The sequence below is a fragment of the Caulobacter ginsengisoli genome, assembly GCF_030814835.1.
GTDB lineage: Bacteria > Pseudomonadota > Alphaproteobacteria > Caulobacterales > Caulobacteraceae > Caulobacter > Caulobacter ginsengisoli.
The window spans coordinates 109155-163954 of the sequence record NZ_JAUSVS010000007.1 but is presented as its reverse complement, the minus strand read 5'-3'; the positions used below and the strand labels follow the sequence as shown (position 1 = coordinate 163954).

Sequence of the window (54800 nt, the reverse complement as noted above, 5' to 3'; positions counted from 1 at the left end):
TTCTTCGTCGGCCTGTGGCTGGGCGAGAGCTTCACCCCGATGCGGGCCCTGAGCTTCGGCTTCATCTGGGCCGGGGTGGCGGTGTTCGCCTACGGCGCCTGGCGGGCCAGCCGGCGACTGCGCACCACGCCGTAGGCGGCGTTGATCAGCCGGCGGGAGCGGGGATCGCCCATCAGGTGGACATCCTGCTTGTTCATGACATAGGCGCCGGCGACGTCCCAGTCGGGGTCGGCGAAGACGCAGCTGCCGCCCCAGCCGCTGTGGCCGAAGGTATTGGCGCCCGGGCCATAGAAGCCGTTGGGCGGATTGCGCATCACGCCCGCGCCCCAGCTGAGGTTGAAGGGCAGCACCAGGTCCGCGCCCGCGATGCGCTCGGCGCTCATCGCCGCCACGGTCTCGGCATTGAGGATATGGACGTCGTCGATCGCGCCGCGGCCGGCCAGGGCGCCCATCAGCCGGGCCAGGCTCTCGGCGGTGGCGTGACCGTTGGCTGAGGGGATTTCCGCCCGCCGCCAGTCGGCGCCCGTGCGACCGCCGGGCGCGGCCCAGGGCGAGAGGAAGGCGGCCTTCTTGGGGTCGGTGACCTCGCCGAAGGCCGGCAGGGCGCTGGGGCGCTGCAGGTCGGCGACCCGGCCGTGCTCGCGGTCGGGCAGGCCGATCCACAGGTCCAGGCCGCAGGGCTCGGCGATGTCTTCCTTGAGCGCCACGCCCATGGTCCGGCCATCGACCCGCCGGAAGATCTCGCCGGCCAGATAGCCGAAGGTGATGGCGTGATAGCCGCTGGCGGTCCCGGGCGGCCAGAGCGGGGTCATGGTGGCCAGCCGCTCGCAGATGGCGTCCCAGTCGAACCACAGGGCCGGGTCCATCGGCTCCAGGAAGCCGGGCAGGCCGGCCTGGTGGCTCATCACCTGGCCGACGGTGACGGCGCCCTTGCCGGCTTGCGCGAACTCCGGCCAGACGTCGGCGACGGGCTGGTCGTAGGAAAGCTCGCCGATCTCGACGAGGCGGGCGATCAGCAGGGCGGCCAGGGCCTTGGTGGTCGAGAACACCGGGGTCAGGGTGTCGGCGGCGAAGGGCTTCTCGCGCTTGCGGTCGGCGAACCCGGCCCAGAGGTCGACGACGGTCTGGCCTTCGACGATCAGGGTGAAGCGGGCGCCCAGCTCCTCGCCGCGCGCGACATTGTCCTCGAAGGCGGCGCGGACCGGCTCGAAGCCGGCGTCGCAACGTCCATGGATTTCGGTGGTCACGCCAGCCGCTCGATGCGGACGGTCGGGCTGGCCTGCATGATGCGGGCGCCCATGGCGACGATGGGCAGTTCGGGGCTGGCCCAGATGTTGGCCGAGGTGATGGTTTCGGCCAGGCCGCCGACCGCCCGGGCCAGGCCATAGCTGGCCGTCTGGCCGCCCAGCAGCGAGGCGGCGAAGAGGGCGGTCAAGAGGTCGCCTGTGCCGTTGGGGGCGGTCTCGGACTTGGCGTGGGCGGCGAGCCACGCCTCGCGCTTGTCGGCATAGACGACGCCGATCTCATTGCCGCGATGCACCGAGGAGACCAGCACGGGCTTGCCCAGCAGGCGGGCGGCGCGCATGGCCTGGACCGGGTCGCGGGTCTCCGCGCCCGTCAGCCGCTGCAGCTCCCAGGCGTTGGGGCAGACCAGGTCGGCCCGGGGGATCAGCTCCTCGCCGATGGCGGCGGCCACTTCGGGGGGGACGTAGAGACCCTTGCCGGCGTCGCCCATGGTGGGGTCGACCACGACGATGGGCTTGCGGGCGGCGGCCCCGTCGCGCGGCGCGGCCCGGACGGCGTCGATGGCCCGGCCGGCGGCCCGCACCTGCTCGACGCTGGCGTAATAGCCCGACAGCACCAGGTCCGTGAGCCCGAACAGCCCATTGGCCTCGATGCCGTCCAGCATGCCCTCGAACGCCTCGACCGGCACGGTGGCCCCGCCCGGCGCGCCCCAGCCGGGGTGGCGGCCATAGAGCACGGTCGGCACCACGATCGGGTCGATCTTGAACGGGACAAGCGCCAGCGCCTGAGCCGTGCCGCCAACGCGGCTGCCGGCGACGTGGGACGAGAGGATCAGGGCCGTGGGCATGGCAACGGGATTAGCGGAGGGAGGGGGCGGCGGCTAGGGGATTCGCGAGCAGGCCCAAGCCCTTCCCCCGCTGGCGGGGGAAGTGGGCCGACAGCGAAGCTGGAGGCTCGTTGGGGGCCCTTTCCCACGGTTGTGCCAGCCGCCAGCGCCGCAAGGACCCCCATCGACCTTCGCCGCTGCGCGTCTCAGGCCACTTCCCCCGCCAGCGGGGGAAGGGCTTTGGGCCTAGTACCGATAATGATCCGGCTTGAACGGCCCGGCCTGCGGCACGCCGATATAGTCGGCCTGCTCGGGCTTGAGGGTCGTCAGCTTGGCGCCCAGCTTGGCCAGGTGGAGCATGGCCACCTTCTCGTCCAGGTGCTTGGGAAGCGTGTAGACCTGCTTCTGGTAGGACTTGGCGTTGGTCCACAGTTCGATCTGGGCCAGGGTCTGGTTGGTGAAGCTGGCGCTCATCACGAAGCTGGGGTGGCCGGTGGCGTTGCCCAGGTTCACCAGGCGGCCTTCCGAGAGCAGGATGATCTTCTTGCCGTCCGGGAACTCGATGTGGTGGACCTGGTCCTTGATCTTGTCCCACCTGTAGTTCTTCAGGCCGGAGACCTGAATTTCGCTGTCGAAGTGGCCGATGTTGCAGACGATGGCGTTGTTCTTCATCTGCCGCATGTGGTCGACGGTGATGACGTCTTTGTTGCCCGTGGCGGTGACGAAGATGTCGGCGCGGCCGGCGCTGTCGTCCAGGGTCTGGACCTCATAGCCTTCCATCGCCGCCTGCAGGGCGCAGATCGGATCAATTTCCGTGACGATCACGCGGGCGCCGCCTTGGCGTAAGCTGGCGGCCGAGCCCTTGCCGACGTCGCCATAGCCGCAGACCACGGCGACCTTGCCCGACAGCATCACGTCGGTGCCGCGGCGGATGGCGTCGACCAGGCTCTCGCGGCAGCCATAGAGGTTGTCGAACTTGGACTTGGTGACGCTGTCGTTGACGTTGATGGCGGGGAAGGGCAGCTCGCCCTTGGCGGCCATCTGGTAGAGGCGGTGGACGCCCGTGGTGGTCTCTTCCGAGACCCCGGTGATGGCGTCGCGGATGGCCGAGTAGAAGCCGGGCTTCTCCTTCAGATACCGCTTCATCACCTCATAGAGGGCTTCTTCCTCCTCGTTGGTCGGGTTGTTGAGGATCGTCGGATCCTTCTCGGCCTTGGGCCCCAGCACGCAGAGCAGGGTGGCGTCGCCGCCGTCGTCGAGGATCAGGTTGGGGTAGCCGCCGTCATGCCACTCGAAAATCTTGTGGGCGTAGTCCCAGTATTCGACGAGGTTCTCGCCCTTCAGGGCGAACACGGGCGTGCCGGTGGCGGCGATGGCGGCGGCGGCCTGGTCCTGGGTCGAGAAGATGTTGCAGCTGGCCCAGCGGACCTCGGCGCCCAGGGCCTGCAGGGTCTCGATCAGCACGGCGGTCTGGATGGTCATGTGCAGGCTGCCGGCGATGCGGGCGCCCTTCAGGGGCTTGTCCTTGCCGAACTCCTCGCGCACCGCCATCAGGCCGGGCATCTCGGTCTCGGCGATGGCGATTTCCTTGCGGCCCCAGTCGGCCAGCGCGATGTCGCGCACGATGTAATCGGCCACGATGGGCTCCATTGCAGATGAGGGTGTGTTGGCTGGGTCTATAGCCGCCTGCCGTCAGGGTAGCAATGGGGATATAAGGATATCTTTATATCAACTTGGAGCTACCCGAGTTGGAAGCGCCGCTTAATTGCCAATCCAGACATAAACAGCAGTCCAATGGAAATCATTGATTCCAGAGTGCCTGCCAAACGCGTAGCTAGACCAATAAAGAATCCACCTCCTATCAGTATGTCATTTTCCCACGGATCAATAGTCTTCGTTCCAATATCCCATATGCTGAAAGGCCGGAACACTTGCCTACCCGACAGATTTATTCCGCGAGCTAAATCATCATTGTTGTACCAACGGTCGTACATAATATTTGTGGATTGTGGTAGATTCACAGCCAGATAATGGATAAGCGCAAACGCCAACCCGAACGCGAGAAGAACGAAGCCGGTTAGAAATATAGGCCGAAATATAGCGTGTCCGAAGTTGCTCGACAGGTAAAAAGCCGCTGAGACAATTCTCTCCGACGGGCCCGTCGAGGGGCGAGACTGTCGTGCGCGAAGCTCATACCTGTAAAACTTCTGTTCCAGGGCCCGAGCTCGTTTTGCCTCCATGGCTAACTTGAGACTCCTGCACCCTCCCTCCAATGCGCCAAAGAAGTATTCCCGCGCTCTTTCTAGTGGCATCTGTTGGCGTTCCGTTTCGGGGCGCCTCCAAGAAGATAGTGAGGCTCGACGTGCCAGTGACACGGCCTTGGCGAAGGGCCAGTCGCCACGTTCATCGTCGTTCAGAAGCGGCGGGCGCTTGAATGTCGCCTCGTCGAAAGCGGCAAAATGGTAGAAATTTACCTGGACGAAGTTAGCGCCGTCAGAGAAGCGCGCATCACGAAACGCTCCCGTAAACATACCAGCATCGCTTGGAAAAATAGAGTTTCTGAAGGAGGCATACTTCGCAAAATGAACGTGCGAGAACTCCATGATTTCGGAAAAAGTACTCTCCTCAAAGCTGACATGATCTTCAAACTCTGCTCTCGAAAAATTCGCCGGGCCGAAATGGACTTTGTAAAAGTTGACCTCACCAGGAAATTTCGCGGCAACCCACCGCGTTGGGCCAGCAAATACGGTTTCACTCACGTATACTTCTGAATTAAACCCAAATCTTGAAAATGTAGATTGACCAAGAAATCTCGTCTTTTCTATCATTACGCCTGCATTAGCCGTCCCCGTTGCGAGGGAAACGCTATTCGCAAACACACAATCCTCGATTGCGACTTCTCCGTTAAATTCGCAAGCGAGTATTCTAACCGGCCCAAAAAAGGCGGCTTCACTAAAAGCAAGTCCGTTGATCATTTTTGAGGTTTGTATTCTAAATGGTCCGACAAGCAGGCACTTGTGAAGCATAACAAGTTCTCGAAACGAGATATCATCTATGCGAAACGGGCCTAGAAATAGACAATTGTTCAATTCAAGTTGTTCTATCGTATCCACATTGCCTATATTCAGTTTTCCACATACTGCTGAAATGGAAAGTGACAGGGTATCGTGCTCGGATACAAGAGATGGAATATAGTTGTCCTTCAACAGGTGAGGAAAAACCACTCCATCGAGAGGGGCGATAATTTGATGGTCTGGGTACTTCTCTTTTAGGGATTTAATTTGGGAAGCTAACCTTCCGAAGATCGCGCTGCAGCGACGCCGGCTCCAGCTAGACTTCAACGTGTCCGAATCGTCGCTCCAATGGAGCGGAAGATGGAACTCCGTAAATTCTCCATCGGGGCCATTCACCAAATGATCGGCCTCAAACGCCCAATAATCTTGCAGTGTTGCGGACCTATCGGTCTCCCCTGCTAGATCATCGGGTATGAGTTCGCCGCTACCGTTGACGCTCCAACCTAACCAAGATTTGCGAGCTAGTCCGTTCCAACTGAAATCTTCTTCCCGCCAACCACGCCACCAGCTTTGGATTTCGGATGCAGGGACGATTGCTTTCGGCATGTGCGTCCTCGACGGAGAGTGGTTGCGGCCATGCATCTTAAGCGATTCTCTTTGGCCACAAACGAAGCCACCTCCCGAAAACGAAGCGGGCCCTAGCTCCAGAACACCTTCGCCTCGTCGAACCGCTTCCAGGCCTTGTGGGCGGCCTTGTCGCCGCCGTCGTCCAGCGCCTTGAGGGCCGCCGCGACGGCGAGGGCCGTCTCGCGCACGGTCCCGGTCTCCCGCTCGGCGAGGGCCTGCAGCCGCTCGGCGCCGGCCTTGGCGTCGTTGAGGGCGCCCAGTTCGTCCTGCAGGCCCTTGAGCGCCTTGATCAGCTTTCCCGCCCGCTTGGGCCGGTCGAACAGGCCCTGCAGGGCCTCGGCGTCGTAGCGCAGCTTCTTGCCGTCGATGCGCAGTTCATGGCGCTCTTCCGGGGTCAGTTCGGCGAGGCGCCGGCCGCGATTGCGCATGCGGCGGCGCCAGGCTTCCAGGCGCTTGGCGGCGAAGCGTTTCAGGGGCGGGCTGGGCTGCTCGGTCCAGGACCCGAAGCTCAGCCATTGCAGGGTGTTCAGCAGCAGGGCGCGGGTTCGCAGGCCTTCCAGCGCATGCTCGGCCGCCTCATAGGCCTCGCCACGGGCGACCATCACTCTGTCGGTCAGGGCCTGCAAGGCCTCCGGCTCGATGGTCTGGGCCGGCAGGGTGTCGGCCAGCAGGACGTCGAGGTCGCGGGCCGCGTCCAGTTCGCCGGCCAGCCAGGCCAGCTCCTCCTTGACCCCGGCCCGGCCGTCGTCGTCGCAGACCGCCTTGAAACTGGCGATGGCCCCGCGCAGCCGCCGCAGGGCGACGCGGATCGCGTGCACCGGCTCGGGGCCGGGCCGGGCGCGGAAGGCGGCGATGGCCTCGGTCAGGGTTTCCAGCGCGGCCAGGCCGAGGGCCTGCAGGCCCTGGGCAGCCGTCATGTCCCCGTTCAGTTCGGCCGGACGGTCCGCCGCCCCATCGGCCAGGGCGTAGCCGCGCGCGGCCTTGCTGGCGAAGGAGAGGGTCAGGGGAGCGTCGGCCATCAGCCGGCGGGCCAGGGCGAAGAGGTCGGCGACCTCGCCGCGCAGCAGTTCCAGCTCGATCTCGCAGACCGGGGTCGATTTTCCGCCGGAGCGGATTTCGCCCAGGTCCAGGCAGGCCTCGATGCGCGATTGGCCCTCGTCCAGTTCGATGGTCCGGCGCTGGACCCGCACCGAGAAGATGGGAACCAGGTCGGCGCTCTTGGGCAGCAGGGCCGCCGCCGGTGTGCCGGCCAGGGCCTTGCGGTCCGGGGCGGCGGTGGGGATGGCGGTCTCCCATTCGCCCCGGCTGACGCCGCGGCCCAGCTTCACCGCCTGGACGAAGATCCCGCGCTTTTCGCGCACCCGCAGCGCCACGCCTGACCGGCTCAGCCTGCGTTTGGCGGTGTCGAAATAGACGCCGGTCATGGCCGTGAGCTTGGCGTCACCGCCGCCGATCGCCTGCCAGACGGCCTCGGCCTGCCCGTCCGGCAGCACGAACTTCAGTTCGATTTCCTGGTCGGCGGCGGGCATGGTTCAACTATGGCGCAGGTGGAAGGGCGAGGCTACAAGGCCCTGCCGCGCCCTGTCGGTCCTTGTTCCAGGTCAAGTCGCATGAACGCCCCGGTTCGTATCGTTGATCCCGCGCAACCCCGTCACGACTGGACGCTGGAAGAGGTCGAGGCGCTGTTCGACCTGCCCTTCACCGAGCTGGTGTTCAAGGCCGCCGAGGTCCACCGCGCCTGGTTCGACCCGACCGAGGTGCAACTAAGTCAACTCCTCTCCGTGAAGACCGGCGGCTGCGCCGAGAACTGCGGCTACTGCAGCCAGTCCTCGCATTTCGACACCGGCCTCAAGGCCTCGCGGCTGATGGACGCCGAGGCCGTGGTCGCCGAGGCCGCCAAGGCCAAGGCGGGCGGCGCGCAGCGCTTCTGCATGGGCGCGGCCTGGCGCGACCTGAAGGACCGCGACGTGCCCAAGATGGCGGCGATGATCTCGGGGGTGAAGGCCCTGGGGCTGGAGACCTGCGCGACGCTGGGCATGCTGACCGCCGACCAGGCCGAAGCGCTGCGGGCGGCGGGCCTGGACTATTACAACCACAACCTCGACACCGGGCCGGACTATTACGCCGATGTGGTGACGACCCGCACCTATCAGGAGCGGCTGGACACCCTGGAGCATGTCCGCTCGGCCGGCATCTCGACCTGCTGCGGCGGCATCGTCGGCATGGGCGAGGCGCGGCGCGACCGGGCCGGGCTGCTGCATGCGCTCGCCACCCTGCCGGCCCATCCCGACAGCCTGCCGGTCAACGCCCTGGTGCCGATCGCCGGCACGCCGCTGGGCGACAAGATCAAGGCGGAAGGCCAGATCGACCCCATCGAGTTCGTGCGCACCATCGCGGTGGCGCGGCTGGTCTGTCCCAAGTCGGTGGTGCGGCTGTCGGCCGGCCGCGAGGGGATGAGCCGCGAGACCCAGGCGCTGTGCTTCCTGGCGGGGGCCAACTCGATCTTCGTGGGCGGGCGGCTGCTGACGACGTCCAACCCCGAGAAGAGCGCCGATGAGCTGCTGATGGCGGATCTGGGGCTGAAGCCCTTTGCTCCCCTTTCGGGGGAGCTGTCCCGAAGGGACTGAGGGGGCTTCATCCACGGGCGCCCGTGGATGAAGCCCCCTTCGGCCCTCCGGGCCACTTCCCCCAGAGGGGGAAGAGCTGGAGTCAGCGATCCTCGTCGAACTTGTTGGCCACCAGCTCGACCAGCGCCTCGACCGCCTGGGCCGCTTCCGCGCCCTCGGCAGTGATCTCGATGGTGCTGCCCGGCCCGGCGGCCAGCATCATCAGGCCCATGATCGAGCGGGCATCGACGGTGGAGCCGTCCTTGCTGACCAGGACCTCGGCGTCGAAACCGGCCGCGAGGCGTACGAACTTGGCCGAAGCCCGGGCGTGCAGGCCGCGTTCGTTGACGATCTCGACGGTTCTGGCGGTCACTATTTCTCGCCGGCCAGGACGTAGGAGGCGACCGAGATGTATTTGCGCCCCGCTTCCTGGGCGTGGTGGACGCAGGCTTCCAGGCTCTCGCGGGTGCGCAAGGACGCCAGCTTGATCAGCATCGGCAGGTTCAGCCCGGCGATGACCTCGGCGCGGGTCTGTTCCATGACGCTGATGGCGAGGTTGGACGGGGTGCCGCCGAACATGTCGGTCAGCAGGATGACGCCCTTGCCGTGATCGACCTCGGCGCAGGCCCGCAGGATGTCGCGGCGGCGCTTTTCCATGTCGTCCTCGGGACCGATGCAGATGGCCGCCACGGCCTCCTGCGGCCCGACCACATGTTCCATGGCCAGCACGAACTCGTCGGCCAATCGTCCGTGGGTGACGATCACCAGTCCAATCATTCCGGAACTCTCAACCGGGTTATCCCCTGCCCGACCGCGGCCCCTGGAGGCCATAAAGGCGCCGTATTACGCCCGTTAACGGCCGGCTCCAAGCGACTCTAGGGCCCGGCGCAGTTTCAGGGGCGCGGCGGGTTCGAAAGGCCACAGCGGCCGGGTCGGCAGGGCGACATCCAGCAGGGTCTCGGTCGCCTCGTCCGGCATGCGATCGATGGTGTCGGTGAGGGGGACCGAGAGGGTGATCTGGGCGAAGGCGAGGGGCGTCACCCGCTGGATGCCCAGGCCGCGCACCTCGATCAGCCCGGCGAGGGTGGGGGGCGCGGCGCCATAGACCCGGCCGTTCGAGGCCCAAAGGCTGACCCGGTCGTCGGCGACCAGGCTGAACCCCTCGGCCAGGGCCCGCAGCGCCAGGTCGCTCTTGCCGGCGCCGGAGGGGCCGGTGAGCAGGGCGCCGCGCCAGAGACCGTGGAGGCGCAGGGCCACCAGGGTGGCGTGGACGATCATCCTTTCCTCGCCCCTTGGGCGAGGGGGACCACGAAGTGGTGGAGTGGGCTCTTGGGAGCACACGGCGTTTCAAGCACGCCCCCTCCGACAGTGCTCAATCTGGATACACCGTGTGTTCCATGGCCCACTCCGTCGGCTTCGCCGCCACCTCGCCCAAGGGGCGAGGAATTCTGGAGAGTCACCGGACTCAAAATCAATCCGCCTCGGGCAAAACGACGGTGAACAGCGCCCCGCCCCCAGCCCGGTTCTCCGCCCGCACCCGCCCGCCGTGGGCTTCGACGATCTGGCGGGCGATGGAGAGGCCCAGGCCCGAATTGCCGCCGAAGGCCTGGCCCTTGGGGCGCGAGGTGTAGAAGCGCTCGAACACCGTCTCGAGGTTTTCGGGCGGGATGCCGGGGCCGCTGTCCTCGACCTTGATGATCGCCTCGCCCTTGGTCCGGTCCAGGGTGATCAGGACCTCGCCGTCCGGGGGGCTGAACGAGCGGGCGTTGTCGATCAGGTTGCGGAACACCTGGCCCAGCGGCCCTTCGCGGCCGGAGACGGTCAGCGGTTCGCCGGTCTGAACCAGCCGCACGGGCGCGCCGCCGGCCTTCAGCGAGGCGTCATAGACCGCCACGATGTCGCCGATCAGCCGGTTCAGGTCGATGCGGCGGGGTTGCTCGCGTGACAGCTCGGCGTCGAGGCGCGAGGCGTTCGAGATGTCGCCGATCAGCCGGTCCAGCCGGCTGACATCCTGCTTGAGGATGCCCATCAGCCGCTCGCGGGCCTTGGGGTCCTTGACCAGTTCCAGGGTCTCGACCGCCGAGCGGATCGAGGTCAGCGGGTTGCGGATCTCGTGGGCCACGTCGGCGGCGAAGCGCTCGATGGCGTCCATGCGCTGGCTGAGGGTGTCGGTCATGTCCTCGAGGCTGCGGGAGAGGTCGCCGATCTCGTCCTCGCGCCGTGACAGGTCGGGCAGGGAGATGGAGCGGGCCCGCGACAGCCGCACCCGGTCGGCGGCCTGGGCCAGGCGCAGCATCGGCTGGGCGACCAGGATCGACAGCAAGAGCGATGACAAGAGGGTCACCCCCACCGCGATCAGGATGAAGGGAACCAGGGCGGCCCGTTCGCGGGCGATGATGGCGTCGACGTCGCTGGCCTCCAGGGTCAGCACCCCCAGCACCTCGGCGACGTGCTGGATGGGGATGGAGACCGAGACCACCTGCTTGCCGCTCTCGGCGACCCGGCGGTTCTTGACCGGGCCCTCGCCCATGGCCCGGGCCACCTCCTCGCCCAGCTGGCGGCGGGCCTTGGCGATCATGGCCGGCTTGGGGGCGTCGTTGTCGTTGTTCAGGAACGGCCAGCGGAACTGTCCGGGCTTGGGCGGCGGGGGCAGGATGCGCCAGTCGACCCGGTCGGCCACCGCCCAGCTGTCGGCCAGCAGGTTGCCCTGGGCGTCGAACAGCCGGACCCGCTGGGTCGAGGGGAAGTGCAGCACCTCGATGATCCGGGCGGCGCGGTCGGCCTGCAGCTGCGGGAAGGGCTCGCCCAGGGTGGCGGCCTGGTCCATCACCTTGACGATGGTCTCGCCCTGCAGGGAGAGGCTCTCCAGCCGGGCGTTGACCAGGCCCCGGCGCAGCTCGTTGAGGACGAGTGCGCCGGAGACCAGGATCAGCAGGCCCAGCAGATTGAGCGTGATGATCAGCCGGGCGAGGCGCGAGAACCGCGGCCAGCGCCAGGCATGATCGACCTCGTCCTCGGCGTCACGATCTGGCGCCGGGGCTGAGCGTCCCCAGGGGCGCTTGGAGGGAGCCCCCTCTTGGCTTGGGCGCTCAGGCCTCGCGGTATCGATAGCCGACGCCATACAGGGTCTCGATCGCGTCGAACTCGGGATCGACCTGGCGGAACTTCTTGCGCATGCGCTTGATGTGGCTGTCGATGGTGCGGTCGTCGACATAGACCTGGTCGTCGTAGGCGGCGTCCATCAGGTTGTCGCGGCTCTTCACGAAGCCGGGCCGCTGGGCGAGCGACTGCAGCAGCAGGAACTCGGTGACGGTCAGCCGCACGGGCTTGCCGTCCCACAGGCAGTCGTGGCGCTCGGGGTCCAGGGTCAGCTTGCCGCGCTTCATGGCCTTGGCGCCGGGGTCGGTGCGCGGCTCGGGCGCGCCCTCCTCGACCACGCCGGCCCGGCGCAGCACCGCCTTGACCCGCTCGATCAGCAGCCGCTGCGAGAAGGGCTTGTGCATGTAGTCGTCGGCGCCGAGGTTGAAGCCGAGGATCTCGTCGATCTCCTCGTCCTTGGAGGTCAGCATGATCACCGGCAGCTCGGAGGTCTGGCGGAGGCGCCGCAGCACCTCCATGCCGTCCATGCGGGGCATCTTGACGTCGAGGATGGCCAGGTCCGGCGGATCGCTCTCCAGCGCCGCCAGGCCCGAGGCGCCGTCATAGTAGGCCTTGACGGTGTGGCCGTGGCTTTCGAGGGCAAGAGATACGGACGCAACGATGTTCTCGTCGTCGTCCACCAGAGTGATGTCAGCCATTACAGTCCCAGCTTATTGAACGTCGCCTTCATAGCGCGGTGAAGAGGGTGACGCCATGGCGTGGCCGTGTCGGGAATACGGCCAGTTGGTGCTATTGTTGCAAGTATGAGCGTCGCCTTCACCAAGGAAGAAGACTACGAGTCCCAGGCCGCCGACCTGCCGGACCGGCCGGTCTCGACCCATCCCAACCTGGTCACCCCCGAGGGTTTGGCCGCCATCGAGGCGGCCCTGGCCGAGGCCCGCGCCGCCTATGGCGCCGCCCAGGCCAGCGGCGACGTGCAGACCGACCGCACCGCCATGGCGAGGGCCACCCGCGACCTGCGCTACTGGTCCTCGCGGCGAGGCAGCGCCCAGCTGGTCGAGACCGATCCGGCTTCGGATCGGCTGCAGTTCGGCGGGACGGTGACCTTCGACCGCGAGGACGGCCGCCGCCAGACCTACCGCATCGTCGGCGAGGACGAGGCGGATCCGAAGAAAGGGTCTGTCGCCTATGTCTCGCCGCTGGCCCAGGCGCTGCTGGGTAAGGCGGTGGGGGAGACCGCCGTGGTGGCAGGGGGCGAGGTCGAGATAGTCTCCATAGCGCCTCACCCGGTCAAAACGCCCAAGGCGCTGTAGGCTTCCCCGGTTTCCCTGGCGAAGGCCAGGGCCCAAGCGGGGGGTCCTCAAAGAGGCGCGGGCAGGGTGGCCGATCCCGCTTGGATCCTGGCCTTCGCCAGGAATCTCGGGAAAAGGTAAGCTGGCGTCGCCACGCCGCCCCCTACGTGGGCGGAGTTGGATAGCGTCCTGAACCGGGTGTTTGGCATAACAGCGTCTTAAGGTGTCCTAACCCATACTGCCGGGCCATGAGCCAGGATCAGGTCCATTACGAGGTCTTCGTGCGCAAACAGGTCAACTCGACCTGGGTGCTCGACATGGCCTGTGAGGAACGGGACAAGGCGCTGGAGGCGGCCAAGACCGCCCTGGCCGAGACCCGCGTGGTGGCCGCCCGGGTGACCAAGGAAACCCTGGACGCCGAGACCCGCGAGTTCCGCTCGATCACCATCTTCAACGAGGGCGCGCCGGAGCGGAAGAAGTCCAGGGACGCGCCCGAGGACCACACCCCGCTCTGCCTGACCCCGCAGGACCTCTACAGCGCCCATGCCCGCGAGCGGATCGGCCGGCTGCTGGACAACTGGCTGGGCCGCCAGAAGGCCACCCCCTTCGAACTGCTGCACCGGCCCGACCTGGTCGAGAAGCTCGAGGCCTCGGGCGTCGAGCTGCAGCACGCCATCCAGAAGATCGCCATCCCCGAGGCCCAGGCCAAGAATATCGGCGTCCATGAGGTCATCCGCAGCTTCCAGGACCTGATCGAGCGGGCCATCCAGCGCCTGATCAAGGACGGGCGCCGCGGCGCCCTGCCCAGCCTCGACAAGGAGGGTTTCGCCCAGGCCTGCCAGCGGCTGGCGAGCGAGCCCGAGCGCGGCTATCTTCTGGGCGCGGCCGTGGCCGCCTCGATCGCCCCGGCCCGCACCTGGAAGGAAAAGGTCGGCCGCCTGCTCGACCTGGCCGACGCCGCCCCGTCCGAGGCCGCGGCCCGGGCCGTGGCCTTTGACGTCATCGAACAGCCCCTGGCCGAGATCCTGGGCTCGAAGACCGGCCTGGCCGACCTGCTGGGCGACGCCGACCTGGGCGATTCCCTGGCCGCCATGACCCGGCTGGCCGGCGCCGAGGCGGTCGAGATGCTGGTCCGCATGGAGCCGGCCCTGATCGGGGTCATGCCCGAACTGACCGGCCCGGCCGCGCGGCTGGCCAACTGGCTGGGCGGCGATCATTTCAACAGCGTCCGCACGGCGCTGGGCCAGCGGGTGCTGCGCGAGCTGAACGGCCCCCGCCGGCTCAAGCCCGGCGACGCCGCCAGCGAGATCGAATATCTGCGCGCCCTGGCCATGTCCCTGACCGCCGCCAGCAGCCAGAGCCTGCTGCTGGCCGACATCCAGGAAGCCTTCATCGCCCGATCGCGCACCCTGGTGGCCAGTGATTTCGTCGAGGCCCTGGTCGGCCGCGAGCGCCCGGCCCGCGAGGAATTCGAAGTATTGGTAAAGTTGGCCGAGAACGTCACCGGCCCGGTCAACAAATGCCACGCCGCCCGCTGGATCATGGCCTGCGCCAAGGCCCTGAAGTTCGAACGCGAATTCCGCGAAGGGCCATTCAAAGAAGGTGAGGGCAGCCCGGTGCAGCGCATGGCGGTGCTGGCCAAGCTGCAGGCCAGTCTGACCCGCAGCGGCCTGCCGGTCGAGGACTATGGCCCCATCCAGGTCCGGCTGGGCGAGGTAGGCGCGATGATCGAGGCCGACAACCGCATCGTCGCCTCCATCACCCGGGCCAGCGTGCCGCTGGTCCACAAGCTGACCCTGCTGCTGCGCATGGCCATGGCCGAGGCGGCCCCGGCGGGGGCGGCGGCGGACCGGGCCAAGGCCGAGGCGATGAAGCTGATCCGGATGCCGGAGTTCCGGGCGGAACTGACGGCCTCGCCCGAGGCGGTGGCCAAGGTGCGGGACCTGATGCAGTCGGCGGGGCTGGCGGCGTAAAGAGCCAAATCCCGCTCATCCCCGCGAAAGCGGGGACCCAGGCGTTTTTTGAGGGCTGTCCGCTACCGCGGGCCTGTTTTCATGGTTGCAGCGGCTGACTTGCCGAAACTGGAAAAAGCCTGGGTCCCCGCTTTCGCGGGGATGAGCGGATTAATGGGTTAGTCCTGGATAACGTCCCAGCTCAGCCGGTCCCCCAGCTTCAACGCCCGCTTCGCCCTTCGCCCCAGCACCTCCGGCAGGTGTTTCGGCGCCAGCCCGTACCCCGGCCGCACCGAGCGCACATTGGCCTTGGTGAACAGCTCGCCCGCCGCGATGTCGGCGGCGACGTAGAGGGAGCGGCGGTGGTTGGCCGCCGCCGCTTCGCTGCCTAGGGCGTCGTAGTGGACCCTGCCCACCGCCTGCCAGGCGGCCTTGCAGTCGGCGACCAGGGCCGTGAACTCGGCCGGCTCCAGGCTGAAGGACGCGTCCGGGCCGCCGTCGGCCCTGGCCAGGGTGAAGTGTTTTTCGATGAGGCTGGCCCCCAGGGCCACCGCCGCCACCGAGGCCGCCGAGCCGGGCGTGTGGTCCGACAGGCCGCTGACCACACCGAACCGCGCCGCCAGGTCGGGGACGGTGGCGACATTGGCCTCCTCGATCGGGGCCGGATAGCTGGAGACGCAGTGCAGCAGGGCAACCTCGCCCGAGCCGTGCTTGCGGGCGGTCTCGAGCGCCTCGGCCATTTCCTCGAGATTGGCCAGGCCCGTGGAGATGATCATCGGCTTGCCGGTCGCCGCCACCCGGGCGATCAGCGGCAGGTCGACGGCCTCGAACGAGGCGATCTTGTAGGCGGGGGCGTTCAGGCTCTCGAGCAGGTCGACGGCGGTGTCATCGAAGGGGGTGGAGAACAGGATGACCCCCAGGGCGCGGGCCTTGGCGAACAGGGCTTCGTGCCATTCGTAGGGGGTGTAGGCCTCGGCATAGAGCTCGTGCAGGCGGCGGCCGGCCCAGAGCCCGGACTCGATCAGGAAGTCGGGGCTGTCGCTGTCCAGGGTGATGGTGTCGGGGGTGTAGGTCTGCAGCTTGATGGCGTCGCAGCCGGTGGCGGCCGCCGCTTCGAGCATGGCCAGGGCGCGATCCAGGCTGCCGTTGTGGTTGCCCGACAGCTCGCAGATGATGAAGGGCTCGCAGCCGGGGCCGATCCTGCGGCCGGCGATGGTGAGAGAAGGGGTCATTTGATCCCTAGCAGACCACCCAAAGTCTCAACAATCCGGTCAATGTCCGACTTTTCCAGCTGCGGATAGAGCGGCAGGCTGAGGCAGGCCTCGTACCAGGCGTTGGCGCCCGGCAGGTCGAGATCGCCGTAGCGCTTGCGGTAGTAGGGCTGGGTGTGGACGGGGATGTAGTGGACCTGGCTGCCGATCCCCGCCGCGGTCAGGCCGTCGACCACGGCTCTGCGGGTCGTTCCGGCGGCCTTGAAGTCGATCAGCACGGTCATCAGGTGCAGGCAGGGATCGGACCCGGGCGCGGTCACCGCCGTCCAGATCAGCGGGGCCAGGGGGGCGATGCGCTGCTCGTAATAGGCGGCCAGTTCGCGGCGGCGCACGGCCAGGCGGTCGAGCTTGGCCAGCTGGGAGAGGCCGAGCGCGCAGTTGATGTCGGGCAGGCGGTAGTTGTAGCCGGGGGAGTCCATCTCATAGAGCCAGGGATCGGCCCCGGGATGGCGGACCATGCCGTGGCTGCGCAGGGTCCGCAGCTCGGCGGCCACCGCCGTCGAGCTGGTGGTGATCATGCCGCCTTCGCCGGTGGTGATGGTCTTGACCGGATGAAAGCTGAAGGTGGTCATCACCGAGTGGCGGCAGTCGCCGGCATGGACGACCTGGTTGCCGAAGGTCCGCCGGCTGCCCACCGCATGGGCGGCGTCCTCGACCACCCGGCCGCCCTGGCGTTCGGTGATCTGGGAGAGGGCCGGCATGTCGCAAAGCTCGCCGCGCATATGGACCGGCAGCACCGCCTTCACGGGTTTGCCGGCGCGCTTGAGGGCGTCCTCCAGGGTCTGCGGCGTCATCAGCCCGCTGTCGGAATCGACATCGGCGAACACCACCTCGCCGCCGCAGTAGCGCACGCAGTTGGCCGTCGCCAGGAAGGTGATCGAGGGGACGATACAGACATCGCCCTCGCCGATGCCCAGCATCATCATCGCCAAATGGAGCGCTGCGGTGCCGTTGGAACAGGCCACCGCATCGGGCGCCCCCACATGATCGGCGAAGGCCCGCTCGAACTTCGCCACGGTCGGGCCGGTGGTCAGGTAGTCGGCCTTGAGGGCTTCGGTGACCGCGGCGATATCGTCGTCCTGGATGAACTGGCGGCCATAGGGCAGGAAGTCGCTCAAGCCCCGCCCTCCTCCAGCATGGCCATCAGCCCCTCGGCCGAGAGCCAGTCGGCGTTGTTGTCGCTGGCGTAGGAGAAGCCTTCGTCGACGGCCTTGCTGGTCGCCTCGCCGGCGAAGGGCGTGCGGGGGTATTCGACGAAGGCCGGCTCGATGACATAGCGGTCGTGAAGTTCGACCGTCTGGCGGGCGTCGTCGGCGCTGACCATGGTCTCGTGCAGCTTCTCGCCCGGCCGGATGCCGACGATCTCGACCCCGGCGCCGGGGGCCATGGCGGCCACCAGGTCGGTCATCTTCATCGAGGGGATCTTGGGGACGAAGATCTCGCCGCCCCGCATGGTGGTGAGCGAGGAGAGCACGAAGTCGACGCCCTGCGGCAGGGTGATCCAGAACCGGGTCATCCGCGCATCGGTGATCGGCAGAGTCTTGGCCCCCTGGGCCAGCAGCCGGCGATAGAGGGGCACCACCGAGCCGCGCGAACCCACCACATTGCCGTAGCGCACCACCGAGAACCGGGTGCCGATGTCGCCCGACAGGTTGTTGGCGGCCACGAAGGTCTTGTCCGAGGCCAGCTTGGTCGCGCCATAGAGGTTGACCGGGTTGCAGGCCTTGTCGGTGCTGAGCGCCACCACCTGGGAGACGCGGTTGTTCAGGCTGGCCCAGACGACGTTCTCGGCCCCCATGACGTTGGTGTGGATGCATTCGGACGGGTTGTATTCCGCCGCCGGCACCTGTTTCAGCGCCGCCGCATGGATGACGATATCCACGCCGCGCAGGGCGAGCGTCAGGCGCATGCGGTCGCGCACGTCGCCCAGGAAGAAGCGCATCTTGGCGTAAAGCTCGGGCGAGACCTTCTCGCGCAGGTCGATCTGCATGTCCGACTGCTTGAGCTCGTCGCGGCTGTAGACGATGACCTTGCGCGGGTTGTAGCCGGTCAGCACGGTCTCGATGAACCGCTTGCCGAACGAGCCGGTGCCGCCGGTGACCAGGATCACCTTGCCGTCCAGGTCGAGATTTTCGGGCGCGAACTGCCCCATGTGGGAAACCCCAGCCGAATCAATGGCCGAGTCTCGGTCCTTGGGCGGGGGATGTCACGCGCGGCGGTAAGCCTGCGTCAACCTTGCCCGGGCACAAGCTTAGCCATGGACCGCCGTCTCGCCCTCGCCGCGCTCGCCTTGATGGCCCCTATCGCGGCTCCGATAGCCGCTGGGGCCTCCGAGCCCGAGAAGAAGAAGGGTGGCGGGGCCAGCTTCATCCAGCTGCCGACCCTGGCCGCCACGGTGACCTTCCGCACCGGCCAGCGCGGGGTGATGACGGTGGAAACCGGCGTCGACGCGCCCGGCCCCCTGCACGACCTGGCCTATATCAGCCAGCCCCGCCTGCGGTCCGCCTGTCTCGATATCCTGCGCATCTATGCGGCGGGCATGCCGAGCGGCTCGGTGCCCAACGCCGACTATCTGTCCACGGCGATGCAGCGGGAGGTGGACCGGGTGCTAGGGAAGAAGGGGGCGAAGCTGCTGCTGGGGACGATTTTGATTACGTAGCGGCCGCCGCGTCCATGATCTGGGCCAGGGTCACGTCCAGTTCGGTCACCCCGTCGGCGTCGTGGGTGGCCAGGAGCACTTCGACGCGATTGTAGACGTTGAACCATTCGGGGTGGTGGTCGAGCTTTTCCGCCGCCAGGGCCGCCCGGGTCATGAAGCCGAAGGCGGCGTTGAAGTCCTCGAACCTGAAGCTGCGCTGGATGGCGTCGCGGCCCTCCACGGCGCTCCAGAGCGGCAGCCTGGCGAGGGCGGCGGCCGCGCCGATCTTCACGGGCCGGGTCATTGGAAGGTCAGCCCGGTCAGGGCCGACAGCTCGGCCATGGCCTGCTTCTCGCTGACCACCTTGATGGCCTGCATGCCCAGGGCGGCGGCCGGTTTGCAGTTGATGCCCAGGTCGTCGAGATAGATGCAGTCCTTCGGGTCGACCATCAGCAGCTCGCACATCATCTGGTAGATGCGGGGATCCGGCTTGCGCAGGCCCGCCTTGGAGCTTTCGATCACCGCGTCGAAGGTCTCCATGATCGCCTCGACGGCGGCGGCCTTGGCCATGCTGGCCGACATGCCCGCGCCCTGGCCGGTCTTGACGTTGTTGGTGATGCAGCCGACCTTGAAATGGGCCTTGCAGGCGTTCAGGGCCGCCACGACCCCGGGGCGGATGTCGCCGCTCAGCAGGGTCAGCACCTCGGCCCCGCGCACGGGATGGCCCAGCGCCGTGGATTCCTCGAGGAACTTGGCGTCGAAGCCGGCGGCGTCGATCTCGGCCCGCTCGAAGAGGGCCCAGGCATTGTCGTCGGGGTTGGTCGAGTTGACCTTGCGGATCAGGTCGTGCGGCAGGCCGCGCTCGGCCTCGAAGCGGTTGAAGGCCTCGAAGGGCGAGGAGGTCAGCACCCCGCCGAAATCCCAGATCACCGCCGCTATCGCCACGCCTGTATCCTCTTCCTATCGAGCGGCCGGACGCTAGACATAGGGCTTAGCCAGCGCAACCGGTCCCTCGATGATTCCCCGCCCGATCCGCCTCGCCGCCTTCGTCATCGCCTGCGGGCTGGTCCTCTACCTGTCGCTGGCCCCGACCACGGCCATCCCGCAGGTCAGCCTGTCGGACAAGATCGAGCACTCGGCGGCCTATCTGGGCCTGAGCCTGCTGGGTGTCTGGGCCTTTCCGGCCTGGGTCCGGCGGGTGGCGATCGGCCTGGTGCTGGGCGGGATCGGGGTGGAGCTGGCCCAGGCGGCCATGGGCTGGGGCCGGCAGGGCGACCCGCTCGACGCCCTGGCCAACACCCTGGGGGTGGCGGTGGGCGTGGGCCTGGCGCTGCTGATCGGGCTTGGCTGGCGGCGGCTGCGGCCCGCCTGACCACGGTCCCTGACCCCGCTCTGGCGCCGTCCTTGCGGCGTGACCCCAAAATGGGTGTCGGAGCGGTGTCATGCGTCTCAAAATGATCGGGCTTGCGGGTTCCTCGCTGCTGCTGCTGGCAGGGTGCGGCCCCAATTCTTCGCAATCGGCCAGCGGGGCCTGCGTCCAGAAGCCGGTCTGTGCCGTTCCGGCGCAGCCAGCCCCGCCGCCGGCGGCCACCACGCCGCCGCCGAGCTATGGCGCGATTCCGCGGCCCCGCCGGGCCGTACGCTATCGGTCGAGCCGCTGGCGTTCCGGCGGCGGCTCCTACAGCCGGCGGTCGGAATCCTACAGCTATGACGGCGGCGTGCGCGACTATGCCCAGGTCTATGGCTCGGTCGGCGACACCCGGCTCGCGGGCGTGCGGGTCCAGGTGCAGAGCTCGGACAGCTATTCGCAGAGCACCCAGTCCGAGAGCTCCTACAGCAGCTATGGCGGCGGGTCGGTCGTCGGCTACGGCGGTTCCGGCTATGTGACCGGCGGCTGCCAGGGCCCCTGCGGCCAGGGCGGCGTCCGCGCCGCCGGCCGTGACCGCGATGGCTACCTGACCTGGCCCAGCAAGTAGGGATTGCAACTCCGCCCCCGGCGGGGGCGGACGATCGCGCCAGAGCGCGATCCGGTGAGGGTTTTCAAGGCCGTGCGCTGGTCAGCGTCGGCTAGTCGAAACCTCTCAGCCAGGCGCCCGGCGGCGGCTGGGGAACTTCAATGAAATTTCAGCGCACGGCCTCCGAAACCCTCACCGGGCCGGCCACGGGCGCGCTGCAGGCGCGCCTCGGGCGGGCCGTCCGCCCCCGCCGGGGGCGGAGTGCCGCGATTCCATGTCGCACCCCAGGTCGCGGCCGAAAGGGTTAACAATTCCTTTCAGTACCGGGGTGGCGCGTGGCTTGCGGAGTGGAGTCCTCGCTGGATCGAATTGGGACAGGGGGAATAAATCATGCGCTCGCCGAACGGACCGCTTTTCAAAACCTACGAGATTGTCGCCATTGTCGCCTTCCTGGCCGCCGCCGGGGCGCTCGCCGCGCTGAAGCTGGTCTACTAGACTCTTCCGCTAGGGAACGCTTTCGCCCCTCTCGCGCGTTGTGCTGCGATGGGCGAGTTTCCGGAACAGACCATCGCGCGCCGGCCCATGGCCTCAAGAGAATGGGCGGCGCGCCACGCGCAAACCCTGCACCGCCGCTGGAAGGGCCTGACGCCCCGCGAGCGGCTGGCCGCCCTGGCCGCGACCCTGATCGTGGCCGCCATCGTCATCTTCGTCTTGATCTTCGACTGGAACTGGCTGCGCGGGCCGGTCGGGGGCTTCCTGTCGGCCAGGCTGCACCGCCGGGTCGAGATCGTCGGCGACCTGGAGGTCCATCCCTGGTCCTTCCAGCCCCGGGTCACCGCCCACGACTTCCGCATCGGCCAGCCGGCCTGGGCCGGGACCGGCGACATGGCCCGGGTCGGGGCGGTCACCATCCAGATCAAGGCCCTGCCGCTGCTGCGCGGCCAGGTCATCCTGCCGCTGCTGGCCATCCAGTCGCCGGACCTCAAGCTGATCCGCGACAAGACCGGCCGCTCCAACTGGACCTTCGACAGCAACGGTTCGGGGGCCAGGCTGCCGGCTATCCGGCGGCTGGTGATCCATGACGGCAAGCTGGCCATCGACGACGCCCCGCGCGGGGTGATCTTCCGGGCCCGGGTGGAGTCCAGCGAGACGGTCGGCCCAGGCGGCCATGGCGTCTTCCGCATCGTCGGTGACGGCAGCCTCAACCGCGCCGCCTTCAAGGCCGAGGCGACCGGCGACGCCCTGCTCAATGTCTCGCCCGACCGGCCCTACGGCTTCGACGCCTGGATGACCGCCGGTCCGACCCGGATCACCGCCAGGGGGACCATCACCCACCCCTTCGACCTCGGCCGGCTGACCACGCGCCTGACCGTGCGGGGCCCCGACCTCAACGACCTCTATCCGCTGACCGGCCTGACCCTGCCCAACACCCCGCCCTACCAGGTGGGCGGCCAGCTGACGCGCGACCACCGGCTCTGGAAGTTCGACCGCTTCAGCGGCCGGGTCGGAGACAGCGATCTCAGCGGCGACCTCGCCGTCAACACCGCCGGCAAGCGGCCGCTGCTGACCGGCGACCTGCGCTCAAGGCGGCTGGATTTCGACGACCTGGCCAGCATTTTCGGCGGCGCCCCGGGGCGCGGCAAGGGCGAGACCGTGTCGGCCGACCAGGTGGCCGTGGGCCAGAAGATGGCCGCCCAGCAGCGGCTGCTGCCCGACGCCACCCTGCAGGTCGACCGGCTGCGGGCCATGGACGCCAAGGTCACCTACCGCGCCGAGACGGTGAACGCGCCCAACCTGCCGCTGCGCAAGGTGTTCCTGGACCTGACCCTGGACGACGGCCTGCTGACCGCCGATCCGCTGCGGGTGACGCTGGACCGGGGCCAGATCACCGGCAAGGTCCGGCTCAACGCCCGCGGCGCCACCCCGGTCACCGATGTCGATGCGCGGATGACCGGCTCGGACCTGGCCCAATGGATCCCCGTCAGGAGCCTGGGCCAGCCGGTGATCGAGGGGCCGCTCACCGCCCGCCTCAAGCTGCACGGGACCGGCAATTCGGTGCACCGCGCGGCCGCCAACGCCGACGGTACGCTGAGCCTGGCGGTGTCCGGCGGCCAGATGCGCCAGGCCTTCGCCGAACTGCTGGGGGTCAATCTCGGCAAGGGGCTGTGGATGCTGCTCTCCAAGGACCCCCACCAGACGCCGGTGCGCTGCGCGGTGGCCGACTTCAAGGTGACGAACGGCGTGGCCCGGGCCAGCCGCGTGGTGCTGGACACCGGGGTGGTCACCGCCGTCGGGTCGGGGACCGTCAACCTGGACAAGGAGCGGATGAGCTTCCGGCTGGAAGGCCATTCCAAGAAGCCGCGCCTGCTGCGCCTCTTCCTGCCGATCACCGCCGAAGGGCCGCTGGTCAAACCCAAGCTTGGGGTCGAGGCCGGTCCGGCGGTGGTCCAGGGCGGGGTGGCGGTGGCGCTGTCGGCGGTCCTCTCGCCCTTCGCCGCCCTGCTGCCCTTCCTGGAGCCGGGCAAGGACAAGAACGTCAACTGCCCGGCCCTGCTGGCCGGCGCCGCCCCCCTCAAGGCCGGAGTCCCGCCGCCGCCCAAGGTCGAGAAGAAGCCCTAGGGCCGATCGGGCCCCCAAAAGGAGGCGTCAGCCATGAGCGACACCGACGTCCAACGCGAACTTGCCACCCTCACCAAGGAGGCCCTGCGCGCCTCCGCCGAAAACGACCGAGCCTTCTATGACGGCTATCTGGCGCCCGACGCGACGGCGGTGCTGCCCGTTGGGGTGATGACCAAGTCGCAGGTGCTGGGCTCCATGCAGGGTGAGCGCGCGCCCTTTGCCGCCAAGCGCATCGAGGCCACCCATATCCGCGCCCTCGGCTCCGACGCCGGCATCGTCACCTATCGCGCCATCTATGAACGGGATGGTCGCGAGGTCAGCGTCATGGCCACCACCGTCTGCGAACGGCGGGACGGCGTGTGGAAGGCCGTCCAATACCAGCAGACGCCGCTTGCGCCGCCCACCTCCGCCTGACGGGCGCCAGTTTAGAGCTTGCCCAGGAAGTCGGTGATCAGCCGGCTCATGGGCCCAAAGGCCTTGGCCGATTCGCTCAGGGTCTCGGCGTGCGACAGAGGGTGGTCGGCGATGCCGGCGGCCAGGTTGGTGATCAGCGAGACGGCCGCCACCCGCATCCCGCAATGGCGGGCGACCAGGGTCTCGGGCACCGTCGACATGCCGACCGCATCGGCGCCCAGGGTGCGGAAGGCGCGGATCTCGGCCGGGGTCTCGAAGTTGGGGCCGGCGACCTGCAGATAGACGCCGCGCTTGAGGTCGACGCCCTGGGCCGCCGCCGCCTGACCCAACAGCGCGCGCAGGGCCGGGTCGTAGGCGTCGGTCATGTCGACGAAGCGCGGGCCGACGGCCTCGTCGTTGGGTCCGATCAGCGGGTTGAAGCCCGACAGGTTGATATGGTCCTCGATGGCCATCAGCGAGCCGGGGGTCAGGTCCGGGCGCAGGCCGCCGGCGGCGTTGGTCAGCACCAGGGTCTCGACCCCCAGCCGACGCAGGGCGCGGATGGCGACCGCCAGGCTGGCGGGCGGGTGGCCCTCGTAGAGGTGCATGCGGCCCTGCATGCAGACGACATCGGCGGCGCCGGCCTTGCCGATCAGCAGCCGGCCGGCGTGACCCTGTACGGTGGAGACCGGGAAGCCCTCGATCTCGGCATAGGGGATGGCCTCGGTCACCTGCATGGTCTCGCCGAACCCGCCCAGGCCGCTGCCCAGCACCAGGGCGACCTTCGGGAAGGGGCCGCTGTAACGGGCGGAGATGGCGGCGGCGGCTTTGGCGGCGATGGTCATGGGTGTCCGTGCGGTGTCTGCGGCCGGGGTAATTTCGGTGACAGTTTACTTTATTCGCTCCCGTGGCTCGCCGGCTGCCTGAGGGGGCTCAGGAGCGGATAAAGTAAACTGTCACCGAAATAGGCCGCCGTCGCGTCCGCTTGCAACGCCGCAATTCACCCTCCTTCCGCCACGGCACGGCTTGCAGCCAAGCTCCGCCTGCGCAAACACAGGGAAAACGAGGAGCCCGCCATGACCGACCGCCTGGACGACGCCACGCCCGTGCTGATCGGAGTGGGCGAGGCTTCCGAGCGCATCCAGGCGGCCGATTACCAGGCCCTGTCGCCGGTCGAGCTGGCCGCCGCCGCCGCCCGCGCCGCCATCGCCGACGCCGGAGGCCAGGACCTGGCCGACCATATCGACGTCATCGCGGCCATCAAGCAGTTCGAGATTTCCACCCCCATGGCCCGGGCGCCGTTCGGAGCCTCCAACAACCTGCCGCGCTCGGTGGCCAGGCGGATCGGCGCCGACCCCGCCAGGGCGATTTCGGAAATGACCGGCGGCCAGGGGCCCCAGCATCTGGTGAACGAGATGGCCCACGCCATCGCGGCCGGCGCGGTGAAGATGGCCCTGCTGGTCGGCTCGGAGGCGATCTCCACTGTCCGGCATCTGGCGGGTCAGAACGAGACCCGCGACTGGTCGGAGACGGTCGACGGCCAACTCGAGGACCGGGGCCACGGCCTGGAGGGCCTGCTGACCCAGGTCGTCACCGACCATGGCGGCCGCACGCCCATCCAGTGCTACGCGTTGTTTGAGAACGCTCGCCGCGCCAGGACCGGCCTCGACAGGGAGGCCTATCGCCGGAAAATGGGCGAGCTGTTCGCGCCCTTCACCCAGGTCGCGGCCGGCAACCCGCACGCCATGTCGCAGGAGGTGTTCGACGCCGAAGCCCTGGCCACGGTGACGGCCGCCAACCGCCTGACCTCCGACCCCTTCCCCCGCCGCATGGTGGCCCGCGACCAGGCCAACCAGGGCGCGGCCGTGCTGCTGACCAGCGCGGGTCTGGCGCGCCGGCTGGGCGTGGCGGAGGAGAAGTTCGTCTATCTCTATGGCGGGGCCGACGTGAAGGAGCGCACGGTGATCGAACGGGCCGACCTGGGGTCCAGCCCGGCGTCCGTGGCGGCCGTGCGCCAGGCGCTGGCGGGGGCCGGCGCCGGCCTGGCCGATATCGGCCATTTCGACCTCTACAGCTGTTTTCCGATCGCGGTGTTCAACATCTGCGACGCCCTGGGGCTTTCGCCGACCGACCCGCGCGGCCTGACCCTGACCGGCGGCCTGCCCTTCTTCGGCGGGGCGGGGAACAACTATTCGATGCACGCCATCGCCAGCATGGTCCGGCGCCTGCGCGAGCATCCGGGCGAGCTGGGCCTGGTCGGGGCCAATGGCGGGTTCCTGTCCAAGTATTCCGTCGGCGTCTACGGGACCGCGCCCCGGCCCTTCAAGCCCTTCGACAGCAGCGCCCTGCAGGCGGAGATCAATGGCTGGCCGATCCCGCCGATGCGGGCCGAGCCGGCCGGCGAGGGGACGGTCACGACCTACACCATCGACTACAGCGGTCCCGAACCCCGGGCCATGGTGGTGGGGACCGACGCGGCGGGAGACCGCTTCGTGGCCATGAGCGACAAGGACGACACGGCCATGGTCCAGCGGCTGATCGCCGAGGAACCGCTGGGGGCGACGGTGGCGTTCGCGGCGGACGACAAGGGGCGCAGGGTGCTGACCGGGTTCGAACCGGCCGCCTAGAGCCCGTCAGGCCACCGACAGCCTGGCTTCGTCGAGGTCGGCGAGCCGCCAGGGGCCGCACAGCTGGGCGATGGCGGCGATCAGCCTGGCCGGCTGGATCGGCTTGGATTCGACCCCGTCGAAGCCCATCGCGATGAACCGCTCGCCGTCGCCATCCATGGCGTCGGCGGTCAAGGCGATGACCGGCTGGTCCGGCCGGCCGGCTTCGCCCGCCCGGATGCGGCGCAGGGCCTCGATGCCGTCCAGGGTCGGCATGTGGATGTCCATCAGCACCAGATCGTAGGTATTCACCGCCAGCAGCCGCAGCGCCGCCTCGCCATCATCGGCCAGATCGACCACCGCCTCGGTGGCCGACAGCACGGCCTGGACGACCGCCTGATTGACCGGATTGTCCTCGGCGACCAGCACCCGCAGGCCGGCCAGGCTGAACGCCTCGGCGTCCGGGGCCGACGCCCAGGCGGGCGCCTGCGCGGCGGGCAGGGACAGGGTGATGCGGAACTCGGATCCGGCGCCGGGCGTGCTGTCGACGGCGATCTCGCCGCCCATCATCTCGACCAGCTGGCGGTTGATGGAAAGGCCCAGGCCCGTGCCGCCGAAGCGGCGGGCGATGGAGGCGTCCGCCTGCGAGAAGGCCTCGAACAGGCCCGCCCGCTCCTCGGCCGTCATGCCCACGCCGCTGTCCCGCACGCTGATCCGCACCACGCCGGCCTCCGGGGCGTCGAGGGCGATCTGAATGCCCCCCCGCTCGGTGAACTTCACCGCGTTGGAGAGGTGGTTGAGCAGGATCTGGCGCACCCGGGTCGGATCGCCCCTCACCCATTGGGGAACCTCGGAGGCGATCTCGCAGGCCAGGGCCAGCCCCTTGGCCTCGGCGGCCGGGCGCCAGAGCTCCTCGGCGACCTTGGCCAGATCATGCAGGTCGAAGACGGTGTCCTCCAGGACCAGGCGGCCGGCCTCGATCTTCGACAGATCGAGAATGTCGTTCAGGATGATCATCAGCCCGTCGCCCGAACGGGTCAGCATCTCGACCTGACGACGCTGCTCGGGGTTGAGCGAACCCTGGGCCAGGGCGTGGGCCATGCCCAGCACCCCGTTCATCGGCGTGCGGATCTCATGGCTCATCATCGCCAGGAAGGCCGACTTGGCCTGGTTGGCGGCCACGGCCTCGCGCTGCAGGCGTTCCAGCCGGACGGCCGCCTGGCGATGGGCCCCGATCCCGGCGGACAGGTGCAGGCCGATCAGGGCGATGCTGGCATAGACCATGAACAGACTGAGGCCGTGGAAGTCGCGGGACATCAGCGGCAGGACGGCCAGGGCCAGAAACGGCGGCGTCGCGGTGATGGCCAGCATGGTCGTCGAGCGGGCGGCCTGGAACTGGGCCGCCAGCAGGATGCCGGTCAGGACGCAGGCGGCGACAAACTGCAGGGCGGGATCGCCGGTGACCCAGTAGATCAGCGCCACCGCGGTCCAGACGGCGATGGCGGCCAGCCCGACCATGGCCTGGTTGATCCGGCGGGCGGTGGCGCCGGGGCGCTCCGGGGGCCGCGGGCGGTGCGCCAGCAAACCCCAGGCCTCGACCAGCACGAAGGCCGCCACCCACGGGATCGCGACCCAGGGGCTCACCGACAGGCTCATCAGAGTAACGGTCAGCGCCGCGCTCCCGACACGCAGCCAGAAGCCCTTCGCCGCGTCGGCGGCGATCTCGTCGAACTGGTCGTCAAAAAGCCTGTCCAGGGCCCGCATTGGCGGTGTCCGCGTTTCCTCGGCCGCCACCATGCGCCGGGGATGGGTAGCATTTCGTCAACGGCGGGGCGGCAAAGCGACGCGGGAATTGCGTTTGGACGCGCTAAGCCATTCGAAAGAGCTCAAGCGCCGTCTTGCCGACGATCTTCTGGGCGTCCTCGACGGGCACGGCGTCGAACACCGCCTGGATGGCGCTGCGGGTGTAGCCGAAGGTGCTTTCCTGGTGGGGGTAGTCGGAGGACCACATCACCGTCCCGGGACCGATGCGGTGCAGCATCTCAAGGCCCACCGGATCGGTCATGAAGGTGGCGTAGCAGTGGTTGCGCCAGTACCAGCTGGGGGCATGGGCCAGCCTGGGGGAAATCGAGGTCGGGAAGCTGTTATAGATCATGTCGGCGTCGTGCAGCATGCCGGGGATCCAGCTTAAGCCGCCCTCGACGAAGACCGCTTTCAGGCCCGGGAAGCGGTCGAACACCCCGCCGAACACCAGCTGGCCCCAGTTGTGCCGAAAGCCCTGCATCTGGGTCAGCACCGAGACCCCGACCGCGCCCGGCTCGGCGGTCGGGATGGCCTCGCCGATATGGAAGGCTAGCGGCAGGCCGCTGGCCTCCACCGCCGCCCAGAAGGGGTCCATGACGGCGTGATTGTAGTGGATGGTCCGGCCGTTTTCGAATTTGCCGGGCTTGATCGGGATCATCAGGCAGGCCGCGCCCAGCTCGACGCAGCGCCGGACCGAGGCCGCCGCGCCCTCGGGGTCCCAGTAGCTGGGGATCATCACCGGGAAGAGCCGCCCGCCCGAGGCGGCGCAGACCTCGCCGATATGTTCGTTGTAGGCGCCGAACACCTCCGCCCGGTTGGTCAGCTCGCCGAACATGAGGAGGCCGAACAGGCGCTGGGGGAAGATCAGCTCCTTCTCCACGCCCTCGATGTCGAGGTCGCGCAGGCGGGCCTCGAGATCGGTCAGGCCGGGATAGCATTCCATCGCCTCGCAGAGGGAGGCGGCGATGGCCGGCGGGGTCATCGACTGGCCGGCGATGGAGAGGTCCCAGCCGCCGTCCTTGAACACCATGCGCGGAGCCTGGTCCTTCAGATGCTCGGGGAAGCGGTCGATCCAGCAGTCGGTCTCCAGCATGTGGCTGTCGGCCGAGACGATCACGGTACCTTCCGGCCAGGCGCGGGTGGCGGCCTCGGGGACGCGCTGGCGGGCGACGGCGATGCCGACCTGCTTGTCGATCTCCAGGATGAAGTCATCCGGCACGGCGTTTCCTCCGGAAGCCCTCTGACGGGGCCGCTCGGCCGAAGTATCGCGCCGGGCCTGGAGGGGTGACAAGCCGGACGCAAGGGAAGGCGGCGCCACGATTTTGCTTCCATCCCGGTCAACCCTCGCGAGATTGACCGGAGGGACCATGACTTTGAAGATCATGCTGGCGGCGGCCCTGCTCGCCGCGGGGGCCGCTCCGACAAAGGCCTATGAGCCCTGGGAAGGGCCGCCCCTGCATCTGAAGGGCGCCATTGTCGAGGCGGTGGTTCCCGGCAGGGTCGCCTCCGGAGTCCTGGCCGTCTGGAGCCGGGTCAGGGTCCGCGCCGCGGATGGCGCGGCCATCGACCTGTTTTCCCTGCATATGGACGAAACCGAGCGGTTGCCGGGTCTGGGTCAGGTTTGCGATTTCGACTACCATGTCGGCCGTCTGGGCGGGTCATGGGGCGATGGCCTGCCGACGGACTCGTCATGGCCGATGATCGACGCCTTCACCTGCGGGCCGGCGACGACCTGAGCGGTCAGGACACCCGCAGCACCGTCTTGCCCAGCCCCTGGCCGCTGAGGGCGAAGGTCAGGGCCTCGGCATAGTCCTCGAAGGCGAAGGTCCGGCCGACCGGCGGCGCCAGGCGGCCCTCTGCCACCCAGGCCATCAGCTGGGCCAGATGCTCGGCCGCCCTGGTCCGCTCGAACAGCAGGAACTGGCGCACATCAACTCCGACCAGGGCCGCGCCCTTCATCAGGGTCAGGTTGGCGGGGAGGGCCGGGATGGGGCCGCCGGCGAAGCCGACGACGAGGTGGCGGCCCTTCCAGGCCAGTGAGCGGAAGGCCGCCTCGAACAGCGGGCCGCAGACCGGGTCGAAAATCACGTCCGGCCCGGCGCCGTCGCACAGGAGCTTGAGCTGCTCGCGCCAGGCCTTGGGATCGGCAGAGGCCGTGTCGATGGCCGCCTCCGCCCCGTGGGCCAGGGCGAAGGCGCGCTTTTCGGGTGTGCTGGCGCAGGCGATGACCCGCGCGCCCAGCAGGGCGCCCACCTGCGCCGCCGCCATGCCGACCCCGCCTGCCGCGCCCAGCGCCAGCAGCCGCTCGCCCGGCCGGATGGCCGCGCGGTCGGCCAGGCCGTGGAGGGCGGTCAGGTAGTTGATCCGGAAGCCAGCCGCCTGCTCGAAGCTCATCGCCTCGGGAATGGGCGTCACCGCCGCCGCCGGGGCCAGGTCGACTTCGGCGAAGCCGCCCGCCGCCTGGGCCATCACCCGCTGGCCGATGCTGAGGCCCGTGACCCCCTCACCCAGCGCCTCGACCACCCCGCCGATCTCCGAGCCCGGGGTGTGGGGCAGCGGCGGTTTGACCTGGTAACGCCCCAGCGCCACCAGGGCGTCGACATAGCCCACCCCGCAGGCCTTGACCCGCACGGCGACCTGGCCGGGGCCGGGTGTGGGCGGCTCGACTTCGATCAGGCGGTAGTCGGCGATGGAGTCGAGGGCGGCGGCTTGGACGAGGCGCATGGAAAAGGCTCTGCAGGGGGAAAGGTCGGCCAGCCTAGCGCGGCTTGAGGCAGAAGCGGCAGCTGTCGTCGCCGCGGGCCATGCAGGCGCGGTGCTCGACCTCAGCCTCCGCCAGACCGCCGATCAGGGCCAGGTCCAGGGCGCAGACCGCCCGGTCCTTCTGGGCCAGCTCGTGATAGACGCAGTTGAAAGCCTCGATCTCGGGGGTTTCGCCGCCGCCGGCCGTGGCTTCATAGCCCAGCTCGCGCATCAGCAGCGCCGTCGCCCCGGCCCGCTCGGCCAGGGTCGCCCCGCCGATCCGGCCCTTGAGATCCGCCGCCAGCCGCGCCCCCAGCTCGGCCAGCTCGGCCTCCACCGCCGGCCCCCCGCCCAGCTGGCGCGCCAGGGATTCCAGCAGCAGCCGCGCCATCAGGTCGTACTGCTTGGGAAACAGGGCGTGGCCCCTGGGGGTCAGCACATAGCGCCGGCCGGGCCGTCCGCCGGTCGAGGGCAGGGCCTGGCCGGGGGCGATCAGCCGGTCGCGCTCCAGGGCCGCCACATGCTCGCGGACCGCCGTGCGGGTGATGCCCAGGGCCGCCGCCATCTGGTCGACCGTCAGCCCCTGCTTGCGCTCCAGCAGCAGGTGCAACAGCGCCTGCTGTCTCTGGCCGATCACCTCGAGCATCGTCTCTCCCGTTCGTCTCCAGGCCTTAGCGCGCCGGACGGCCCCAGCCTAGACCACTCATCCGACAAAAGACACTTTTGACAGAACTAACTTTACAAAGTCTCTGGCCGGGCGCAGCCTTGCGATCCTTCGAGGGAGAGAGACGATGCTGATCTATTCGGTTGCCCTGTTCGCGTTGGCCGCGGTGTTCGGCCTGTATCTGATTTCGAGGGTGCTCAAGGGCGCCCTGCCGCCCTGGCCGGCGGCCCTGGCCCATGGGGCCTTCGCCGCCACCGGCCTGGTCATCCTGCTCTACGCCGCCTTCCTGACCGGAACCCCCGCCCCGATGGCGGTGCTGATCGCGGCCGGCCTGCTGGTCCTGGCGGCCCTGGGCGGCTTCCTGATGATCAGCTTCCATCTGCGCGGACAGGTTCCGCCCAAGCCGGTCGCCGTCATCCACGCCCTGGCCGCCGTGGCCGGCTTCCTGACCCTGTGCTTCGGCGTCTTCGCCCCCGCCGCCAGCTGAGGCGCCCATGAGCCGGATGCACCCCCTCCATCCGCTGCTCGCCCATGCGCCCGTCGCCTGCTGGACGCTGGTCCCGCTCAGCGACCTGGCGGCGGCCTGCCTCCATGCCGCCTCCTGGCCGGCCGCCTTCTTCTGGCAGGCCTCGGCCCTGCTGGCCGGGACCGGGGTCGCCGGCGCCCTGCTGGCGGCCACGGCCGGGACGCTGGACTACGCCCGGGCCAGCGAGACGGCGCCCAGGCTGGTCATGACCCATGCGTCGCTGATGGCGACCGCCCTGGTCCTGGCGGCGGCCGGTCTCTTCGGGCGGCTGGGCGCCGGCTATGCGCCGGTCCTGCCGCCGCCGGCCTGGGCCATCGGGCTGGGCGTGCTGGCCTTCCTGGTCATGGCGGTGGGCGCGGGGTTCGGCGGCGAGATGGTCTACGGCCGAGGGATCGGGGTGCGTCGCTCGGATGGCGACCAGACGTAACATCGAGTCCATAATTTTCGACTTGATGTTATATTTGCTTTACATCATAAGAGCGGCGTCTCTCTTACGGAACCGCTCTCATGCCCCACCAAGAAAAGTCCGCCTGGCTGGCGCTGGCCGCCATGCTCGCAGCCTATGTTCCCTTCTTCGCCTATGCAGCCGTCTCGCCGCCGGGCCCGCCGCCCTATCTCAGGGTGCTGGCGGCCTTGGCCGCCGTCTCGGTTCTGAGGCTGCTGATCCTGGGCGTGGGCCACTTGGTCTTCCGCGCCCAGTCGCCGCAGGACGCCCGCGCCCCGGCCGACGAACGCGACCGGGCCATCGCCCGCCGCGCGGCCAGCATCGCCTACTACCTGCTGATGGCCGCGGCGCTGGGGATCGGCTGTTTCATGCCCTTCTACACCGGGGGCTGGGATATCGTGCGCGCCACCCTCCTGGCGGTCGTCGCGGTCGAGATCGCCCGCTGCGTCCTGATCGTGGTCGACTATCGGCGGGGCTGGCATGGCTGAGGGGCCCATCAGCAACCAGATCCGCACCCTGCGCTTCCTGAACGGGGAGATGTCCCAGGCCGAGCTGGGCCAGCGCATCGGCGTCACCCGCCAGACCATCGCCGCCATCGAGGCGGGCAAGTATTCCCCCTCGCTGGAGGCGGCCTTCCGCATCGCCCAGGTGTTCGGCAAGCCGCTGGACGAGGTCTTTCAGTGGCGCGGCTGAGCCGGCCGTGGTTCAGTCCTCCCGCGATCTTGAGGGAGGGGAATCATGACTCGGCGGGTTTGGATCGGGCTGGCGGCGGCGGCGCTGGCCCTGCTGGTCGGCTGGTATGTCGCCTCGCCCTATATGGCCATGGGCGCGCTGCAGAAGGCCGCCAAGGCCGGCGACCGCGACAGGCTGGAGCAGCTGGTCGACTTCCCCCGCGTGCGGGAGAGTCTCAAGGCCGACTTCAACACCGCCTTCATGGCCAAGGCCCAGAGCGACCCGGAGATGAAGGACAACCCCTTCGCGGGTTTGGCGGCGATGTTCGTGCCGGTGCTGGTGGACAAGCTCGTCGACGCCGCCGTCTCGCCCCAGGGTATCGCCCGGATGGCGGCGGGCGAGGGCGTGGCGCCGCCGGAGGCGCCGGGTGAGACGCCAAAGCCGGCGACCAGGCCCCAGGACAAGCCCAAGCTCGCCTACCACTACGCCAGCCTCAACCGCTTCCGCGTCGTCCAGCCCACCGACAGCGGGCCGCTGACCTGGGTGCTGGCCCGCAAGGGGCTGTTCTCCTGGCAGCTGATCCGCATCGAGCTGCCGCCGAAGATCTTCGAGCCGGGCTCGCCCGGTCCCCCGGTGATCGCCGGCCCCACGCTGCCGGCCCCACGCTGATCGTCGCTGGAGTCTAGATCGTGGGCGCCCTGCAACAGGACACCGCCATCGTCCGTGACGGCGAGCGGCTGACGGCCCAGCTCAGCCGCGACTGGAACATCTGGGGGCCGAACGGCGGCTATGTCTCGGCCATCGCCCTGCGCGCGGCCGGCGCCGTCGTCCCGCCCGACCACCGGCCGGCCACCCTGTCGGTGCAGTACGTCTCGCCCGGCGCCTTCGAGGCGGCCGACTGCCAGGTCGTGGTGGTGAAGAGGGGCCGCAACGCCTGGCTGCTCAATGTCGCCCTGGTCCAGAACGGGCGGACCTTCCTGCAGGCCCAGGTCTGGACGACCAACAAGGCCGAGGGGCCGACGGCGCTGGAAGCGGTCATGCCCCAGGTCGCGCCGCCGGCCGAGCTGAAGACCGTCGCCGAGCATCTGGGCGACAACGCCCACCAGCTCGACGGTTTCTGGCGCAATCTCGACTGCAAGCCCCTGGTCTGGATCCCCTGGGGCGAGCCCCGGCCGCCGGGCGCGGTGCTGCAGGAATGGCACCGCTTCGTCGGCTACCAGGGCGACGAGAACGACCCTTTCCTAGACGCCTGCCGCCCGCTGATCCTCACCGACACCCTGATCTGGCCGACCCATCATCGCGGTCTGAAGGATCGGCCGGACTATGTGGCCCCCAGCCTGGACCTCACCGTCTGGTTCCACGACCGGGGCGGGGCCAGCGACTGGCTGTTCGTCGATTGCGTGGCGGACGTGGCGGCCTCAGGCCTGATCCATGGGCGGGCGCGGGTGTGGTCGGAGGACGGTCGGCTGCTGGCGACGGGCGGGTCGAACCTCATGCACGTGGCGCGGAGCTAGGCCGGGACCGCCTGCCGCCGCCCGCCGCCGCTTGGGCAGCCGCACCAGGACCAGGTAGACAATCATGACGCCTAACGGCGCGAAGCCCAGCACCAGCGGCAGGGGCGAGTTGCGGATGGGCTCGGGCAGCAGCTGGGCCTGGCCGAAGAAGAACGAGCCCGAAGCGAAGAACCAGGAGAAACACATCCGCCACAGGTGCCGGGCCAGGCGCGCCGCGCCGGTCAGACCGCGGCGTAGGATCAGGTTGAGTTCACCGACCGCGGCCAGTCCCCCAACCAGGCTGAAGATCACGAAGGCCTGGGGCGGCGACCCATCGATGGTTCCGGTCGGGCTCATCGCCCCCAGGCGCATGAAGATGAGGCCCATGGTCATGATGACCAGGGCTGCCATCAGGCCGGCATAGTTCGGCAGGGCGGGGGTCAGGGTCGGCCGTTTCACCGCCTGCCAGCCGCTGATCAGCAGGTAGAGGGCCAGCACCCCGGCCGTGAAGTTGGGCCGCTGGCCGTCGGTCAGGAAGGGCGCCACCCCGGCCCCGACCAGATAGGCGACGAACATGGCGGCGAAGAACACCTTACCGGCCAGCCGGTGGGTGGGTCCGCCCTTGCGCGCCCCGGCCGCCACCGCCCCGGCGATCATCCCCACCGATCCGCCGCCGATATGCAGCCACAGCAGCGCCGCCGCGCCAAATCGCGCCCAGAGTGGGGCGTCGGGTCCCGTCTGCAGGGTGGTGGCGCAGGCGGCGGCGGGCGCCAGCAGAGTGGCCAGGGTCAGAACCGCCAGGGGAAACTTGAAACGCATGCTGTCGCCTTCCGACACGGGCTGAGAGCCTTGAGGATCGCCGAAAGGGCGTGGCGGCCGCCAGGACGCCAGGGGCCAAAGTCTTGACCGCAGACGTCAGGCTGGCCGGCTCAGCGCTTGCCGCGCCGGGGCCCCTGGGGCGCGACGACCCAGGCGTAGGCGATGCGCTCGCCGCTGCCGTCGGCGGACCGGGCGATCAGTTCGGTGACGGCGTCCAGATGAGCGTTGATCTGGGCCAGCGTCGCGGCGTCGGGGCGGCAGACCAGGCGGGCGAAGCGGACGTTGCGCTCCTGGCCGGTGGTCTGGCGGTGTGGGGCGGCGAAGCCCCGGGCGAAATCGCGGTTGGCCTGTTTGCAGACGGCGTCGACCAGGGCGTTCAACACCCCCTGGTTGGCCGGGTCCTGCAGGGCGTCCAGCATCCGCATGCGGGGCGCGGGGGTGTCGTAGAGCTGCTCGGGCTTCTTGGCGGTCTGGCGCACGCCAGCCTCGAGCAGCAGGCCGACCGCCGTCAGCTGCTGGACATGGTGGTAGAGCGAGGAGGGCGCCGTGCCGGTCAGCGCGCCGATCTCGCGCACCGACAGGGGCCCGAAGGCGGCGACCTGGTCCATGATGTCGGCGCGCACGGTCGAGACCAGGGCCCTGAGCTGTTCGGGATCGGTGACCTGATAGGTCAGGCCCTGCTCTTTGCGCCTTCTGTCCGCCCGTTTCTTCTCAGCCATGGCGGCCATCGATGCCGGCCGGGCGGCAAAGGTCAAGCGCCGCTCAGAAGACGAAGGTCCCGGTCCGGTCGTCATAGGCGTTGAAGAAGGCCGCCACGTCGGGCGCCGTCGGCGGCAGCGGCTCGAAGGCCTCGCCCAGCCGCATGACCCCGGTTCCCGGCCAGGCGGGCAGGCCGCCGCCGTTGGGATCGCCGGTTTTCACGAAGTTGGCCCAACATCGCATCATCACGGTGGCGATGGCCCGGTCGCGGTCGGTGTACGGCCGCTCGGGGCCCAGCGCGCCGAACATGTAGGGGACTTCCGAGGAGTGGAAGGCGCGGTAGATCGCGCTCTGCGGTCCCGGCAGGGGGTGATCCCAGAGATAGAGGAAGGTCGGCCCGCCGCTCGCTCTGGCGCGGGCGGCCCGCCAGCGCTGCAGCCCGACCAGGTTGGCGTCGCGGTCGGCGCGCAGGGCGGTGCCCTGGGCCTCGGCGTCATTGGTGGCGGGGTAGAGCTTGAGGAAGTCCGGGCCGAAGGTCTCGGCGTTCTTGCGGTGCGTTTCGAGGTTGGGTTTCAGCCAGGAGGCCTCGTCGGCGGTGACCCCGATCAGCACCGGAACCGGGGCCAGGTCGGCCACGGCCGCGAAGCCCGGATCGCGGATGTTCACCCCGTCGACGAAGAGATTGAGGCCCGCCTCGTCCGAGGCGGCCAGCACCGCCTGGGCCGGGGCGTCGAGGGCCTGGCCGAACTTCCGGCTGGCCTGGCGCATCGCTTCGGCGTCCGGCAGCCGCTCACTGCCCGGCGGGAAGCTCTGGATGATGGCGCCGGCGATCAGGGGTTTGGCCCTGGGGTGGGCCAGCAGGACATAGGTCAGCGCCCCGCCCGCCGACTGGCCGGCCAGGGTGATGCGCCTGGGGTCGCCCCCCAAGGCGGCGGCGTTGTCGTGGGTCCAGATGAGGGCCGCCAGGGCGTCGCGCAGGGCCTGGTTGCCGCGCTGCCCGTCCGGCTCGGCGGGGATGGCGGGGTGGGCCAGCAGGCCGAACGCCGCCACCCGGTAGTTGATCGAGACCACCACGATGCCCTGCCGGGCCAGGGCGGCGGCGTTGGTCACGGCCGCCGCCTCGCCGCCGTCGGTCAGCCCGCCGCCGGGGATCCACAGCATGATCGGCAGGGGCTCACCGGGCTTGTGGGCGGGTATCCACACCGTCAGGGTCAGGCAGTCCTCGCTGACCGCCCCCTGCGGCGAGAACTCCCCGGTCCAGGGCCCCCAGCCCTTGGCCGAGATGTTCTGGGTGCAGCTGGGCCCGAAGGCCTTGGCCGCCCGCACGCCCGGCCAGGGCGGGGCGGGTCGGGGGCCGCGCCAGCGCAGCGGCCCGACCGGCGGGGCGGCGTAGGGCAGGCTGTAGAAGACGTTGACGCCACCCGCCAAGGCGACCCCCTCGGCCTCTCCGCCCGCGACCTTGAGCCTGGGACCGGCCCAGGCGGGCGTGGCCAGCAGCAGCAGGGCCGCGATCAGGGCGGCGCGCATCAGGCTTGCCGCGCCGCCAGCCGCCTCTGGCGCCAGCGGTCGACGGGATGCTCGACCAGCACCAGCAGCAGGGCCGAGAAGGCGAAGGTCCCGCCGATGGCTGCCCAGATCGGCAACGGCGGCTTGAAGGTCAGCACCAGGCCGATGACGATCAGTTGGCTCAGATAGACCGGATAGCTGAGGTCGCCGATCCAGCGGTCGAACCGGTTGTCCTTGAAGGCGTGGAAGATCCACGGAACCGTCAGGGCGACGACGCCATAGGTCACCCAGCGGGCCATCAGCGGCGGCATGGTCAGGGCGGTGAAGGCCAGGCAATAGGCCAGCAGAACTGCGGCGGCGCCCCAGCCGATCGCCCTGGGCGCCTTCTCGACCAGCGGCATGGCCTTGAAGCCCAGCACGCCCAGCAGGAACATGAAGAGGGCGGTCGGGAAGAGCCGCCCCTGCCAGAGCAGATAGTCGACATCCAGCCAGTGGCCGGCCAGCCGAAGGGCGATGCTGGCGGCGGCCAGCAGGGCGATCCAGCCCCACTTCCACCGCACGATGAACGGCGCGACGGCGTAGAACATCAGCTCGGTCGACAGGCTCCAGGACTGCGGCGCCATCAGGCCCTGCCAGGCGATGTTGTCCTTGGCCGGGTCGGCATAGGCGTCGAAGACCAGGGCGCCATGCGGGTCGATTTTGAACCAGAACAACAGGTCCTGGCCGACCACGACCAGGTTCTCGACGGCCAGCACCGCCGCCGACAGCGGATTACGGGCCAGGCTGGCCATGAGCTCGGGCGAGCTGGTGACGCTGGCCTTGAGGCCGAACAGCGCGATGGCGCCGACGACCAGCATGATGAAATAGGTGGGCGCCAGCCGCAGCAGCCGGTTCGAATAGAACAGCCGCGCGTCGCGGTATTTCCCCTCCAGCACCAGGGCCATGTAGAAGCCCGAGATGATGAAAAAGCTCTGCACGGCCAGCCCGCCGCTCAGGATCTTGTAACTGGCCAGCGGCAGGTGCGACAGCAACACCGCCAGCGCCAGCACGACCCGCACCGTTCCCATTTCAGCCCCCTGGTCTGGCGGGAGGAGGCTAGGTGGAATTCAAAAATGGGGCGAGTTTCAAATTATTAATGGTGGGGCGAGTTCGCTATTCTCCGCCCGATACCGCAGGCGGGAGGGTTTTCGATGGCGGATGCGCCGGCAGAGATTCCGACGGTGACGTATTTTCTCGTGCTGCTGCAGCGCGGGGAGAACCATGCGGCGGCCGCTGAGCATTTCGCGGCGCATGTGGAGTTCGTCGGGGCGATGGAGGCGGCCAAGACGGTGCTGCTGGGCGGCAGCTTCGGCTCGCCGATCGAGGGGGCGGACGGGGGTTATCTGCTGCATGTCGCGAGCCGGGCAGAGGCCGAGGCGGTGGCGGCGCGGGATCCGCTGGTCAGGGCGCGGGTTTGCGAGGCGAGAATTGTGGAGTGGGATCTGGTGGGGATTTGCCGGGGGGCGATTGATGCGGCGTTCGGGGAGGAGGGGTGAATACGTTCCAGGCAATTGACGCTGAGTTCAATGAGGAACTGGTGCCAGACGCTTCTCGCACCCTATTGATCCGGGCCCCGAGGCAGCACGCGGTGATCTGTCGAAGAGAATTCTGGCTCCAGATTCTCAAGTCTTAGTTTTTTTGACGTCACATCTTCTGGCGGACTCAGGATAAGCAATCGACACAAAGCCTCATCCTGGCCATTGAGATCAATCCAGTTTCGCAATTTGAGCCAACGGCGTTTTAATATCGGGAAGGAAATAACATTGTCCGGTTCCGTATCAATAGATATTCTACTAGTAGAACTTGAGGATCTAGTCCGATCGATGCCGAGTCGAGATAAGATTCGGCTGGAAACTGTCGAAAATATGATTTGGCTCGGGCGAGTAGCGGCGGCTGTGGATCAATGGAATCCCGTTGTCAGTATACGAGTTAACCTCGCCCTGAGTAAACTAGACTCATCTCTTGCCGTCACTGTCAGCACAGGATACAGGGAAATAGCGGTTATACTGGCACAAGCTCTCAGCGATATTAGATTGAGAACTACGGGTCCCACCAATATCGCCATAGGCAAAGGCAGTGTTTTTGATTATTTTGACGAGATTAGACGCATCCTGCAGGGGGCAACCGCAGACGTGTTTTTCGTCGACCCTTATCTTGATGCAGAGTTCGTGTCTAGATTTCTAGGATCGATCAGAGACAATGTGAACATACGGTTGCTGACAACCGACAAGAAGCTCGGAGCGCTTATACCTTCGGTGGATGCATTCGCCAAACAATACGCCGCCAAAATTCAGATACGATCTTCGTCTGGATTGCATGATAGATACGTTATAGTAGACGGACAAGATTGCTATCAATCTGGTGCGTCCTTCAAAGATGGTGCTAAGCAAGCGCCCACAACCTTAACTCAGATTGTCGATGCGTTTGATGCAGTCTCCAGCACGTATGAGAAAATTTGGAACTCAGCTATTGTCGAAAGGTAAGGTTTTAAGAAGAAAAGTGCCTATCCAAAAAATGACTCCAACCCTTTTACTTACTTTCTCCGACGCAAAGGGATGGCGCTCAACGTCCTAGCCCACTATCCGACAGGCCTCCTGGCGATGCTCGGTCGAGATACCTCTCTCCGCATCCTTGCTACGGGCACACCATCCCAACTCGTGTCTGCTCCCTCCCAGAAACGAACAAAGGCTTCAGCGGCTTCTCTCGACACGAATGCCCGGGCTGCAACACATTCGCCTGCGAAGCCTGGAGCGGTTCCATCCTCATAACGCACCCTGTAGCCGTCGCCGTCGGAAGTAATTTGAAGCGCCGAGTTCTGCCATGGCCGCAAATCCGCGGCTAAGGCGGCGAGTGCGAGTCCCAGCATCGCGGGAGTAGGATTTCTCGCTCCCTCCCATTCCTCAATGGTTCGCTTGGAGCAGCCAAGTAAGGTCGCGAGGGCGCCTTGGGGCAGCCCGTACCGGTTGCGAAATGCTCGAATATCGTCGGATTGAATAGCTATCATGACCTGTACATTCGATGTGAGTTGTCGCCACATACCATGTGACAATCGCTAAGGAAAGAGGTCGGATTTTTTGACTCAATGTCGCCGGGGTTGATGCCTCCAGCCTTCCGCTTGTGGTCCAGCATAGAGTCGGGACAATGGGTCGCCGACCGCCATTGGGGGAACTCACTCATGCGATCCATCGCCTCTCGCGCCGCCCTGGCGCTCGCCCTAGCCGCCATCTCCGTCCAGGCCGCCCACGCCGCCGAGCCCGCCGCCGTCCTGGCCAAGCCTGGCGGGTCCTACGACCAGCGCGCCGCGGATCAGGCGACCTGCAAGGCCATCGCCGCCCAGGCGCCGGCGGCCGACCTGCCCGGGCTCAGCTATTCGGGAGCCGGCGGAGGGGTGGCCTATCCGGACATGGCCACGGCGGCGGGCGGGGCGATCGCCATGCTGATCATCGCCGGCATCGAAACCAACCAGGCGCGGGGCCGCGCCGTAGGGCTGTGCCTGACCAACATGGGCTATACGGCCGTGACGCTGACGCCGGAGGAGGCCGACGCCTGGCGTGGCCTGGCGGGCGGCAGGCGGGAGGCCTGGGAGCGGGCCTTCCTGGCCACCGACCTCTCCGGGCGGATCGAGGCCGCCACGCGGCCGAGCGTGCCGCAACTTCCGCCCTTCCGGGAAGAACCGGGGACCATCGGCGGCGTTCGGGTCGACATGGCCTCACTCGCCGCCACCGGCGGACCGGTCAGGAAGGGCGAGGTCCTGATGACCGGCAGGCTGGCGCGCTTCCGCACGGCGGTGCTGGCCCAGCCGTTCGAGGGTGGCGGAGCGATCCGGGTCGAGGCCAAGGCTGGAACGGTCTTCCAGCTCATCGATGTGCGGCCGCAGCGGTCGCGCTGGCTGCGCAGCCAGGCCGCCACCTGGTGCGCCCAGGTCAACGAGACCACCCAGGGCTCCACCTCGCCGCAGAACTACTGCTTCTACAGTCTCCGCGACGGCTACGAGGCCGTCCGGGCCCAGGGGCGCCCCTGGCTCTGGGGCGGCTATGGCGGCATTCGCGTGCCCAACATCGCCGGGCCGATCCTGCTGGAGGAACGGGCGGGCGGCGACGAGGCGCCGATCGACTTCGAGGTCAGGCTGGTGGCGGTGTCGAGCCGGCGCATCGGCGTGGCGGTCACGGCGCGGAAGGGCGAGCGCGCGGTCGGCCTGCAGTATCGCGACCTGCCGCTGGGGGCCGACGGCAAGGCCGTCCTGCCCCTGTGGTCGCGGCGGCTGGTCATCACCCGGACGTCGGCGACGGAAGCCACGGCTGTCCTGGACGACCAGGGAGACGGCCAGGGCTGGCGCGAGGGCGACGCCTGAAGACTCTGTTTTTACGCGCGTTTATTCCGAAAACCGGTTCCCACTTTTCGGAACGCGCTCCAGGGCCTACTCGGCCTCCGCCGCACCCGAGCCCTTCAGGCTCCAGGGGGTCGATTGATAATAGTGGCAGTAGGCGCCCGTGGCCGCCGGCGGCTGGTCGGCCGGGAACAGGGTCACGTGCCAGATGCGCCAGCTGGGACCCCAGATCCCGACCTGCTGGAAATCGATGGCGTAGTAGCCGACGATCTGGTCGCCGGACCGGGCCTCCCAGACGCCCCGCGCCGACAAGGCGTCGCCTCCGACGATGAAGCTCAGCCGGTTGAGAGTCGGCGTCGGCTCATCGAGCCGGGCGCCGAGCGCGTCGAACTTTACCGGGCCGTTCACATCGACATAGCCGGCGGTGGGCTCTTTGAACGTGAAGACCTTTTTCAGCGCGCCGGACTTGGCCCCCGATTTCAGGTCGAAATAGGCAGTCAGAAGCGTGGCGGAGTCGGCGTTGGCCCGCTCGATGTCCTTGGCCGCCGGCGGCGTCCCCGCCTGGCAGGCGGCCTCGGCGGCGGCGGCGGCTTGCTGGGCCGCCATCTCCCCGACGACCTGGCCGATCCAGGCCTGCGCCGACGCAGAGACCGGCGCCGTCGCCACGACACATCCCGCCAGCACGGCGGCGACCGCGCTCGAACCCGAGAACTTGAACACCTGGCCCCCCCAGTCAATCACAGCGCGAACCGCGCCAGGACGACCAAGCTAGCGACCCCCGACGCGGCCCGCAACGGGGTGGCGGCGCAAGGCCGCATCCGGTTGAACGAGGGGAAACTGGCGCGCCCGGACGGAGAAAGTTCGAACGAAGTCCTCGAAACGCTCGAACAATGGGCTGAAATCCTGCGTGACACGAGCCTGGATTTTCCCGAGCCGTACTAGCGGACGGGACGAGTCCTAAGCCCTTCTAACATATCCCAAAACCTTTACTCGCGGCTGCCCTGCCATCCCCCCGGATGTGCGGGGTTGGTCGCCTATTGTCTTTGATCCATGAGAGATGCCGCCAAACACCGCACCCACGTAACCATTCGGGTGTCGCCGGAGCAACGCGCCCAACTGGAGCGTCTGGCGGCGGGCATGCCCCTTGGTCCCTTCATGCTCTGGCGCTCTCTCGACCCGGACTCTCCGCCGCCCCGCAGCCGGGACAAGTTCCCCGTCAAAGATCACATCGCCATATCGCAAGTGCTTGCCCGGCTGGGCGATAGCCGCATCGCGAACAACATCAATCAGCTTACCCGTCTGGCCCACACTGGCTCCTTGCCAGTCTCGCCTGAGACCGAAGACGCGCTTCGTCTTGTCTGCCGCTACCTGGTGGAGATGCGCCGCCTTCTGCTTCGTGCGCTCGGCCTCTCGGACGTACCGCCATGATCCTGAAGGGCTCTCAACGCGGCAGCGCGAAGCAGCTCGGCGCTCACCTGCTCAAAACCACGGAGAACGAGCATGTCGAGGTGCATGAGGTTCGCGGCTTCATCGCCGAAGATGTCATGGGCGCGATGCACGAAGCCCAGGCGGTCGCCAAAGGGACCAAGTGCCGCCAGCACCTATTCTCCGTCTCCCTGAGCCCCCCAGAAACCGAATGCGTCCGCGTCGAGACCTTTGAACATGCCCTTTCCAAGATCGAGGAGCGGACCGGCTTGGGCGGTCAACCGCGCATCGTCGTCTTCCACGAGAAGGAAGGCCGCCGCCACTGTCACGCCGTGTGGTCGCGCATCAATGCGGAGACCATGACGGCAGTGCCGCTGCCCTTCTTCAAGATGCGCCTGCGCGAGGTGTCGCGGGAAATCTATCTGGAGAACGGGTGGCAGATGCCGCGCGGAATGATGGATTCAAAGGCGCGAGATCCGAGGAACTTCGATCTGGCGGAGTGGCAGCATTGCAAGCGCATTGGCCGCAACGCCCGCGATCTCAAGTCCATCATGCAGGAGTGCTGGGCAGCCAGCGACAGCGGAGCATCCTTCTCCAAGGCGCTGGAGGAGCGGGGCCTTTATCTCGCCAGAGGAGATCGGCGCGGCCACGTCGCCCTGACGTATGAGGGCGAGGTCTTGTCGGTCGCCCGCTATGTCGGGAAGAAGACGAAGGAGATCGCGGCCAGACTCGGTCCGGCTGAAAGTCTGCGCGATGTCGAAGCAACGCGCATGCGGATCGCGGAAGTCATTGCGCCGAAGCTGCGCGGCCTGCTCGGCGAAGTGGAAACGACACGCCAGCTAGAGGCCGCGCGCCTCGATCAGCAGCGCCAGGCGATGCGGACGCAACATGCTTCGGAGCGGAAGCGCCTGGACGAAGGCCAGCGGGCGCGAAGCGAAGCTGAAGGGCGCGCGCGGGCCGAACGCATGCGCAGCGGCCTTGCTGGGCTTTGGGACAAGCTGCGCGGCGAGCATGCGAAACTGCGGAAGCAGAACGAACTGGAAGCCTTCATGGCGCTCCAACGAGACCGCGTTCAACGAGGCACGCTCGTCACCGCCCAGCTTCAAGACCGTCAACAGCTACAGGCGGAAATCCGCCAAGCCCGGCAACGTCACACGCTGCGCGTGACCGAACTCCATCGCGATCTTGCTCGCCAGCAAGTGCCGCAGCCAGAGCGCCCCACCACGTTGAGCGAAAGGTTTGAGCGGATGGCGGAACGGCAGACGCCGCTCTCGCGGCTCGACCGTCTGCGTGAGCCACGTCAGCGGAATGAACGCGGTCCGGAACTGGAGAGGTAAGGCCGGTCGCGTCTGCTGATTGAAGCGCCGCGCCTCAAGGGCGCGGCGCGAATTTTCACTCCACTTCCGTGGGTGCGGAAAACCCGGCGAGGAAATCCGCAGCTGCCTGCGCCTTCGTCGCTGCCGTAAAGATGGCGCGCGCATCGCTCTTGAGCACCTTCAGCCATGAGGCGATGTAGGGCGCGTTCTCGGTGCGCGGATCATTGGGAAGACCGAGGCGACCGCACAGGAACGCCGCCCCCAGTTCGGCAATCAGCTCCTCAACGGCGTAGCTCTCGGAACCGAACCGGCCCGAGAGATCGCGGTCCAGCCGCGTCTTCGCTCCGCTCCAGTGGGTCAGCTCGTGCCCAAGCACAGAGTAGTAGCCGCCCGCGCTTTTGAACTGAGCGAAGGGGACCATTCGCACGACATCGCGGCTCGGGATGTAACAGGCCTGATTGCCTTCGTGTTGGATGATGGCTGGGACCGCCGAAAAGAACGCCTCGGCCCGTGCAATGCGCTCGTCTTCTGACAGCGCCGGGACCACCGGTGCCTCGTACCCTTCCACCTGATCGGCATTGAAAACGCTGTAGGCGCGCGCCACGAATTTCGCGGGGGAGTGTTCCTCGGTTCCTCGCGCCTCTTCCTGCCCCTCCCTCAGGTTCTTCCAGAAAAACACACTCGCTGCTTTCTCGCCCTTGCGGACCTGCGCCCCCTTTTCCTGCCACTGCTGATAGGTCGCCCATGTGCCGGAATTGAAGCCCTTCGCCTCGGCGATCATCCACAGCGTCACGATGTTGAGGCCTCGATAGCTGCGGCCTGTCACGACGTTCTGGGGGTTGGTGATGTCCTGCCGCGAGCGGTGCCAAGGCATCTTGTATAGGCCCGCGCCCTCTTCAATGGCGGCCACGATCTGGTTGGTGATGGTTTCATAGATGGAGGTTTTCACGGTCCTTTTTCCTTCGGGTTTGGGGTTCAGAACTGAACCCTTGCCCGTCGGCGAGACCGGGGGTGTAAGCGGAGCGGGAGCCTTCGCGGGGAACCGGCTGGCAGGAGCGCGCAGCGGTCCGAAGCTGGGCGGAAGGCTCTCCGAAGCGCGCCAGGGGCGGAGCCCCAAGCTCCTTTCGCGATAGGGATTGTTACCCGAAGGGACGAGATCGCCGAGCGAAGCCCGGCGGTTCGTGGCGATGCCTAAAGCCCGCCCGCGCCGATGCGCGAGATCGCCAGATCAGAGGACAACTTGAAGTTCTTGACCTCAACCTGAGCGTTGCCCAGAGTCTAGATAACGAGCGATAGAGATGACGAAACCGAAGACGCCAAATTCAGCATTTCCGACCAGACGCTTTGAGGGGACCGTCTCCAAGGACGAAGTTTCTGTGAGCGTGGCCTTTAGCGCCGAAGTCAATGCGCGGGGTGAACTGAAGCTCGTTTTCGACCCGTTGCCCCATACAAATGAGACCTTCGCGCTGAGGCGCGGCCTGTCACGCGGCGAGGAAGTGACGTTCTGGTCACTCAACGCGACAGGCCCCGAAGGCGAAAGCCTCTCATCCGACAGCTTCCACCTCACAGGCTACAGCAGCAGGACCGGTGAGAACGGGGATGATCTGACCATTCAGGGAACATGCTCTGAAGTGGAGATTGTCCAGGAGCTTTCCGAGCCATCGCCGTTTCCGCAGTTCCGCTGGACCTTTCGGCGGTTTCGCACCTTCAGCCGCCTGGGCCACCCTATCGAAGGGGGGACACTCTATGCTGGCGGCGCGGCGCCCAATCCGGAAGACGGGCAGCTTATAACCGGCTTCATCGCGATCCAGTCCGACCAGGCTGAAGTGGAGCCGGAATGGTGGACGAAGATCGAAGCCCGCGCCGATCATGTTCGGCGGGTGCTGTCACTGGCGAGCGGTGTCTATCTCCGATCCTACATGGAGGACCGGCTTGAAGGGACGACGCATCGTCTGCGGGTCTTCAGCCTGAGCAAAGCGCCAGAGCCGTTCCTCGCTCCGTTTCATTTCCTGAACCTTGAGCCGATTTTCAAATCCGCCTGCACATCGAGCGCAGAAGTCTGCGCGCGGTTTCTTGAGCTGGATCCCGCTCTGCGCTGGCTCCTCAGCCCCGCCCACTATGATGAGAGCCGCCTGCTTGGCGCGATGACCGCGCTCGAAAACATTGTCGAGCAGGCGTATCCAGCCAAAGAGTTTCCTCTCGTTAAGCGAGGCGCGTTTGATCGCTTCGCTAAAGCGGTAAGAGCGCTCATTCGCGAGCACGATCTGCCTGAGCCGGTTCTCTCGAAAGTACCGGAGCTGAACAGGGCAAGCTTCATCGACAAGGTGCAGCGCTACGTCGATGAGCACGGAATTGTCGTCGCCGATTTTCCCCATGGCGGTCTTGAGCCGGTGATCAAGGCTCGCAATGCGGTCGTGCATACGGGCATCTATTTTAACGACGAGCCCGGCGAGATCGATATCTGGGACCACATCCTGGTCGCCCGCGAACTCGTGATCCGAATTCTGCTGAACGCGCTGGAGTTTGAGGGAAACTATTTCAGCGCGCTTCACGGCGATGAACAGCTCCGCTTCCCAAGCTGCCGCCGTCTTGCCGACAAGCAGCACCACGAAATTCCAATCGATGATCCTGCCGGTGAACCCCGGCCTGTGGTCAGGCGGTCTTCGCGAGAGAGCACCGAATAATGTGCCGCTAGCCATTTCAGGCCCCACCCTCAACCTGGCAGGGTGATTTGGTCAGCATTGCCCCAGGCGAGATTTAAGGGCTAAGGTATAGGAATGCTGATAGATGAAATCGAAGCTCCTGGATTTACTGAAGACCTGAAACAGTGTGTCAAAGGCTGGGGCATTTCTTACTTTACCCAGGTTCAGGTGGCTGCACTCAAAGCGGGTATCGTAGAGGGGAGGAGTCAGATTGTCTGCGCCCCGACCTCATCCGGCAAAACCCTTGTCGGAGAGATGGCAATTCTGGCCGCACTCGAACGCGGTAAGAGATGCTTGTATCTCGTGTCCCACAAGGCGCTTGCCGACCAAAAGTATTCGGACTTTTCGGAGCGCTTCGGAGACGCCTCGCCTGAACCTAGAGCCTCGGTTGGGCTGAGCACCGGCGACCGCGATGAAGGAGAAGTATCTCCGCAGTTGCTTGTAGCCACCTACGAAAAGGCCCTGGCCCTTATGCTTTCCGGCCAGCTCGAACTCTCCGCTTCGGTGGTAGTTGCCGACGAACTGCAGATCTTGGGGGAAGACACCCGAGGCCCAAACATCGAAACGCTCTGCGCAATTTTCCGGCGGCAGGGTCTCGACCAGTTCGTCGCGCTGACGGCAACTATCGGCAACGCACAGGAACTAGCCGACTGGCTCAACTGCGCACTGGTGTCCAGTCATGCGCGCGATGTCGAGCTTCATCAGGAGATCTGGAACGGGAACTCCGCCTATCGTGTCCAGTTTGGTCAGGAGATTGGAGCGCCCTGCCATGCGGGTCAGGTGCTGCCTACAGACGCCGTCCAAGTCGTTCGCCACCTAATCAATATGGGTCGCGGCCCCGTCTTGGTCTTCACGGAATCGCGCAACGAAGCGAGTGATATGGCGACGCGCTACAGCCAATCCTCGGTTCGCACCGTCGATGGGATGGCCCTGGCGCAACAACTGGAACTTTTCTCAGAGCCAACTGAGTCTTCTCAGCAATTGCAGCAGAACGCCCAAAAGCGGGTCGCCTTCCATACAGCCGATCTCACCTCGCAAGAGCGGCAGGTGGTTGAGAAGGGCTTTGTCGATTCCAGTTTCGATGTCTGCTTTGCGACATCGACGTTGGCCGCCGGTGTCAATTTTCCCTTCAAGTCGGTCGTCTTCCCAAAGCTCACCTACCAATACGGTGATCGAGAAGGACGGATGATCGCGCGCTCCGACTATCGAAATATGTCGGGGCGGGCGGGCCGCCTGGGTCTTCACCCGGAAGGCTTTGCGATCTTGTTGCCGAGAAATCAGCGCGAACTCGCCCACGCCAACACGGTTATCTTGCCCGATAATGACAACATAGATTCACAACTCGTGCGCCTTTCGATGCGCCGCACGGTGCTTGCGCTGGTGACGTTCGGCGTCGTCAACAAGCGGGAACTGCTCACCGAGTTTTTCCAGCACAGCTTCTACTGGCACCAAATCCAGGAGCGGAATCCCAAGAAGCTTGATGACGTTATCGCCACCGGCCTCAAGTCGGCGGATTGGCTGATCGAGAACAAGTTGGTGGAAGAGGACTACGGACTTCTGCTGCCAACGCCGGTCGGCAAGGCTGTCGCTCAGTCCGGACTCTTGCCGACGACGGCCATGGCGTTCTTGGAACTGCTCGGGAAAAATGCGGACGTTCTGGACCGGGAGTTCGAGCGCCATATCCCAGCCCTGATCCATCTGGTCTGCGGGTGTGACGAGTTCAGCGGCAATCGCCCCTCTCGCTTTCTTCCTTGGCCAGCAGGGCGCGCGCCGGTGAACTCCAACGGCTTTTTGCTCGCCCAACCGCTTCTCGGTCCGCTGGATCGAACGGACAACAGGACCAACCAGTGCGCCCACGCCCTGATCCTGTTCAGTCGCGGAGAACCTGAGCGAAACATCAGACACCAGACGAATATCCCTTCCGGTCAGTTGCACCGGCTCGCGACCGACATCGCCTGGGTGCTCGATGGCCTGCGCAAGATCGCCAGTGTGCCGGAGCTTGGCTACTCGCAAACTTTGACCAACCAGCTTTCAATGCTCGCCCGCCAAATTCAGTGGGGAGCGCCAGCGGAGGCGCTCGATATGTTACGGGTTGCCCAACGTGAAGGCGTTCCGGGTTTCGGTCGCCAGCGCGCCTTGGCTCTTCTGCAGCAAGGCATCCAAACCTTTGATCAGCTCCTGGCTTCCGCAAAGGACACGCTGTCGGCGGTCCTTGGAAGCGAGCGTAGAACGACCGCACTCTTGTCGGCGGTGGCAACCTGCCTGGGGTTCCGGGGTGACCGCTACCGGAAGGTCCACATCGAACTCGCTGCCAAGCTCGGCCTCACTGATGTGATCGACAAATGCTCCTCTGCCTTGGGCGAGGAGTATGAGACCGCCATGAAGGCGCTCATGGAGGTAGAGCGGAGCTGGACGGTTACGACTGTCGATGATGGAAAGCAGCAAAATGTTCCGGACCTCCTGCTCACGCTCGGAAACAAATCAGTCCTGATTGAGTGCAAGACCACCACAAAAAACCCTCCAATGATCAAGAAGGAGGACGCGTTCGCGGTGATGCAGAAAGCCGTCGATTTCGATCCCGCTATCTTCCGTGCGACCCTGGGAAAGCCGGGCTACGACGAGCATTCGAAAAAGAAGGTCCAGGCGGCGAAGGACATCACGCTCATCGAGCATGATGTCTTTGTCGAGGGAATGCTTCGCGTCTGCGCTGGGAAGGTCAGCCCGTCTGATTTCATCGACTGGATTGCGATGCCAGGGCTGACCGAGCTTGAACGACTCGGCGGTAGCCCGAGCTATGAAATACTGCGCGAGCTGTAGCGATGTAATGCCGCCTATCGACGACGTCGATCATGACCGGCGCGCCGATCCGCTCATGAGCGACTCGACGAGCTTCGGGAGAGCGCCGCGCCTGATAGGAGGCCGTATTTTGAGCGCTCGATTTTGCCGGACTCTGGCGCGTAGTGGGCCTGATAGAAGTCCGGGCACGTTTGATTTCCGGCCGCCCACTTCTCCTGCACTATCCTGATCACCTTGGCCTTGTCGCTCGGCGTTGTGCGGATCCCGAAGATGATGCCAGTCAGGCTTTCGGGTTTGAATTTCAGCTTTCGCGCTGCGGTTTCCTTCGAGCCGCTGAGGCCAGCGCTAAGGACCAACCGATGCTCACCCTCGTGAGCCCAGTCCCGCAATTTCCTGATCGCGGCGTCGTGGTAGCGCCTCCAATAGGCTTGGCGCCATTCTTCGTTTTCGCCCAAGACTTCGTCGGCGCAGATACTGCGCTGGCCGCTCTCATTCGCGAACCAGCTAGAGACCAGAGCCTGCCTACCAAGCCGCCCGAGCGAGCGGAAGAAATCGACCTCGATTGCCGACTCTCCATAGATAACCGGGTCGAATTGGAGATCGGTCCAGCCGAAGATCGGTCGCGTCCCGTCCTTGTTGCCGCCTATCCCAACCTGACCGTAGAGCGGCAGCCGGTACTTCCCGCTCTTGTCTGCGGTGACGCCGAACTCCAGACAGATTCCCCTATGGCTGTCGGCGTAGTTTCCCCACATCGCAGTGTGGCTGTAGTTGTCCGTGAAGCAGGCCGTGTACCAATCCGGGTACAGGAGCTGGTCGAGCCGGTCGATGTAGACGGGCGGGAAGTCGGTGAGGATTGACGTCCAACCGTTCTGCGGGACGGTGTCGTCGCAGAGGCGGATGAGCTGCATCTGCTCAAATGTGTTGGTGGACGCGGCGAAGAGCGCATCCCTGGCCCCTGGCTTTCCAGCCTCCACTTCGACCTGGGCCAGCAGCGCGAAATATTTATCATCCAGAAGCTGCGTCTCACCAAATGCCGCCATTGGCCCGGTGACAAGGCTTTCGGGACCCAGGCGGCGCTTCACGAAAGTCTGCAAGATCGTGGTGACGGCCCGGCCGTGCAGGGTTCGGAAATAGTGCAGCACTTCGTCCCGCCGGATCGGCCCGCGAGCTGCAATCAAGCCCGGATATGCCGCCGCGCGCTCATCAGCGAAGAACGCCCCGCAGATATCGCCGTACATCTCCCTCATCTGCGGAGTCGGCATGTCCTCTTCGGTGTGGAGTGTGAAGTCGTGCTCGCTGATCGCCTGATACTCGCCGCCCATCACCATCGTGGTCATGAGCGTGTGCATCAGACACAGCAGGTAGTGGCGGATGTGATTTTTCCAGACGATGGCATCGCCGTCCCACACAAAATCCTTGAAGCCCTCCAGCGGATCGTTGAGCTGCTCCGGTGAGGAGAAAAAGATTTCGAGATTTTCCAGCTCGGCGCGCATGCCGATCAGGGCGTCAGTCGAGCGGAATCGATAAAGAGATTTCGCGGGCGAAGCGGCCTGCTGATCGGCGGGCGTGTCGGTCATGGTTTCAGGCTTAGTTTTTCAGCGCAGCCAGCGTCTCTTTGGGAAGACGGGCGATCACGCTGAGAAACGCGGCTGCGGTCGCATCCGGCTGGCGACGGCCCTGCTCCCAGCCCTTGAGGGTTGCGAGCGGAATTCTATAGGCGCTCGCAAACGCCTGCTGCGACATCGCAAGCTGCTCTCGCAGCGAGCGCACATCCGGCACCTCCACCAAGTGCTCACGCGCACCGGTCTTGTTTCCTTTTGCATGATCGACCGCCTCGGTGAGGCTGGCGATCAAGTCTTGTCCAAAAGTCGTGCTCATTACGTCCTCCTCTCTGAGGGGTTTTGCTGTTTGAGGCTGGCCGCAAGTGCGGCAACAGCCTTCTTCTCGTCCTGTGTCATGTCCTCGCGCTGCGCCTTGGCGTAGGCCAGCAAGAGGTAAAGCGGCGCATCGGTGTGGTGGTAGAAGTAGATCACCCGCGCACCGCCGCGCTTGCCGCTACCAGCTCGGCCCCATCGCATTTTCCGCACCCCGCCGGTGTCCGGGATAAGGACGCCGCTTTCAGGGTTGCGGGCGATGTGATCGACCAGGGCGGCCCTCTCCTCGTCGCTCCAGATCTTCTCCGCCTGGCGGAGATAGATCGGCATTTCGACGACGGTGAGGAGCTTTGTCTTCATCCAGACCATTATACGTCAATGACGCCCTTTCCGGCAAGGAAATAGTGCGTCATTGACGCCCAGCCTCGCTGGGCCAGGTCTGGTGCGCGCATCCAATCGGCGGACGGTTGGTCAGGGTCCATGGGGCAGGAACGCCCTTGGCCGATGGGGTCCAGGGAGAGAGCGGAAGTCTCTCCTTGGTCATGGGGTTTTCAGGGGCAGCTCGAAGGCTCCCTTGAATGGTGGTCCAGCGTCCACACGATGGTATGGCGCTGAACTAGCTCCGACGTCAGGAGCGGGTGTGGTGAAGCGCCATTGCGCCGGGGGATCCAACGGGGTGCGCAGCGGCCCCTTGGCAAGTGGTTCGGTATCACCGAACACATCTTGCGGTCTGTGTTGGAGCAGAAGGCTTGGCATAATGAGGTATGGATTCGTCGGAGCAGCTAGTCGAAGCGTATCTGAAGCACCTGGACATAGGTGAGGTCGTCTATGAGCCGGATGGGAACGTGCCGCCCGACTTTCTTGTCGATGGCCGCATTGCCGTTGAAGTGCGCCGGCTCAACCAGACTTTCGAGCGAGCGGACGCTGCGGAGGGTTTGGAGACCGGACAGGCGACGATCATCGGCTTTCTGAAGGGGATGCTGCCGAAGTATGGAGCGCCGCTGGAAGGACGTGGCTGGTGGGTATCGGTCTACTTCTGGCGTCCATTTGATTGGAAGCGGATCAAGCGTGAGATCCGGGCGGCACTAGCGGCCCTTCAGAAGGAACCGCCGCTGGATGAAGCCGCGTTCAAGTTCGGCAACTTTGAGATGGATGTGCGGCGGGCGGGAATACCGACGGAGCACTATTTCATGCTCGGTGCGCTCGCGGACCGCGACGCTGGTGGGTTTGTCGGAGCCGAGATCATCCGCAACCTGAACCTCTGTGTTTCGGAAAAGGCCCGAAAGGTCGCGCCGCATCGGGCGAGGTATCCCGAATGGTGGTTGGTCCTTCCCGACCATATCGGAGCAGACCTCAATGCAGAGGAGCGCAGTCAGCTGTCTCCGCACGTCAGCACCGAGGGATGGGACAAGGTGATCCTTCTGCACCCGAACGACCACACGCGGGGTCTCGAAATGTAGTTCTTGGATAAGCCCAGTGGAGCTGAGCTAGACTCTGGGTTGGCCTCCGAGTCGCTGCGACCGCCGGCCTGATGCCGAGCGAAATATGAGGAAGCCACAGAGAACCATTCAGCGCGCGATCGACCTTTCGACAAGCAAGGTCATTACGAGCGACGATCTGCTCCTCGTCGATGCGGATCGCTACCAGGAGATCAGGCGCGGAGCGGTCACCGCCCGTCGCGAGGGCGGCGCGGCATTTGCCTGCGATCTGTGCGGCCATGCTGTGTATGCGCCGCGTGAGCCGACCACGCGCCTTCCGTTCTGGCGACACCACAAGGGAGCGCCTCAAGCTTGCCCGTGGTGGACCGGCGATCCCGCTACGATTGATCAGAACAGCGCCAACCAATTTCAGGGGGCGCAGGAAAGCCCGCTGCATTTGTGGCTCAAGCATCAGGTCGGCGACGGTCTGCGCCGCGATCCGCTGACCGCCTCCGGGTCGGTCATCATCGACGAGTATCTATCGTCTGCAGCGGGAACACGCCGACCTGACGTTCGCGCCGTCCATGACGGGCGGAACATTGCGTTTGAGATCCAACTCTCCAGCACACAGCTGCCGATCATCGACGCCCGCGAGCACTTCTACCAGCGGGAAGGGTTTCACCTGATCTGGCTGGCGTGGAACTTCGTGCCTGTCGAGCGCCGGAAGCTGATCACCGCGTTCGAGGACATTTTCTATTCCCACAGCAAGAACCTGCTCACGCTTGATGACGAGACCCTGGCGCGTTCGGCCCAAGAAGGGCGCTTCCTGCTGAAGGCCTATTGGGAAAAAGACGGATGGTGGGCTTCGGGAGTTTTCGGGCTTAGCGAACTCACCTGGCCGGCCACGGGTCTGCCGTACGCCGTCGAACCACCGTTGCCCTGGCATCTCGATTTCAGGTCGCGATGGCTTGCCGAGGCGGTCGAGTATGGCCCGTCATGGGAGGCCAATCGCGCTTTCATGGCCGAGATTATCGCGCGTCTCGGCCTCCAGCCGGCCACCGTCGATGAGATGATTGAGGCAGATATTCGCGCGCTCCTCAACACGCTGCTTTCGCTAATCGAGGGGAGGCCTATCGCGTCGCGCCAGACGAACCTCGTCGAGAAGCTGCACACCTTCTTCAACGGACCGGTTCGATTGCCCTACGCACGGATTGTGCGAACGGCTGCCATCAGGACCGGCCATCAAGACCTCATGGAGCGGCCGACCACGCGGCAGAAGTATGCAGATGCCATTCGTAATGTGAATCAATGTGATCGCGGCACAATTCCAGGCCAGATTGCCATCGCACTGTTCCCTGATGTCTTTGGTGAGTGAGGATGACTTTCGAGCG

The 54800-nt window shown here is 66.6% G+C and carries 56 protein-coding genes (1 of these 56 only partly in view); 26 read left to right on the top strand and 30 right to left on the bottom strand.

From position 1 onward, the window contains the following. Nucleotides 1-135, top strand: the final stretch of a protein-coding gene (gene rarD / locus QO010_RS17090; RefSeq protein WP_307351119.1) for an EamA family transporter RarD. The gene continues 777 nt to the left of window position 1, outside the view; only the last 135 of its 912 coding nucleotides appear in the window; the start codon falls outside the window, past its left edge; the stop codon is at nucleotides 133-135. Here the strand turns inward: rarD and QO010_RS17085 are convergent. The 5 genes from QO010_RS17085 to QO010_RS17065 all read right to left on the bottom strand — a co-directional run bounded on the left by QO010_RS17085 (nucleotide 90) and on the right by QO010_RS17065 (nucleotide 7241). Continuing rightward, nucleotides 90-1247, bottom strand: a complete 1158-nt coding sequence (locus QO010_RS17085) for a serine hydrolase domain-containing protein (RefSeq protein WP_307351117.1) — start codon at nucleotides 1245-1247, stop codon at nucleotides 90-92. The genes rarD and QO010_RS17085 overlap by 46 nt on opposite strands. Continuing rightward, complete coding sequence (locus tag QO010_RS17080; RefSeq protein ID WP_307351116.1) at nucleotides 1244-2092, bottom strand: pyridoxal kinase; 849 nt, start codon at nucleotides 2090-2092, stop codon at nucleotides 1244-1246. Before QO010_RS17080 ends, QO010_RS17085 begins: the two co-directional genes overlap by 4 nt. 225 nt (nucleotides 2093-2317) lie before the next feature. Then, nucleotides 2318-3709 carry an adenosylhomocysteinase gene (ahcY, locus tag QO010_RS17075; protein ID WP_307351115.1) on the bottom strand — a complete coding sequence of 464 codons (1392 nt, stop codon included), beginning with the start codon at nucleotides 3707-3709 and terminating at the stop codon, nucleotides 2318-2320. Nucleotides 3710-3810: 101 nt separating this feature from the next. After that, nucleotides 3811-5691, bottom strand: a complete 1881-nt coding sequence (locus QO010_RS17070; RefSeq protein ID WP_307351114.1) for a pentapeptide repeat-containing protein — start codon at nucleotides 5689-5691, stop codon at nucleotides 3811-3813. 92 nt (nucleotides 5692-5783) lie between these two features. Then, on the bottom strand, nucleotides 5784-7241 hold the full coding sequence (locus tag QO010_RS17065; protein ID WP_307351112.1) for a CYTH and CHAD domain-containing protein: 1458 nt from the start codon (nucleotides 7239-7241) through the stop codon (nucleotides 5784-5786). Nucleotides 7242-7322: 81 nt separating this feature from the next. Here QO010_RS17065 and bioB point away from each other — a divergent pair, with 81 nt between their 5' ends. Next, a complete protein-coding gene (gene bioB, locus QO010_RS17060) occupies nucleotides 7323-8339 on the top strand; it encodes a biotin synthase BioB (protein ID WP_307351111.1) in 1017 nt (338 codons plus the stop codon). An 82-nt stretch (nucleotides 8340-8421) separates the two neighbouring features. On the opposite strand, the gene QO010_RS17055 is transcribed toward bioB, so the two are convergent. From QO010_RS17055 to chvI, 5 genes are all read right to left on the bottom strand, one after another. Then, nucleotides 8422-8694, bottom strand: coding sequence for an HPr family phosphocarrier protein (locus QO010_RS17055; RefSeq protein WP_307351259.1), 273 nt, complete (start codon nucleotides 8692-8694; stop codon nucleotides 8422-8424). Further along, nucleotides 8691-9095: a PTS sugar transporter subunit IIA gene (locus QO010_RS17050; RefSeq protein WP_307351109.1), complete on the bottom strand. Its 405-nt coding sequence runs from the start codon at nucleotides 9093-9095 to the stop codon at nucleotides 8691-8693. Before QO010_RS17050 ends, QO010_RS17055 begins: the two co-directional genes overlap by 4 nt. A gap of 75 nt (nucleotides 9096-9170) precedes the next feature. Beyond that, nucleotides 9171-9596, bottom strand: coding sequence for an HPr kinase/phosphorylase (locus QO010_RS17045; RefSeq protein WP_307351106.1), 426 nt, complete (start codon nucleotides 9594-9596; stop codon nucleotides 9171-9173). 193 nt (nucleotides 9597-9789) lie between these two features. After that, entirely contained in the window at nucleotides 9790-11439 is a 1650-nt protein-coding gene (gene chvG, locus QO010_RS17040) for a two-component sensor histidine kinase ChvG (protein ID WP_307351104.1), read from the bottom strand. Further along, a complete protein-coding gene (gene chvI, locus QO010_RS17035; RefSeq protein WP_307351101.1) occupies nucleotides 11408-12115 on the bottom strand; it encodes a two-component response regulator ChvI in 708 nt (235 codons plus the stop codon). Before chvI ends, chvG begins: the two co-directional genes overlap by 32 nt. A 105-nt stretch (nucleotides 12116-12220) precedes the next feature. Between chvI and greA the strand changes: the two genes are divergently transcribed. Together greA and QO010_RS17025 are read left to right on the top strand one after the other, a co-directional pair. Next, complete coding sequence (greA, locus tag QO010_RS17030) at nucleotides 12221-12730, top strand: transcription elongation factor GreA (protein ID WP_307351097.1); 510 nt, start codon at nucleotides 12221-12223, stop codon at nucleotides 12728-12730. A gap of 227 nt (nucleotides 12731-12957) precedes the next feature. Continuing rightward, nucleotides 12958-14682 carry a hypothetical protein gene (locus tag QO010_RS17025; RefSeq protein ID WP_307351095.1) on the top strand — a complete coding sequence of 575 codons (1725 nt, stop codon included), beginning with the start codon at nucleotides 12958-12960 and terminating at the stop codon, nucleotides 14680-14682. Between the two features lie 158 nt (nucleotides 14683-14840). On the opposite strand, the gene pseI is transcribed toward QO010_RS17025, so the two are convergent. Genes pseI through pseB form a run of 3 tightly spaced genes read right to left on the bottom strand, consistent with a single transcriptional unit; the run spans nucleotide 14841 to nucleotide 18084 of the window. After that, on the bottom strand, nucleotides 14841-15893 hold the full coding sequence (gene pseI / locus QO010_RS17020; protein ID WP_307351094.1) for a pseudaminic acid synthase: 1053 nt from the start codon (nucleotides 15891-15893) through the stop codon (nucleotides 14841-14843). Beyond that, a complete protein-coding gene (gene pseC, locus QO010_RS17015) occupies nucleotides 15890-17050 on the bottom strand; it encodes a UDP-4-amino-4,6-dideoxy-N-acetyl-beta-L-altrosamine transaminase (protein ID WP_307351091.1) in 1161 nt (386 codons plus the stop codon). The genes pseI and pseC overlap by 4 nt, the downstream gene beginning before the upstream one ends. After that, entirely contained in the window at nucleotides 17047-18084 is a 1038-nt protein-coding gene (pseB, locus tag QO010_RS17010; RefSeq protein WP_307351089.1) for a UDP-N-acetylglucosamine 4,6-dehydratase (inverting), read from the bottom strand. Before pseB ends, pseC begins: the two co-directional genes overlap by 4 nt. A gap of 105 nt (nucleotides 18085-18189) precedes the next feature. Here pseB and QO010_RS17005 point away from each other — a divergent pair, with 105 nt between their 5' ends. Further along, complete coding sequence (locus QO010_RS17005) at nucleotides 18190-18591, top strand: Tat pathway signal protein (protein WP_307351088.1); 402 nt, start codon at nucleotides 18190-18192, stop codon at nucleotides 18589-18591. Here QO010_RS17005 and QO010_RS17000 read toward each other — a convergent pair. Then, a complete protein-coding gene (locus QO010_RS17000) occupies nucleotides 18584-18874 on the bottom strand; it encodes a 4a-hydroxytetrahydrobiopterin dehydratase (RefSeq protein ID WP_307351087.1) in 291 nt (96 codons plus the stop codon). The two genes, QO010_RS17005 and QO010_RS17000, sit on opposite strands and share 8 nt — an antisense overlap. Further along, nucleotides 18871-19515, bottom strand: coding sequence for an HAD-IA family hydrolase (locus tag QO010_RS16995; RefSeq protein ID WP_307351085.1), 645 nt, complete (start codon nucleotides 19513-19515; stop codon nucleotides 18871-18873). The genes QO010_RS17000 and QO010_RS16995 overlap by 4 nt, the downstream gene beginning before the upstream one ends. 70 nt (nucleotides 19516-19585) lie before the next feature. Between QO010_RS16995 and QO010_RS16990 the strand changes: the two genes are divergently transcribed. The 4 genes from QO010_RS16990 (at nucleotide 19586) to QO010_RS16970 (ending at nucleotide 23558) form a co-directional block, all read left to right on the top strand. Continuing rightward, nucleotides 19586-19942, top strand: coding sequence for a VanZ family protein (locus QO010_RS16990; RefSeq protein ID WP_307351083.1), 357 nt, complete (start codon nucleotides 19586-19588; stop codon nucleotides 19940-19942). Between the two features lie 70 nt (nucleotides 19943-20012). Beyond that, nucleotides 20013-20546, top strand: a complete 534-nt coding sequence (locus QO010_RS16985) for a hypothetical protein (RefSeq protein ID WP_307351081.1) — start codon at nucleotides 20013-20015, stop codon at nucleotides 20544-20546. A 561-nt stretch (nucleotides 20547-21107) separates the two neighbouring features. After that, complete coding sequence (locus tag QO010_RS16975) at nucleotides 21108-23144, top strand: AsmA family protein (RefSeq protein ID WP_307351077.1); 2037 nt, start codon at nucleotides 21108-21110, stop codon at nucleotides 23142-23144. 33 nt (nucleotides 23145-23177) lie between these two features. After that, nucleotides 23178-23558 (top strand): nuclear transport factor 2 family protein, encoded by a 381-nt coding sequence (locus QO010_RS16970; protein ID WP_307351075.1) that lies wholly within the window; start codon nucleotides 23178-23180, stop codon nucleotides 23556-23558. 11 nt (nucleotides 23559-23569) lie between these two features. Here QO010_RS16970 and QO010_RS16965 read toward each other — a convergent pair whose 3' ends face one another. Continuing rightward, nucleotides 23570-24382, bottom strand: a complete 813-nt coding sequence (locus tag QO010_RS16965) for a purine-nucleoside phosphorylase (RefSeq protein ID WP_307351074.1) — start codon at nucleotides 24380-24382, stop codon at nucleotides 23570-23572. Nucleotides 24383-24613: 231 nt separating this feature from the next. On the opposite strand from QO010_RS16965, the gene QO010_RS16960 reads away from it, so the two are divergent. Further along, complete coding sequence (locus QO010_RS16960) at nucleotides 24614-26164, top strand: acetyl-CoA acetyltransferase (RefSeq protein WP_307351072.1); 1551 nt, start codon at nucleotides 24614-24616, stop codon at nucleotides 26162-26164. A 6-nt stretch (nucleotides 26165-26170) separates the two neighbouring features. On the opposite strand, the gene QO010_RS16955 is transcribed toward QO010_RS16960, so the two are convergent. Together QO010_RS16955 and QO010_RS16950 are read right to left on the bottom strand one after the other, a co-directional pair. Then, entirely contained in the window at nucleotides 26171-27907 is a 1737-nt protein-coding gene (locus tag QO010_RS16955) for an ATP-binding protein (RefSeq protein ID WP_307351070.1), read from the bottom strand. A 103-nt stretch (nucleotides 27908-28010) separates the two neighbouring features. Further along, entirely contained in the window at nucleotides 28011-29165 is a 1155-nt protein-coding gene (locus QO010_RS16950) for an amidohydrolase family protein (protein WP_307351068.1), read from the bottom strand. A gap of 148 nt (nucleotides 29166-29313) precedes the next feature. On the opposite strand from QO010_RS16950, the gene QO010_RS16945 reads away from it, so the two are divergent. Then, on the top strand, nucleotides 29314-29682 hold the full coding sequence (locus QO010_RS16945; RefSeq protein WP_307351065.1) for a hypothetical protein: 369 nt from the start codon (nucleotides 29314-29316) through the stop codon (nucleotides 29680-29682). 4 nt (nucleotides 29683-29686) lie between these two features. On the opposite strand, the gene QO010_RS16940 is transcribed toward QO010_RS16945, so the two are convergent. After that, a complete protein-coding gene (locus QO010_RS16940) occupies nucleotides 29687-30670 on the bottom strand; it encodes an NADPH:quinone oxidoreductase family protein (RefSeq protein WP_307351063.1) in 984 nt (327 codons plus the stop codon). A 34-nt stretch (nucleotides 30671-30704) separates the two neighbouring features. Then, on the bottom strand, nucleotides 30705-31334 hold the full coding sequence (locus QO010_RS16935; RefSeq protein ID WP_307351061.1) for a helix-turn-helix transcriptional regulator: 630 nt from the start codon (nucleotides 31332-31334) through the stop codon (nucleotides 30705-30707). Between the two features lie 145 nt (nucleotides 31335-31479). Here QO010_RS16935 and QO010_RS16930 point away from each other — a divergent pair, with 145 nt between their 5' ends. The 6 genes from QO010_RS16930 (at nucleotide 31480) to QO010_RS16905 (ending at nucleotide 34509) form a co-directional block, all read left to right on the top strand. After that, nucleotides 31480-31839, top strand: a complete 360-nt coding sequence (locus tag QO010_RS16930; RefSeq protein ID WP_307351059.1) for a hypothetical protein — start codon at nucleotides 31480-31482, stop codon at nucleotides 31837-31839. A gap of 7 nt (nucleotides 31840-31846) precedes the next feature. Beyond that, the gene (locus tag QO010_RS16925) at nucleotides 31847-32305 is read left to right on the top strand and encodes a DUF2231 domain-containing protein (RefSeq protein ID WP_307351057.1); all 459 of its coding nucleotides are present in this window, start codon (nucleotides 31847-31849) and stop codon (nucleotides 32303-32305) included. Nucleotides 32306-32385: 80 nt separating this feature from the next. Beyond that, nucleotides 32386-32811, top strand: coding sequence for a hypothetical protein (locus QO010_RS16920; RefSeq protein WP_307351056.1), 426 nt, complete (start codon nucleotides 32386-32388; stop codon nucleotides 32809-32811). After that, nucleotides 32804-33016: a helix-turn-helix transcriptional regulator gene (locus QO010_RS16915; protein WP_307351054.1), complete on the top strand. Its 213-nt coding sequence runs from the start codon at nucleotides 32804-32806 to the stop codon at nucleotides 33014-33016. The genes QO010_RS16920 and QO010_RS16915 overlap by 8 nt, the downstream gene beginning before the upstream one ends. 45 nt (nucleotides 33017-33061) lie before the next feature. Continuing rightward, entirely contained in the window at nucleotides 33062-33664 is a 603-nt protein-coding gene (locus tag QO010_RS16910) for a DUF2939 domain-containing protein (protein ID WP_307351052.1), read from the top strand. Nucleotides 33665-33684: 20 nt separating this feature from the next. Then, the gene (locus QO010_RS16905; RefSeq protein WP_307351050.1) at nucleotides 33685-34509 is read left to right on the top strand and encodes a thioesterase family protein; all 825 of its coding nucleotides are present in this window, start codon (nucleotides 33685-33687) and stop codon (nucleotides 34507-34509) included. On the opposite strand, the gene QO010_RS16900 is transcribed toward QO010_RS16905, so the two are convergent. The 4 genes from QO010_RS16900 to QO010_RS16885 all read right to left on the bottom strand — a co-directional run bounded on the left by QO010_RS16900 (nucleotide 34414) and on the right by QO010_RS16885 (nucleotide 38579). Further along, the gene (locus QO010_RS16900; protein WP_307351049.1) at nucleotides 34414-35307 is read right to left on the bottom strand and encodes a DUF2306 domain-containing protein; all 894 of its coding nucleotides are present in this window, start codon (nucleotides 35305-35307) and stop codon (nucleotides 34414-34416) included. The two genes, QO010_RS16905 and QO010_RS16900, sit on opposite strands and share 96 nt — an antisense overlap. A 110-nt stretch (nucleotides 35308-35417) precedes the next feature. Continuing rightward, nucleotides 35418-36026: a helix-turn-helix domain-containing protein gene (locus QO010_RS16895; protein WP_307351046.1), complete on the bottom strand. Its 609-nt coding sequence runs from the start codon at nucleotides 36024-36026 to the stop codon at nucleotides 35418-35420. Between the two features lie 43 nt (nucleotides 36027-36069). Next, nucleotides 36070-37533, bottom strand: a complete 1464-nt coding sequence (locus QO010_RS16890) for a carboxylesterase/lipase family protein (RefSeq protein ID WP_307351043.1) — start codon at nucleotides 37531-37533, stop codon at nucleotides 36070-36072. Next, a complete protein-coding gene (locus QO010_RS16885; RefSeq protein ID WP_307351042.1) occupies nucleotides 37533-38579 on the bottom strand; it encodes an acyltransferase family protein in 1047 nt (348 codons plus the stop codon). Before QO010_RS16885 ends, QO010_RS16890 begins: the two co-directional genes overlap by 1 nt. Before the next feature lie 123 nt (nucleotides 38580-38702). Here QO010_RS16885 and QO010_RS16880 point away from each other — a divergent pair, with 123 nt between their 5' ends. Both QO010_RS16880 and QO010_RS16875 read left to right on the top strand, forming a co-directional pair. Then, complete coding sequence (locus QO010_RS16880) at nucleotides 38703-39047, top strand: YciI family protein (protein WP_307351041.1); 345 nt, start codon at nucleotides 38703-38705, stop codon at nucleotides 39045-39047. 327 nt (nucleotides 39048-39374) lie between these two features. Next, on the top strand, nucleotides 39375-40034 hold the full coding sequence (locus tag QO010_RS16875) for a hypothetical protein (RefSeq protein WP_307351040.1): 660 nt from the start codon (nucleotides 39375-39377) through the stop codon (nucleotides 40032-40034). 95 nt (nucleotides 40035-40129) lie between these two features. Here QO010_RS16875 and QO010_RS24030 read toward each other — a convergent pair whose 3' ends face one another. Further along, nucleotides 40130-40555, bottom strand: a complete 426-nt coding sequence (locus tag QO010_RS24030; RefSeq protein ID WP_370873776.1) for a helix-turn-helix domain-containing protein — start codon at nucleotides 40553-40555, stop codon at nucleotides 40130-40132. A 171-nt stretch (nucleotides 40556-40726) separates the two neighbouring features. On the opposite strand from QO010_RS24030, the gene QO010_RS16870 reads away from it, so the two are divergent. Further along, nucleotides 40727-41902 (top strand): hypothetical protein, encoded by a 1176-nt coding sequence (locus tag QO010_RS16870; RefSeq protein WP_307351039.1) that lies wholly within the window; start codon nucleotides 40727-40729, stop codon nucleotides 41900-41902. Nucleotides 41903-41968: 66 nt separating this feature from the next. On the opposite strand, the gene QO010_RS16865 is transcribed toward QO010_RS16870, so the two are convergent. Beyond that, a complete protein-coding gene (locus QO010_RS16865) occupies nucleotides 41969-42598 on the bottom strand; it encodes a hypothetical protein (RefSeq protein ID WP_307351037.1) in 630 nt (209 codons plus the stop codon). A gap of 330 nt (nucleotides 42599-42928) precedes the next feature. On the opposite strand from QO010_RS16865, the gene mobC reads away from it, so the two are divergent. Then, the gene (gene mobC / locus QO010_RS16860) at nucleotides 42929-43306 is read left to right on the top strand and encodes a plasmid mobilization relaxosome protein MobC (protein ID WP_307351035.1); all 378 of its coding nucleotides are present in this window, start codon (nucleotides 42929-42931) and stop codon (nucleotides 43304-43306) included. Beyond that, nucleotides 43303-44640, top strand: a complete 1338-nt coding sequence (locus QO010_RS16855; RefSeq protein ID WP_307351033.1) for a relaxase/mobilization nuclease domain-containing protein — start codon at nucleotides 43303-43305, stop codon at nucleotides 44638-44640. The genes mobC and QO010_RS16855 overlap by 4 nt, the downstream gene beginning before the upstream one ends. Before the next feature lie 55 nt (nucleotides 44641-44695). Here QO010_RS16855 and QO010_RS16850 read toward each other — a convergent pair whose 3' ends face one another. Further along, entirely contained in the window at nucleotides 44696-45568 is an 873-nt protein-coding gene (locus tag QO010_RS16850; protein WP_307351031.1) for an ArdC family protein, read from the bottom strand. Between the two features lie 349 nt (nucleotides 45569-45917). Between QO010_RS16850 and QO010_RS16845 the strand changes: the two genes are divergently transcribed. Beyond that, nucleotides 45918-47303, top strand: a complete 1386-nt coding sequence (locus QO010_RS16845) for a hypothetical protein (protein WP_307351030.1) — start codon at nucleotides 45918-45920, stop codon at nucleotides 47301-47303. A gap of 93 nt (nucleotides 47304-47396) precedes the next feature. Next, a complete protein-coding gene (locus QO010_RS16840) occupies nucleotides 47397-50138 on the top strand; it encodes a DEAD/DEAH box helicase (RefSeq protein ID WP_307351029.1) in 2742 nt (913 codons plus the stop codon). Nucleotides 50139-50191: 53 nt separating this feature from the next. Here the strand turns inward: QO010_RS16840 and QO010_RS16835 are convergent, their stop codons facing one another. The 3 genes from QO010_RS16835 to QO010_RS16825 are packed head-to-tail and all read right to left on the bottom strand — an operon-like array spanning nucleotide 50192 to nucleotide 52351. Next, on the bottom strand, nucleotides 50192-51694 hold the full coding sequence (locus tag QO010_RS16835; RefSeq protein ID WP_307351027.1) for a hypothetical protein: 1503 nt from the start codon (nucleotides 51692-51694) through the stop codon (nucleotides 50192-50194). 10 nt (nucleotides 51695-51704) lie between these two features. After that, the gene (gene nadS, locus QO010_RS16830; RefSeq protein ID WP_307351025.1) at nucleotides 51705-51995 is read right to left on the bottom strand and encodes a NadS family protein; all 291 of its coding nucleotides are present in this window, start codon (nucleotides 51993-51995) and stop codon (nucleotides 51705-51707) included. Beyond that, entirely contained in the window at nucleotides 51995-52351 is a 357-nt protein-coding gene (locus tag QO010_RS16825; protein ID WP_307351023.1) for a type II toxin-antitoxin system RelE/ParE family toxin, read from the bottom strand. The genes nadS and QO010_RS16825 overlap by 1 nt, the downstream gene beginning before the upstream one ends. 404 nt (nucleotides 52352-52755) lie before the next feature. On the opposite strand from QO010_RS16825, the gene QO010_RS16820 reads away from it, so the two are divergent. Next, a complete protein-coding gene (locus tag QO010_RS16820; RefSeq protein WP_307351021.1) occupies nucleotides 52756-53451 on the top strand; it encodes a hypothetical protein in 696 nt (231 codons plus the stop codon). An 85-nt stretch (nucleotides 53452-53536) separates the two neighbouring features. Then, the gene (locus tag QO010_RS16815) at nucleotides 53537-54784 is read left to right on the top strand and encodes a DUF6035 family protein (RefSeq protein ID WP_307351020.1); all 1248 of its coding nucleotides are present in this window, start codon (nucleotides 53537-53539) and stop codon (nucleotides 54782-54784) included. Nucleotides 54785-54800: the final 16 nt, after the last annotated feature.

Excerpts from the sequence above, each read along its gene's own strand:
- QO010_RS17080 (WP_307351116.1), bottom strand. The coding sequence starts at position 2,092 with ATGCCCACGGCCCTGATCCTCTCGTCCCACGTCGCCGGCAGCCGCGTT.
- QO010_RS17070 (WP_307351114.1), bottom strand. The coding sequence starts at position 5,691 with ATGCCGAAAGCAATCGTCCCTGCATCCGAAATCCAAAGCTGGTGGCGT.
- QO010_RS17065 (WP_307351112.1), bottom strand. The coding sequence starts at position 7,241 with ATGCCCGCCGCCGACCAGGAAATCGAACTGAAGTTCGTGCTGCCGGAC.
- bioB (WP_307351111.1), top strand. The coding sequence starts at position 7,323 with ATGAACGCCCCGGTTCGTATCGTTGATCCCGCGCAACCCCGTCACGAC.
- QO010_RS17050 (WP_307351109.1), bottom strand. The coding sequence starts at position 9,095 with ATGATTGGACTGGTGATCGTCACCCACGGACGATTGGCCGACGAGTTC.
- QO010_RS17045 (WP_307351106.1), bottom strand. The coding sequence starts at position 9,596 with ATGATCGTCCACGCCACCCTGGTGGCCCTGCGCCTCCACGGTCTCTGG.
- chvG (WP_307351104.1), bottom strand. The coding sequence starts at position 11,439 with ATGGCGTCGGCTATCGATACCGCGAGGCCTGAGCGCCCAAGCCAAGAG.
- chvI (WP_307351101.1), bottom strand. The coding sequence starts at position 12,115 with ATGGCTGACATCACTCTGGTGGACGACGACGAGAACATCGTTGCGTCC.
- greA (WP_307351097.1), top strand. The coding sequence starts at position 12,221 with ATGAGCGTCGCCTTCACCAAGGAAGAAGACTACGAGTCCCAGGCCGCC.
- QO010_RS17025 (WP_307351095.1), top strand. The coding sequence starts at position 12,958 with ATGAGCCAGGATCAGGTCCATTACGAGGTCTTCGTGCGCAAACAGGTC.
- pseI (WP_307351094.1), bottom strand. The coding sequence starts at position 15,893 with ATGACCCCTTCTCTCACCATCGCCGGCCGCAGGATCGGCCCCGGCTGC.
- pseB (WP_307351089.1), bottom strand. The coding sequence starts at position 18,084 with ATGGGGCAGTTCGCGCCCGAAAATCTCGACCTGGACGGCAAGGTGATC.
- QO010_RS17005 (WP_307351088.1), top strand. The coding sequence starts at position 18,190 with ATGGACCGCCGTCTCGCCCTCGCCGCGCTCGCCTTGATGGCCCCTATC.
- QO010_RS17000 (WP_307351087.1), bottom strand. The coding sequence starts at position 18,874 with ATGACCCGGCCCGTGAAGATCGGCGCGGCCGCCGCCCTCGCCAGGCTG.
- QO010_RS16990 (WP_307351083.1), top strand. The coding sequence starts at position 19,586 with ATGATTCCCCGCCCGATCCGCCTCGCCGCCTTCGTCATCGCCTGCGGG.
- QO010_RS16985 (WP_307351081.1), top strand. The coding sequence starts at position 20,013 with ATGCGTCTCAAAATGATCGGGCTTGCGGGTTCCTCGCTGCTGCTGCTG.
- QO010_RS16975 (WP_307351077.1), top strand. The coding sequence starts at position 21,108 with ATGGCCTCAAGAGAATGGGCGGCGCGCCACGCGCAAACCCTGCACCGC.
- QO010_RS16970 (WP_307351075.1), top strand. The coding sequence starts at position 23,178 with ATGAGCGACACCGACGTCCAACGCGAACTTGCCACCCTCACCAAGGAG.
- QO010_RS16965 (WP_307351074.1), bottom strand. The coding sequence starts at position 24,382 with ATGACCATCGCCGCCAAAGCCGCCGCCGCCATCTCCGCCCGTTACAGC.
- QO010_RS16960 (WP_307351072.1), top strand. The coding sequence starts at position 24,614 with ATGACCGACCGCCTGGACGACGCCACGCCCGTGCTGATCGGAGTGGGC.
- QO010_RS16955 (WP_307351070.1), bottom strand. The coding sequence starts at position 27,907 with ATGCGGGCCCTGGACAGGCTTTTTGACGACCAGTTCGACGAGATCGCC.
- QO010_RS16945 (WP_307351065.1), top strand. The coding sequence starts at position 29,314 with ATGACTTTGAAGATCATGCTGGCGGCGGCCCTGCTCGCCGCGGGGGCC.
- QO010_RS16940 (WP_307351063.1), bottom strand. The coding sequence starts at position 30,670 with ATGCGCCTCGTCCAAGCCGCCGCCCTCGACTCCATCGCCGACTACCGC.
- QO010_RS16935 (WP_307351061.1), bottom strand. The coding sequence starts at position 31,334 with ATGCTCGAGGTGATCGGCCAGAGACAGCAGGCGCTGTTGCACCTGCTG.
- QO010_RS16930 (WP_307351059.1), top strand. The coding sequence starts at position 31,480 with ATGCTGATCTATTCGGTTGCCCTGTTCGCGTTGGCCGCGGTGTTCGGC.
- QO010_RS16925 (WP_307351057.1), top strand. The coding sequence starts at position 31,847 with ATGAGCCGGATGCACCCCCTCCATCCGCTGCTCGCCCATGCGCCCGTC.
- QO010_RS16920 (WP_307351056.1), top strand. The coding sequence starts at position 32,386 with ATGCCCCACCAAGAAAAGTCCGCCTGGCTGGCGCTGGCCGCCATGCTC.
- QO010_RS16915 (WP_307351054.1), top strand. The coding sequence starts at position 32,804 with ATGGCTGAGGGGCCCATCAGCAACCAGATCCGCACCCTGCGCTTCCTG.
- QO010_RS16910 (WP_307351052.1), top strand. The coding sequence starts at position 33,062 with ATGACTCGGCGGGTTTGGATCGGGCTGGCGGCGGCGGCGCTGGCCCTG.
- QO010_RS16900 (WP_307351049.1), bottom strand. The coding sequence starts at position 35,307 with ATGCGTTTCAAGTTTCCCCTGGCGGTTCTGACCCTGGCCACTCTGCTG.
- QO010_RS16895 (WP_307351046.1), bottom strand. The coding sequence starts at position 36,026 with ATGGCTGAGAAGAAACGGGCGGACAGAAGGCGCAAAGAGCAGGGCCTG.
- QO010_RS16890 (WP_307351043.1), bottom strand. The coding sequence starts at position 37,533 with ATGCGCGCCGCCCTGATCGCGGCCCTGCTGCTGCTGGCCACGCCCGCC.
- QO010_RS16885 (WP_307351042.1), bottom strand. The coding sequence starts at position 38,579 with ATGGGAACGGTGCGGGTCGTGCTGGCGCTGGCGGTGTTGCTGTCGCAC.
- QO010_RS16880 (WP_307351041.1), top strand. The coding sequence starts at position 38,703 with ATGGCGGATGCGCCGGCAGAGATTCCGACGGTGACGTATTTTCTCGTG.
- QO010_RS16875 (WP_307351040.1), top strand. The coding sequence starts at position 39,375 with ATGCCGAGTCGAGATAAGATTCGGCTGGAAACTGTCGAAAATATGATT.
- QO010_RS24030 (WP_370873776.1), bottom strand. The coding sequence starts at position 40,555 with ATGATAGCTATTCAATCCGACGATATTCGAGCATTTCGCAACCGGTAC.
- QO010_RS16870 (WP_307351039.1), top strand. The coding sequence starts at position 40,727 with ATGCGATCCATCGCCTCTCGCGCCGCCCTGGCGCTCGCCCTAGCCGCC.
- mobC (WP_307351035.1), top strand. The coding sequence starts at position 42,929 with ATGAGAGATGCCGCCAAACACCGCACCCACGTAACCATTCGGGTGTCG.
- QO010_RS16855 (WP_307351033.1), top strand. The coding sequence starts at position 43,303 with ATGATCCTGAAGGGCTCTCAACGCGGCAGCGCGAAGCAGCTCGGCGCT.
- QO010_RS16845 (WP_307351030.1), top strand. The coding sequence starts at position 45,918 with ATGACGAAACCGAAGACGCCAAATTCAGCATTTCCGACCAGACGCTTT.
- QO010_RS16840 (WP_307351029.1), top strand. The coding sequence starts at position 47,397 with ATGCTGATAGATGAAATCGAAGCTCCTGGATTTACTGAAGACCTGAAA.
- QO010_RS16835 (WP_307351027.1), bottom strand. The coding sequence starts at position 51,694 with ATGACCGACACGCCCGCCGATCAGCAGGCCGCTTCGCCCGCGAAATCT.
- nadS (WP_307351025.1), bottom strand. The coding sequence starts at position 51,995 with ATGAGCACGACTTTTGGACAAGACTTGATCGCCAGCCTCACCGAGGCG.
- QO010_RS16825 (WP_307351023.1), bottom strand. The coding sequence starts at position 52,351 with ATGAAGACAAAGCTCCTCACCGTCGTCGAAATGCCGATCTATCTCCGC.
- QO010_RS16820 (WP_307351021.1), top strand. The coding sequence starts at position 52,756 with ATGGATTCGTCGGAGCAGCTAGTCGAAGCGTATCTGAAGCACCTGGAC.
- QO010_RS16815 (WP_307351020.1), top strand. The coding sequence starts at position 53,537 with ATGAGGAAGCCACAGAGAACCATTCAGCGCGCGATCGACCTTTCGACA.